Annotated in this window: 42 protein-coding genes and 1 riboswitch; of the genes, 36 read left to right on the forward strand and 6 right to left on the reverse strand. The window is 66.4% G+C overall.

Annotation, left to right across the window (positions count from 1 at the left end; translation table 11 throughout):
- The 3 genes from ACFWBU_RS16490 to ACFWBU_RS16500 form a co-directional block, all read left to right on the forward strand.
- Positions 1-232, forward strand: a 232-nt coding sequence (locus ACFWBU_RS16490; protein ID WP_378528753.1) for a hypothetical protein, incomplete at its 5' end; no start/stop codon positions are given.
- Between the two features lie 23 nt (positions 233-255).
- Positions 256-618: a nuclear transport factor 2 family protein gene (locus ACFWBU_RS16495; protein ID WP_378528754.1), complete on the forward strand. Its 363-nt coding sequence runs from the start codon at positions 256-258 to the stop codon at positions 616-618.
- Between the two features lie 273 nt (positions 619-891).
- Positions 892-1,539: a 3-oxoacyl-[acyl-carrier-protein] synthase III C-terminal domain-containing protein gene (locus tag ACFWBU_RS16500; protein ID WP_378528755.1), complete on the forward strand. Its 648-nt coding sequence runs from the start codon at positions 892-894 to the stop codon at positions 1,537-1,539.
- Between the two features lie 538 nt (positions 1,540-2,077).
- Here the strand turns inward: ACFWBU_RS16500 and ACFWBU_RS16505 are convergent.
- The gene (locus ACFWBU_RS16505; RefSeq protein ID WP_378528756.1) at positions 2,078-2,791 is read right to left on the reverse strand and encodes a cytochrome P450; all 714 of its coding nucleotides are present in this window, start codon (positions 2,789-2,791) and stop codon (positions 2,078-2,080) included.
- A 204-nt stretch (positions 2,792-2,995) separates the two neighbouring features.
- Between ACFWBU_RS16505 and ACFWBU_RS16510 the strand changes: the two genes are divergently transcribed.
- The 10 genes from ACFWBU_RS16510 (at position 2,996) to ACFWBU_RS16555 (ending at position 13,260) form a co-directional block, all read left to right on the forward strand.
- Complete coding sequence (locus tag ACFWBU_RS16510) at positions 2,996-3,625, forward strand: TetR/AcrR family transcriptional regulator (protein WP_378528757.1); 630 nt, start codon at positions 2,996-2,998, stop codon at positions 3,623-3,625.
- A gap of 400 nt (positions 3,626-4,025) precedes the next feature.
- Positions 4,026-4,859, forward strand: coding sequence for an MlaE family ABC transporter permease (locus tag ACFWBU_RS16515; protein WP_378528758.1), 834 nt, complete (start codon positions 4,026-4,028; stop codon positions 4,857-4,859).
- Positions 4,860-5,714, forward strand: coding sequence for an ABC transporter permease (locus ACFWBU_RS16520; RefSeq protein WP_169622819.1), 855 nt, complete (start codon positions 4,860-4,862; stop codon positions 5,712-5,714).
- Between the two features lie 3 nt (positions 5,715-5,717).
- A complete protein-coding gene (locus tag ACFWBU_RS16525) occupies positions 5,718-7,022 on the forward strand; it encodes an MlaD family protein (protein WP_378528759.1) in 1,305 nt (434 codons plus the stop codon).
- Complete coding sequence (locus ACFWBU_RS16530; protein ID WP_296551678.1) at positions 7,019-8,056, forward strand: MlaD family protein; 1,038 nt, start codon at positions 7,019-7,021, stop codon at positions 8,054-8,056. The genes ACFWBU_RS16525 and ACFWBU_RS16530 overlap by 4 nt, the downstream gene beginning before the upstream one ends.
- Before the next feature lie 5 nt (positions 8,057-8,061).
- The gene (locus ACFWBU_RS16535; RefSeq protein ID WP_378528760.1) at positions 8,062-9,111 is read left to right on the forward strand and encodes an MCE family protein; all 1,050 of its coding nucleotides are present in this window, start codon (positions 8,062-8,064) and stop codon (positions 9,109-9,111) included.
- On the forward strand, positions 9,108-10,214 hold the full coding sequence (locus tag ACFWBU_RS16540; protein ID WP_378528761.1) for an MCE family protein: 1,107 nt from the start codon (positions 9,108-9,110) through the stop codon (positions 10,212-10,214). The genes ACFWBU_RS16535 and ACFWBU_RS16540 overlap by 4 nt, the downstream gene beginning before the upstream one ends.
- A gap of 20 nt (positions 10,215-10,234) precedes the next feature.
- On the forward strand, positions 10,235-11,314 hold the full coding sequence (locus ACFWBU_RS16545) for an MlaD family protein (RefSeq protein WP_240955239.1): 1,080 nt from the start codon (positions 10,235-10,237) through the stop codon (positions 11,312-11,314).
- Positions 11,311-12,597, forward strand: coding sequence for an MlaD family protein (locus ACFWBU_RS16550; protein ID WP_378528762.1), 1,287 nt, complete (start codon positions 11,311-11,313; stop codon positions 12,595-12,597). The genes ACFWBU_RS16545 and ACFWBU_RS16550 overlap by 4 nt, the downstream gene beginning before the upstream one ends.
- Before the next feature lie 33 nt (positions 12,598-12,630).
- On the forward strand, positions 12,631-13,260 hold the full coding sequence (locus ACFWBU_RS16555; RefSeq protein WP_206038966.1) for a hypothetical protein: 630 nt from the start codon (positions 12,631-12,633) through the stop codon (positions 13,258-13,260).
- Positions 13,261-13,295: 35 nt separating this feature from the next.
- Here ACFWBU_RS16555 and ACFWBU_RS16560 read toward each other — a convergent pair whose 3' ends face one another.
- Together ACFWBU_RS16560 and ACFWBU_RS16565 are read right to left on the reverse strand one after the other, a co-directional pair.
- Entirely contained in the window at positions 13,296-14,657 is a 1,362-nt protein-coding gene (locus tag ACFWBU_RS16560) for a M1 family metallopeptidase (RefSeq protein ID WP_378528773.1), read from the reverse strand.
- Positions 14,642-18,547: a Pls/PosA family non-ribosomal peptide synthetase gene (locus ACFWBU_RS16565; protein ID WP_378528763.1), complete on the reverse strand. Its 3,906-nt coding sequence runs from the start codon at positions 18,545-18,547 to the stop codon at positions 14,642-14,644. The genes ACFWBU_RS16560 and ACFWBU_RS16565 overlap by 16 nt, the downstream gene beginning before the upstream one ends.
- A gap of 217 nt (positions 18,548-18,764) precedes the next feature.
- Positions 18,765-18,881: riboswitch (SAM riboswitch) on the forward strand.
- A 69-nt stretch (positions 18,882-18,950) separates the two neighbouring features.
- Between ACFWBU_RS16565 and ACFWBU_RS16570 the strand changes: the two genes are divergently transcribed.
- Positions 18,951-20,264: an aminotransferase class V-fold PLP-dependent enzyme gene (locus tag ACFWBU_RS16570; RefSeq protein WP_378528764.1), complete on the forward strand. Its 1,314-nt coding sequence runs from the start codon at positions 18,951-18,953 to the stop codon at positions 20,262-20,264.
- Positions 20,265-20,460: 196 nt separating this feature from the next.
- Positions 20,461-21,054 carry a hypothetical protein gene (locus tag ACFWBU_RS16575; RefSeq protein ID WP_296551667.1) on the forward strand — a complete coding sequence of 198 codons (594 nt, stop codon included), beginning with the start codon at positions 20,461-20,463 and terminating at the stop codon, positions 21,052-21,054.
- A gap of 56 nt (positions 21,055-21,110) precedes the next feature.
- Here the strand turns inward: ACFWBU_RS16575 and ACFWBU_RS16580 are convergent, their stop codons facing one another.
- Together ACFWBU_RS16580 and ACFWBU_RS16585 are read right to left on the reverse strand one after the other, a co-directional pair.
- A complete protein-coding gene (locus ACFWBU_RS16580; RefSeq protein WP_378528765.1) occupies positions 21,111-21,629 on the reverse strand; it encodes a winged helix-turn-helix domain-containing protein in 519 nt (172 codons plus the stop codon).
- A 227-nt stretch (positions 21,630-21,856) separates the two neighbouring features.
- Entirely contained in the window at positions 21,857-22,330 is a 474-nt protein-coding gene (locus ACFWBU_RS16585; RefSeq protein ID WP_169622808.1) for a YbaK/EbsC family protein, read from the reverse strand.
- A gap of 103 nt (positions 22,331-22,433) precedes the next feature.
- Here ACFWBU_RS16585 and ACFWBU_RS16590 point away from each other — a divergent pair, with 103 nt between their 5' ends.
- A complete protein-coding gene (locus ACFWBU_RS16590; RefSeq protein WP_169622807.1) occupies positions 22,434-23,264 on the forward strand; it encodes a crotonase/enoyl-CoA hydratase family protein in 831 nt (276 codons plus the stop codon).
- Between the two features lie 108 nt (positions 23,265-23,372).
- Here the strand turns inward: ACFWBU_RS16590 and ACFWBU_RS16595 are convergent, their stop codons facing one another.
- Complete coding sequence (locus tag ACFWBU_RS16595) at positions 23,373-23,864, reverse strand: inorganic diphosphatase (protein ID WP_169622806.1); 492 nt, start codon at positions 23,862-23,864, stop codon at positions 23,373-23,375.
- A 164-nt stretch (positions 23,865-24,028) separates the two neighbouring features.
- Here ACFWBU_RS16595 and dacB point away from each other — a divergent pair, with 164 nt between their 5' ends.
- From dacB to ACFWBU_RS16695, 20 genes are all read left to right on the forward strand, one after another.
- Positions 24,029-25,435 (forward strand): D-alanyl-D-alanine carboxypeptidase/D-alanyl-D-alanine-endopeptidase, encoded by a 1,407-nt coding sequence (gene dacB / locus ACFWBU_RS16600; protein ID WP_378528766.1) that lies wholly within the window; start codon positions 24,029-24,031, stop codon positions 25,433-25,435.
- Positions 25,432-26,463, forward strand: coding sequence for a zinc-dependent metalloprotease (locus ACFWBU_RS16605; protein WP_378528767.1), 1,032 nt, complete (start codon positions 25,432-25,434; stop codon positions 26,461-26,463). The genes dacB and ACFWBU_RS16605 overlap by 4 nt, the downstream gene beginning before the upstream one ends.
- Positions 26,439-27,482 (forward strand): tRNA lysidine(34) synthetase TilS, encoded by a 1,044-nt coding sequence (gene tilS / locus ACFWBU_RS16610; RefSeq protein WP_378528775.1) that lies wholly within the window; start codon positions 26,439-26,441, stop codon positions 27,480-27,482. Before ACFWBU_RS16605 ends, tilS begins: the two co-directional genes overlap by 25 nt.
- A gap of 20 nt (positions 27,483-27,502) precedes the next feature.
- The gene (gene hpt / locus ACFWBU_RS16615) at positions 27,503-28,057 is read left to right on the forward strand and encodes a hypoxanthine phosphoribosyltransferase (RefSeq protein WP_169622803.1); all 555 of its coding nucleotides are present in this window, start codon (positions 27,503-27,505) and stop codon (positions 28,055-28,057) included.
- 257 nt (positions 28,058-28,314) lie between these two features.
- Positions 28,315-30,801 (forward strand): ATP-dependent zinc metalloprotease FtsH, encoded by a 2,487-nt coding sequence (ftsH, locus tag ACFWBU_RS16620; RefSeq protein ID WP_169622802.1) that lies wholly within the window; start codon positions 28,315-28,317, stop codon positions 30,799-30,801.
- A gap of 74 nt (positions 30,802-30,875) precedes the next feature.
- Positions 30,876-31,493 carry a GTP cyclohydrolase I FolE gene (gene folE / locus ACFWBU_RS16625; protein WP_206037364.1) on the forward strand — a complete coding sequence of 206 codons (618 nt, stop codon included), beginning with the start codon at positions 30,876-30,878 and terminating at the stop codon, positions 31,491-31,493.
- Between the two features lie 32 nt (positions 31,494-31,525).
- Entirely contained in the window at positions 31,526-32,347 is an 822-nt protein-coding gene (gene folP, locus ACFWBU_RS16630; protein WP_378528776.1) for a dihydropteroate synthase, read from the forward strand.
- Complete coding sequence (folB, locus tag ACFWBU_RS16635; RefSeq protein WP_169622799.1) at positions 32,344-32,712, forward strand: dihydroneopterin aldolase; 369 nt, start codon at positions 32,344-32,346, stop codon at positions 32,710-32,712. The genes folP and folB overlap by 4 nt, the downstream gene beginning before the upstream one ends.
- Positions 32,709-33,248 (forward strand): 2-amino-4-hydroxy-6-hydroxymethyldihydropteridine diphosphokinase, encoded by a 540-nt coding sequence (folK, locus tag ACFWBU_RS16640; RefSeq protein ID WP_378528768.1) that lies wholly within the window; start codon positions 32,709-32,711, stop codon positions 33,246-33,248. The genes folB and folK overlap by 4 nt, the downstream gene beginning before the upstream one ends.
- Positions 33,245-33,718, forward strand: a complete 474-nt coding sequence (locus ACFWBU_RS16645; RefSeq protein WP_169653251.1) for a DUF3180 domain-containing protein — start codon at positions 33,245-33,247, stop codon at positions 33,716-33,718. Before folK ends, ACFWBU_RS16645 begins: the two co-directional genes overlap by 4 nt.
- Before the next feature lie 98 nt (positions 33,719-33,816).
- Positions 33,817-34,632: a DUF6779 domain-containing protein gene (locus ACFWBU_RS16650; protein ID WP_378528769.1), complete on the forward strand. Its 816-nt coding sequence runs from the start codon at positions 33,817-33,819 to the stop codon at positions 34,630-34,632.
- Between the two features lie 156 nt (positions 34,633-34,788).
- A complete protein-coding gene (locus tag ACFWBU_RS16655) occupies positions 34,789-35,724 on the forward strand; it encodes a Rossmann-like and DUF2520 domain-containing protein (protein ID WP_378528770.1) in 936 nt (311 codons plus the stop codon).
- The gene (gene panC / locus ACFWBU_RS16660) at positions 35,717-36,655 is read left to right on the forward strand and encodes a pantoate--beta-alanine ligase (RefSeq protein WP_169653253.1); all 939 of its coding nucleotides are present in this window, start codon (positions 35,717-35,719) and stop codon (positions 36,653-36,655) included. Before ACFWBU_RS16655 ends, panC begins: the two co-directional genes overlap by 8 nt.
- Positions 36,656-36,692: 37 nt before the next feature.
- Positions 36,693-37,130, forward strand: coding sequence for an aspartate 1-decarboxylase (panD, locus tag ACFWBU_RS16665; protein WP_169622794.1), 438 nt, complete (start codon positions 36,693-36,695; stop codon positions 37,128-37,130).
- 2 nt (positions 37,131-37,132) lie between these two features.
- A complete protein-coding gene (locus ACFWBU_RS16670; RefSeq protein ID WP_169622793.1) occupies positions 37,133-37,963 on the forward strand; it encodes a type III pantothenate kinase in 831 nt (276 codons plus the stop codon).
- A 91-nt stretch (positions 37,964-38,054) separates the two neighbouring features.
- Entirely contained in the window at positions 38,055-38,504 is a 450-nt protein-coding gene (locus tag ACFWBU_RS16675; RefSeq protein WP_378528771.1) for a rhodanese-like domain-containing protein, read from the forward strand.
- Between the two features lie 66 nt (positions 38,505-38,570).
- Positions 38,571-40,082: a lysine--tRNA ligase gene (gene lysS / locus ACFWBU_RS16680; RefSeq protein WP_169622791.1), complete on the forward strand. Its 1,512-nt coding sequence runs from the start codon at positions 38,571-38,573 to the stop codon at positions 40,080-40,082.
- Positions 40,083-40,182: 100 nt separating this feature from the next.
- Complete coding sequence (locus tag ACFWBU_RS16685) at positions 40,183-40,542, forward strand: Lsr2 family protein (protein WP_169622790.1); 360 nt, start codon at positions 40,183-40,185, stop codon at positions 40,540-40,542.
- A 152-nt stretch (positions 40,543-40,694) separates the two neighbouring features.
- Entirely contained in the window at positions 40,695-42,125 is a 1,431-nt protein-coding gene (locus ACFWBU_RS16690; protein WP_378528772.1) for a phospholipase D-like domain-containing protein, read from the forward strand.
- A gap of 259 nt (positions 42,126-42,384) precedes the next feature.
- On the forward strand, positions 42,385-44,925 hold the full coding sequence (locus ACFWBU_RS16695; RefSeq protein ID WP_169622788.1) for an ATP-dependent Clp protease ATP-binding subunit: 2,541 nt from the start codon (positions 42,385-42,387) through the stop codon (positions 44,923-44,925).
- Positions 44,926-44,970: the final 45 nt, after the last annotated feature.

Raw genomic sequence — 44,970 nt, forward strand, 5'->3', positions numbered from 1 at the left:
CACCGGCACCAGCCGGTGGCGTGTGAGATCGACTGATCGACTGCAAGTAGGAATCGGCTCTAGAACCGACCGGACCGACTATCGGGGACCTGCCAACTGCTTCGCGCACGATCAGCTCATCACGCTCGCGACTCTCGACAAGACCGGTGCCATGACCCAAGGACAGCGCGCCCTAGCCATCGGCATTGGCGCTAATCATCTTTTCAGCTCTACCGTTCTCCGCAAGCTCTGACTCAGAATAGGAAAATCCTGACAATGGCATGGACTGATCATGACGCCCAGACCTTCGTCCGGCACCATATTGAGGTCTGGAACACCCATGACCTGGAGCAGATCGTCCGTCTGTACTCCCCGGACATCGAGCTCGTGTCACCCTTCGCCGGACAGACTATGGGGAGTGACGTCGTCCAAGGTCATGACGGGCTCGAGAAGTACTTCGGCACGGCGCTAGCTGCGAATCCGGACCTTCGATTCGAGGTCGTGGATGTGTTGCGCTGCGTGGACACGGTGACGATTTACATGCGCAGTGTCGGTGGCCGGATGGTAGCGGAGGTCCTGTTCGTCGGTGATGACGGTCTGATCACCAAGGTTCTGGCGCATTACAGCGCCGCCGCCTAATGGCTGCAATCATCATCACTCCACCGGTCTATGCTGTCGGGGACCTTCAACCCGTGGAGCAGGTAGCGGGGGCGGGCGCACTCGCTGATCGGCTGCGTTCCTATGGGTTTGATCTGTGTTCAGTGTCGGACAAGCCGCCGTCCGAGCTCGCTGGCGCTGCTATTGCAGCACTGCTGCACAAGCTCGACGTGTCTGCCGATTCCGTCGACGCAGTGGTGTACGGTACGTGCTCGCACCGGGGGTGAACCTGACGGCGCTGTGACTGTGCCCGCGATGTTGGATCGTCTCGGATTGGCCAGTGTGCCCTTCGTCGGCGTGTGGCTTGGCGAGTCGGGCAACCTAGTCGGCGCTGTGCGCCTTGCCCGGGGACTGCTGCGGAGTGGAATGCGTACCGTGCTCATCGTGGTCACAGACGCAGTGCCCCAACGTCACGGTGAGTTCCGCGCGATGCCCAACGGAGTGACGGTCAACGGCGACGGCGCTGCGGCCTGCTTGGCATCTACCGCATTGGGTGAGGGGTATGTCCTTGAAGGCATCGGGCATGCAGCTACTCCAGGTGCAGCGCAGGCGCAGCGCCTGACCGGGCTGCGGGAGTACTTTCGGTTCATGGCGGGGGTTCGCAGCGCCCTGACGCAGTTCTCTGACGTGAGTGGGATCCGGCTGGACTCATATCAGTGGCTCGTCGCCAACAACTACAGTGCCACGACACTCGACGACTTCGCCGACACGGCGATGATCCCGCGTGACCGAGTGTTCAGGGGAACCATCGCCAGGCACGGTCATGTCTTCACCGCCGATGGGCTCATTAACCTTGCGGACCTTCACGACGGGGAGGCCATCAATCCCGGCGACCGAGTGCTGGTTCTCTCTACTGGCCCGTTCAGTTGGGGCGTCTTAGGTTTGCGACAGATTGTCAAATAAGGGAGGTCGGGGAAACATGCAGATTACCCCAGAGTTCATGCGCAGCCCCTACTCCGTTTACGCGGACATGCGGGCGACGGCACCGATCCACTTGTCCGATGCCAACACCGGTCGTACCTGGTTCGTGCCCAGGTACGAGGACGTAATCAACGTACTGCGAGACGACCGGTTCTCCGCAGCGCTGAAGGCCCCGGGTTTCGTTGCACAGTTCCCTGAGGAGAACCGTGCCGAACTCGAGCCGTTCAACCAATCGGTCGCGGGCTGGGTGGTGCTGCAGGACCCACCAACGCACCGCCAGCTGAGACAGCTCATGAACAAGGGCTTCACACGCCAGCTGATCGAGACGTTGCGACCGAAGGTCACTCAGATTGCCGTTGACCTAATCGCAGAGATGGCAACTCGGCGATCTGGGGACTTCATGACTGATTTCGCGCAACCGTTCCCTGCCGCGGTCATTGGCACCATGTTCGGAGTCCCGTCCACCGATCTGCAGTCGTTCATCTCTTGGTCCGACGACATTGTGTTGTTCGCTGGTTCGCTACACCCGACGCTTGATACGGCCAGAGCACGTCGACTCGGCGAGTATCGACAGGACGTCGCCGGCAGGTTCCTCTCGTCGGGACTCGATGTAGCGGGAGAACTTGGAATCGAGAAATTCCAGAGGATTGGCGCCGAGTGCGCCGTCTTCGGCCATCGCGCCCGGAGTTTGGGTGGACAGGTGCGCGACGAATGCGGCGTGATCGGCCTCGGGCACACCGAGGAGATCTGCGATGGTCAACAGCGCGAAGGGTTGCGCGTATTCGTTGAGCAGTTCGACCTTGCCGGCGCCGTGGAACGTGTCGATCAGGCGGTCGGCGAGCCGCCACATGAACTCTTCGTTCTCCTCGAGTCGCCTCGGGCTGAACAGACCACCGAGCAACCTGCGGATCCGGGTGTGCTTCGGCGGGTCCATGGTGACGAGGTGCTCGTTGAGCGGAATCTCGGGCCGGTGCTGCTCGATCTGATCGGTGATGTCATCACCGTCTGCTTCGAAGGGCATACCGGGAAAAGGGCCGGTCGCGGCGTTGATGTTCGAGTACGTCGACGTATCGCGCAGAACCGCAAGGCATTCGTCGAAGCCGGTGACCGCCACAACGCCGCGCGGTTCGATGAACTGCACGGGGCACCTGGACCGGAGATGGTCGAAGTAGGGGTGTGGATCGGGAATGAAGGACGGGTCGGTGAAGAAGTCCTTCGAGTCGAAGTCGTTCAATCGGGTCTCCTGACGTCGTGCGCACGGGAACGTGCACAACTGCGGTAGTACCGATCAACGTCAGCCTCGCCCGATGCTGAGCGCCTGCCTAGCAGTGCTGGATACATGGATAGCATGGAAGCGTAAATGTGGTCAAGGACACAATCCTTGCGCGGCTACCATGGCCCGAACCGGCGACCTGCCGCAGCGAAACGGAGGTGGGGCATGACGTCGTCCAGGCGGATAGGTGCACCGGACGCGAAGAATCGTTCGGTGCTACTCGACGCAGCGGAGCAGCTGATGGTGGAAAGCGGTTACGCCGCAGTTACTTCGCGCCGGGTTGCAGAGAAGGCCGGACTCAAACCGCAGTTGGTCCACTATTACTTCCGCACCATGGATGACCTCTTCATGGAGGTCTTTCGGCGTCGTGCGGAAGAAGGCTTGCAGATCCAGGCAGCGATCCTGGACGCGCCCCACCCCCTGCGGGCGTTGTGGAACTTCAGTACCGACTCGACCGGCGTTGCGGTGACCATGGAGTTCATCGCGCTGGCCCGCCATCGTCCCGCCTTGCGTGCGGAAATCGCGCGTTACTCGGAACTGTTCCGCGTGGGTCAGCTGGCCGCGGCCGAGCAGGTTCTCGCACGCACCGAGTACGACGTATCGAGGATTCCGGCCGTGGTGGTGTCGGTCCTGATGACGAGCATTTCCCGTGTCGTCGTCATGGAGGAGGCATTGGGCGTCACCGCGGGGCATGCCGAAACCATCGAGCTCATCGACTGGTGCCTGGGAGTCCTCGAGAACGAGGCCGCCGACCGGGCGATCGGCAACGTGCGCGGTCGCTCCGACCTGCGATAACGCCGACGGCGCGCCCACCGCCGGCAAGCAATTCGAAAACATCCATTGCATGAATGAGAATTGTCTTCTACCTTGATGAGCGGGAAGATCTCGTCTCGACGTCCGGTCGCCCGCGGGTCGTCGAGCCTGCCCCTGGATGCGCGCCGTCGTGTCGGTGACCCGACGGTCGTCGCCCGAATCGATATGCCCGAGAATCGCTCCGGTTTGCGAGTTTCTCCGATATGCCTACGCGTGCAGCGCTTTTCGATGATGCTTTCGGTGTGCCGGCGAACGCCGCGCACGCGCTTTCTCACTGTCGAGGGGGAACGGCCGTGGCACAGACCATTTCGAGATCGGCGTCGCGCTGCCGGTTCCCGCTGAGCTCTGGTCCGGTCGGCGCCGGAACGCAAGGTGAGCGGTGATGGCGACGCCCGCGGTCAACGAGATCGGTGGTTGGGCACGGGGATACCTTCGTCGTCACCCGATTGCCGCACTCGAGACCGTGGGCGGCCAATTCGTCCTGGGTTTCCGCGCTGTCCAGTATCTGTTCATCGATGTCTTCACTCTGCGGTTTCCGTTCGTGGAGTTCGTTCGGCAGGCCGCGTTCATGGCTTCGGCCTCGGCATTGCCGACGATGTTCGTCGCAGTGCCGATCGGCGTGACTCTGTCGATCCAGTTCGGTTTGCTGGCCGGTCAGGTAGGCGCGACCTCTCTTGCCGGTGCGGCGAGCGGCCTGGCAGTCATCAAACAGGGAGCGCCCATGGTCGCGGCCCTGCTCATGGCGTCCGCGGCCGGTTCAGCGGTGTGCGCGGACCTCGGGTCCCGAAAGATCCGAGACGAGATCGACGCAATGGAAGTCATGGGCTTGTCGGTGATCCGCCGACTCGTCGTTCCACGCCTCGTCGCTGCCGTCGTGGTCGGGCTCGCCCTGACCGGGCTGGTGTGCTTCGTAGGATTTCTCTCGGGCTATCTCTTCAACGCGTTCGTCATGAACGGCACCCCCGGTAGTTTCGTGTCGACTTTCGCCTCGTTCGCGACCATCGGGGACTTCGTGCTGACGATGATCAAAGCGACAGTGTTCGGCGCCATCGTCGCCATCGTCGCGTGCCAGAAGGGTCTGTCGACCCGGGGCGGGCCCGCGGGAGTGGCCAACTCCGTCAATGCGACCGTCGTTGCCTCGATCCTTCTGCTCATGATCGTGAACGTCGTCTTCACGCAGGTGTATGTGCTGCTGTTCCCGCGGACGGGGTTCTGAGTGGCCTCCCGGTACGTGCCTCGCGGCACGCGCCCGTTCGTCGTCGCAGGCAGGGCACAGGCCAGATCGATTCAGCGTCTCGGGCACATGGTCGTGTTCCTGCTCCGCGCGGTCGCGGCCGTCCCTGTGACGCTGCGTCACTACAGAAAAGAGTTCTTGCGCATCCTGTCCGATGTCACGTGGGGAAACGGGTCGCTCGTCGTCGGCGGCGGCACCGCAGGCGTGATCATCGTCCTGGGAGCGTCCGCCGGAGCGATCGTGGCGATCGAAGGCTACAACGCACTGCATCTGCTGGGCCTCGAGCCTGCGACCGGAATGGTGGCGTCGACTGCGACCACCCGGGAACTCGCACCGATCATGGCGTCGCTCGCATTTGCGGCGCAGGCTGGTTGCCGGTTCACCGCGCAATTGGGTGCGATGCGGATCTCGGAGGAGATCGACGCGATGGAATCACTGGCGATCCGCTCGATCCCGTACCTCGTCACCACCCGGCTACTCGCATCGGTCGTGGCCGTCGTTCCGTTGTACCTCGTGTGTCTCACGGTGAACTACGTTGCGGTGCAAGCCGTCATCGGTTTCACCGGAGGTGTCTCGTCGGGGACGTACGAGCACTATTTCGCCCTGGTGCTCAGCGGCACGGACATCTTCTATTCGCTGCTCAAAACGATTGTCTTCGTCATCATCACGACGACGATCCAGTGCTACTACGGGTTCTATGCCTCCGGGGGCCCGCAGGGCGTAGGCACCGCTGCCGGTCGCGCGATGCGCGCCAGTATCTCCGCGATGATCGTCGTCAATCTCCTCATGACGGTCGCGCTGTGGGGCATCGGGTCGGGTGCGAGGCTGGGGGGATAGCGGATGGCGATCATCCTGGAAAGCGATACCGGGCAGATGACCCCCGCCAGGCTGTTCGCTGCCGGCGCCGTCGCGTTGCTCGTCGCTGTGACGCTGGTGGTCCTCGTCGGCGTGAAGGTCGACGGCAGATTCACGGAGACGGTCGACGTCGAGGCGGCATTGTCCGACATCGGGGACGGTCTGCCTGCCCGTTCGGACGTGAAGTTCCGCGGGGTCCTCGTGGGGGAGGTCAGCGACGTTCGCCGGCCCGAGGGAGAGCGTGCCGGGGTCGTACTGATGTCGTTGAAACCCGAGTACGCACAGAGTATTCCGGGCAGTGTGACGGCCCGCGTCGTGCCGAGCAATGTCTTCGCCGTGTCGTCGGTCCAACTTGTCGACAACGGTGCGGCGCCACCGCTGCACGACGGGTCGACGATCCTCCAGGACACCAGCTTGTCGACCGTGCAGTTGCAGACCGCACTGACGAAGCTTCGCGAGATCACAGCCGCGACAGCGAGAGCCGAAATGCAGCACACTCTCGGTGTTCTCGCCGCCGTGGCCGAGGCCACCGACCGGCGTGGAGACGACATCGTCACCGCCGGGGCGCAACTCGACCGAATTGTGCGGGAGGTCGGAGCCGTCCTCACGCCGGACGGAGGACCGTCGACACTGGTTGCCCTGTCGGACGCCGTGCGGGGGCTCAGCGAGTCGGCGCCGGACCTGCTCGACGCCGTCCATCACGCTGTCGTTCCGATGCGCACGATCACCGAGCAGCGGGCCGAACTGGACACCTTCCTCGCTGCCGGCGCCGACACCCTGTCCTCGCTGGCAACGGGCATGGAGAAACACGCGGACACGGTGATGGGGGTTACGGCGGCGTTGACGCCTGTACTGGGCGTAGTGGCGGACGGGTCGTCCGCGTTCACGCCGATCACCGTGAGGATGCGCCGTATCTCCGACAAATGGTTCGAGAGTTTCTGGCCGGAAGGCGAGGAGCGGGGGATGGGCAAGTTCATCTTCCAGTTCACACCGCACCGCATGTACACACGAGCCGACTGTCCTCGCTACGGTGACCTCGCAGGTGCGAGCTGCGCCACCGCACCGGACACGGGAGCGCCGCCGATCTCGTCCCTGGACAGGGAGCCGCCGATCGTCAGCACCGTGCCGGTCGGTGGAAACGTCGGTCCGGTCGGCGGCGAGCAGGAGAAGGACCTCCTCGGCAAGATTCTCGGAGGCGATGCGTCGGCCGCAGCCGAGTTGCTTCTCGGCCCTGTGGCGCGTGGAGCCGTCGTGAGCATCATCCCCGACGCGGACGGAGCGCCGAGATGAGCTACCGCACACCGTTGATAGGCCTGGGCCTGTTCCTGATCGTGTCCATCGCGCTGACCTGGCCGGTGCTCGTTACCCTCCAGCGCGGCGTGAACGGCTCGACGACACCGTACAGCGCGGTCTTCAGCGACGTGTCCGGGCTCAGGGTGGGAGACGACGTGCGGATGGCCGGTGTCCGGGTGGGCCGCATCGATTCGATCGAACTCGACGACACGGTTGCGCGGGTTGCCTTCCGCATCGAGTCGGATCAGGTCGTGTACGACAACACCGAAGCCGCGATCACCTATCAGAACATCATCGGCCAGCGGTATCTCGGTCTGTCGCTCGGCGACGGCGGGTCCGCGACCCCGCTTCCCGCGCACACCGAGATACCGCTCGAGCGAACCGAGCCGTCCTTCGATATCAGTGTGCTGCTCAACGGTTTCGAACCCCTCTTCAGCGTTCTCGATCCGGAGCAGGTGGACGAGATCACCGGAGCGATCATCGCTGCGTTGCAGGGCGACGCCGGATCCGTGACCACGCTCGTGGCCGAAACATCCCGTCTGGCAGAGTCCCTGGCCGAGCCGGACAGGATTCTCGGCGACATCATCGTCGATCTCGACGGAGTGATCAACGATCTGGCGACGCAGAGCGGGGACGTCGACTCCGTCATCGGCAGCGCGCGGGCGATCTTGGCGGAACTGTCGGCGAGGCGCACCGAGACGATCGAGTCGATGGACTCGATCGCCACGACCGTCGACCGCCTTGCCACTCTGACTGCGGAGATACAGCCCGATCTGCACGACATGCTTGCCAGGGAGCCTGGATTCACCGAGCACTACATGGACAACCTGGAGGAGTTCGAGTATTTCGGGAGGAACCTGCCGGCGCTGCTCAAGGGCCTCGCCCGGGTGAGCCAGGACGGCAGCTATCTCAGCACGTACCTGTGCAACTTCAACGTCACGCTGATACCCGCTCTGAGCAACGTCATTCCGACGCTCGTCGCGCAGGCCACGCCCGAGGGCCGTGCCACGTACTCCCCGGTGTGCGGGTGATGCGCATGATGCCGGAGAAGACGGCAACCACGCGAGCGCGGAAGCCCACGCTCGAGGACCGAAGTCCGCTCCTGCTGGGCACCCTCACGGTCCTCGCCATCATCGTGGCACTGGCGGCCACCGTGGTCGTCTCCGGTGCCGGGTTCGGCTCGGTGCGGTACGAAGCCGAGTTCGCGCAGGCCGCGCGGATCACACCCGGTGACGGTGTGACGATCGCAGGTATCCAGGTCGGGACGGTCGAAGCCACCCGGCTCGACGGAGAACACGTGCTCGTCGAGATGGACATCGATCGGGGTGTGCATCTGGGCGTCGACACGATCGCCTCGATCAAGCTCACCACACTGCTCGGATCCCGTTACGTGGAACTTCGTCCGGCCGGTGCAACACCCTTACCGGACAACCGGATTCCACTCTCGAACACCGTGGTCCCCTACGACCTGCAGGCCGTCCTGGCCGACGCAACCACGACGTTCGAGCACGTGGACGCGGAACGGCTGGGCACGACACTCGACACGCTCTCCGCCGAACTCGACGGGGTTCCCGCGCTGTTGCCTCAGGTGATGGCGAATATCGAGAGCCTGTCGGGCACCGTCGCCGATCGACGCGATCAGATCGGGTCGATCCTGGAAGCCACCGCGTCGATGACGAGCATCGTGCGCGCGCAGCAACACAGTCTGGGTTCCCTGGTGCGGGACGGTCGTGATCTGATGCACGAACTCGAGTCCCGGCAGAACCTGATCCAGCGGTTGCTGACCTCGACGGCGGAACTGGTCGAGGTCCTTCACTCGGTCGTCGTCGACGACCGTACGGAGATCGACTCGCTCATATCGAGCCTCAGCGGGCTGCTGCACACGTTGAGCAACAACGACGCATTGTTCCGCAACATCCTTCAGATCCTTCCGGTACCGATCAGGAACTTCGCGAACGCGTCGGGGACGGCCAACGAGGTCGATTTCACCGCACCGGCAGGGCCGATGATCGATTCGTGGATGTGCGCTCTGGCCGGTCACACCAGCGACCCCAGCCTGACCGCTTACCTCGGGGAGTGCGAATGAGATCGAGGACCGTTCTGGTCACAGTGGTGATCGCCGCGATGGTCGTCGCCGTAGCTGCTGTCGTTGCCGGCCGCGTATCGGCCGAACCGGACTCGATCACCGTCACCGCGCGCTTCGACAGTGCAGCAGGACTCTACGAGGGAAATGAGGTCGCGGTACTCGGCATTGCGGTCGGCCGGGTCACCACCATCGAGGCCCGGGGTACTCACGTGGCCGTCACGATGGAGATCGACGGCGGTACCGACATCCCGGCGGACGTCCAGGCGGTCGCCGTGTCCACCTCGGTGCTGACAGACCGGCATGTCGAACTCACTCCCGTCTACGCGGGCGGGGAAGTGCTGCAGGACAACGACACCATCGAACTCGACCGCACCCGGACTCCCATCGAGTTCGACAGACTGCTGGCGATGGCCGACACGATGGCGTTGGAACTCGAGGGTGACGGTGAGGGCAACGGTCCGGTATCGAGTTTGCTCGACCTCGGCGTCGGCATGACCGCGGGGAACGGAGTCGGGATCAGAAGTGCACTCGGGAGGCTGTCCGAAGCGATGAAGCTGAGTTCGGACCAGGGTGCCGCAACCGGAAACCAACTGACCGCGATCGTCGACAACCTCTCCGTCCTGAGCAGCACCGCCGCCGCGAACGACGCGGATATCCGAGAGTTCGGAGAGGCGACCCGAAGGCTGAGCGAGGTGCTTGCCGAGTCGAATCTCGGGTGGGGGGATACCGGCACGCACATCAACGAGGTTCTCGCGCAGGCGACCTCTCTGTTGCAGGACAACCGTGAACCCATTCGCTCCACGATGACGAATGCGGAGACCGTCACCCGTGCGCTCGCCGATTACCGCAACGAGGTCGGCGAGTTTCTCGATCTTGCGCCGCTGCTGATGGACAACGCGTACAACGCGATCGATCAGGAGACCGGGGCCGCCCGGGTACACGCGCAACTCGAGAAGGTCTTTTTCGACGGAGAACTCGTGTCCCAGGTATGCACTCTTCTCGAGATGCGCGACCTCGGGTGCAGCACGGGCACCCTGAAGGACTTCGGTCCGGGATTCGGGATCGCCTCGATGCTCGAGGGAATCGCGGGGCTTCCGAGATGATGTGCTCGTGGTGGCGCCGGATGGCGGTCGTGGGTACGGGGGCGGCGGTGCTCGCCACGACGGCATGCTCCGTCGGATTGGAAGATCTTCCACTGCCCGAACCGGGAGTGGGCGGCGAGTCGTATTCACTGCACGCGACTTTCGAGAACGCGTTGAACCTGCCGACGAAGGCAAAGGTGAAGTTGTCGGGAGCCGACATCGGTGAAGTCGCGTCGATGGTGGTGCAGGATTACACAGCGGTGGTCACGATGCGCATCGCGAGCGGCGTGACCGTCGAGGCAGGTACGACCGCCGAACTTCGTTCGGCCACCCCCCTCGGCGATGTGTTCGTGGCCTTGCAGCCGCCGCCCGAGGCCACCGGCGCCACGCCACTCCGGGAAGGCGACACCATTCCGCTGTCTTCGACCTCGGCGGCAGCGACCCTCGAGGAATTGCTCTCCACTGCATCGGTTCTCGTCAACGGCGGTGCCCTCCGCAATTTCACGAAGATCGTCAACGGTCTGGGGGAGGCGGTCGGGGGACGTGGCGACAACCTCGCGAATCTCGTGAACGAATCGACGCGACTGCTCGGGCTGATCGCACGACGTACCGACGAGATCGAGGAGACGCTCGTCCGTACGGATCAACTGATCACGACGATCTCGGAGCGCCGGTCGACGATCGACGACGTCGTACTCGCGGCGCGGCCCGCACTGGACGTGGTGGCCGCCGAGACGTCGCAGGTGCTCGATCTGGTCTCGCAAGTCGACCGCATCAGCCGGCAGATCCAGCGATTTCCGGCGGTGCAGGACACCGATACCCGCAGCATGATCGCAGACATCAACCGCATTGCGGCAGAGCTGAATGCGGCGGCGACCGATCCGGAGGCCGAGCTCTCCGCCGTCAACAGATTGCTGGCACCGATCATGAAAGTCACGAGCAGCACGGCGGCGAACACCGACGCGGACCTCGAGCAGTTGGTGATCGGATCCGAGCCGATTCCGGGGCACCCGGGCGATCCGGGAAGCCGGTTGCCCGACGACACGGATTGGCAAGCCTTCGTGGGAACGCTGACGTACACACTGACACGTCTGCAAGGCCGGCTGGAGGCGGGAGGATGACCCACCGGCCAGGAGTGCGGCGAGTACCGGACGTGGTTGCAGGCGGGGTGGTGTCCGGGGTCCGCATCGGTAACGCCCATCGGTTGGGGTTGTCGCTCGCGGCACTCGTGATGACCGGAGTCCTGGGTGTCGGCTATCTGGTGTTCGGTGTCTTCGAAATGGGGCTGTCGGGCGGAACGATCCGCGTACGAGTCCATTTCGACGATTCCGGCGGCATCCTTCCGGGGCGCGACGTGGCCCTCCGTGGTGTACCCGTCGGACGTGTGACCTCCGTAGACCTGACCGGCGACGGCGTTGTCGTGCTGGCGGAAATCGATTCCCGGACCCGGATTCCTCTCGGTGGTGAGGTGCGGGTGGCGGGACTGTCGCTCGCGGGCGAACAGTATCTCGACTTCCGGCCCACTACCGACGACGGTCCGTATCTCGAAGACGGAGCGGACATCTCGTCGGACGACACCACCACGCCCGTCCCGTTGTCGGCGCTCATGCACGACATGGACGGCATGCTCGCGCAAATCGATCCGGCGTCGTTGCAGACCATCGTGGACGAACTCGGTGTCGGACCGGAAGGACCCCGGAAACTGTCCGACATCGTCGACGGCGGCACGTTTCTCATTTCGGCACTCGACGGAGTGCTGCCGCAGACGGGCACGCTCCTGCGCACCGGGAAGGTCGTGCTCGGGACGCTTGCCGACGCCGCGCCCGGCCTGCAGGCCGTGTCGGCAGAAATGGAGCACACGCTCGGTGGAATCGAATCGATGGATGAGGGATTCCGGTCGTTCGTGCAGACGGCTCCCGACACGATGGCGGCGGCCGACGCGATCATCGCCGAGAATTCGCCCACGATGGTGCAGCTGCTGGGCAATCTCACCACCGTCGCGCAGATGGCGTACGTGAGGGTGCCCGCGCTCGAAGAGTTCTTCTTCCCGAGCGAGCGGGACGGGTCCACGCTGGAGGCGCTCATGACGGCGTTCCGTGACGACGGCGTCTGGGCTCTCGTCAACATCTACCCTCGATATTCGTGCGACTACGACCTGCCGCGTGAGTCGCCGACGATTCCGAGTTTCCCCGAGCCGTTTCTGTACACGTACTGCAACAACCCCGATCCGTCGACTCTCGTTCGGGGCGCGCGCAATGCGCCGCGCCCTGTGGGAGAGGAAGGTGCGGCCGGATTGCCGCCGGGTGCAGATCCGCTTCGGCGCGCAGATCCGACTCCCATCGGGCCTCGGACGGTTCCGCTCGAATACGGCGGTCCGACCATGCACTGGGAAAGCGTCAACTGAGCCGGTTACCGACAGCCCGAATGGAGAACGCACATGAGTACCGAGATCGCGACAGTCGGAGAAGACGTGGCCGGCACCGAAAGGGCCACCGTCACCGAAAATGCCACCGCCACCCAATCACCGGATACGCAGGCGGACGGCACGACACCGGCGAACCCCGCCGGGGACGGGCGGCCGTCGGTATCCCGGACGTTCCGCAGGGCAGGGTTCGCGGTGCTGGTGGTTCTCGCACTCGCTGCAACTGCGACAGCCGCGGTGTTCGGTGTGCAACTGCGCGACGCGAAGGCCGTCGAGAGCGCAGCCCGTGAGGCCTCCGACGTCGCACGGCAGTACGCCGTCACCCTCACCTCGGTCGGTGCCGACCTCGAGAGTGATTTCGCCGCAGTCCTCGACGGGGCAACCGGCGAGTTCGAGAAGATGTACGCGGAGTCGAGTGAGCAACTCCGGCAGTTGCTGATCGACAATCAGGCGCAGGCCGAGGGTGTCGTCGTGGAGTCGGGTATCAAGTCCGCGACACCGACGAAGGTCGAGGTGCTGTTGTTCATCGACCAGTCCGTGACCAATGCACTCGTTCCCGAGCCGCGGCTCGACCGCAGCCGCGTCGTGATGACCATGGAACTGGTCGACGGTCGCTGGCTCGCGTCGCAGGTCGATCTGCCCTGAACCGTCCCGTCCCCGCCGATCAGATTCTCCGCCGATCAGATTCTCGGGGGTGCCGGAAGTTCCTTCTGGCCCAGCCACGCATCCCACAGGGGGCGCAGCGAGGTGTCGGAGAAGCGAGCAGCGAGATCTTTGAATTGTGTCGTCGTGACGTTGGAATGGCGATGTTCCGACGTCCATGTCCGGAGAAGCGTGAAAAACGAGTCGTCGCCCAGAGTCAGGCGCAACGCATGCAGGGTGAGCGCTCCGCGCTTGTAGATCCGGTCGTCGAACATGTCCTTCGCGCCGGGATCCTCGAGGAGGATGTCCTGGGGCTTGCGGGAAAGGCCGCGATACGCGTCGGCCGCGAGGGCCTGGGCAGACGGACCACCGGAGTTCTCGGACCACAGCCACTCGGCGTAACACGCGAAACCTTCGTGGAGCCAGATGTCGCACCAGCGAGACAGAGTCAGGCTGTTGCCGAACCATTGGTGAGCCAATTCGTGTGCCACGAGCCGTTCTTCGGTCCTGTGCCCGTCGCAGAAATTGGCCCCGAACGTGGACAGACCCTGCGCCTCGATGGGGATCTCGAGGTCGTCGTCGGTCACCAGGGCCGTGTAGTGCGCGAAGGGGTACGGGCCGAACAGGCGCGTGAACAACTCGAGCATCTCCTGTTGCCGCCCGAAGTCCTTGTCGAACGCGTCGCGCAGGCGTGCCGGGTGTACCGCGTACTGCGGCACCGGCGACGACGCGATCGCGCGCATCTCGTAGTGCCCGATCTGCACGGTCGCCAGGTACGTCGCCATCGGCTCGGGTTGCTCGTAGACCCACGTGGTCCGGCTGGATTTGGTCGTCTTGTGGACGAGCGTTCCGTTCGCGATCGCCTGGAACGGCGCGTCCGTGGTGATCGAGATGCGGTAGGTCGCTTTCGATCCGGGATGGTCGTCGCACGGAAACCACGACGGAGCGCCGTTGGGCTGGCTCGCGACGAGCGAGCCCTCCTCGAGTTCCTCCCACCCGACATCACCCCACATGGTGTGGAGCGGTGTGGGGGTGCCGGCGTACTGGACGGAGATGGTCAGCACCGCGCCCGCGGGGATGGCGTCCGCGGGGGTGACGGTGAGCTTGCCGCCGCGGTGCACGAACTTGGCGGGTCGTCGCCCGTTGACCGTCACCTTGGACACGCGCATCGACGGTGCGAGGTCGAGTGCGAACTTTCCCCGCACATCGGTGGTCGTCGCGATGATGACGGCCCGGCCCTCCAACCGGTTCGCCATGATCTTGTAGGCGAGATCGAGTTCGTACCGCGACACGCGGTAGCCACGGTTGCCGCTGGTCGGCAGGTACGGGTCGAGGGGACGGTCGGCGGTCACGGGCGGCACCGGCTTCGCGGCCTTGATCGGTTTCACCGCGGTGACCAGTCGCCCGGGGACGTCCACGCCGAGATCGGGTTGCCCTGCCAGCGGGTCGACGGTGGCACGACGTCGCCGCGCATCACCAGAGATGCGGGTCCGACAGTGGCGCCGTCACCGATCCCCGATGCGGGTAGCGCGACGCACTGGGGGCCGAGGGTCGCGCCGGCGCCGAGCGTCACGGTGTCCATGGCCATGATCCGATCATGGAACAAGTGTGTCTGTACAACGCACCCGCGTTCCACTGTCGCGCCGTCGCCCAGCGTCACGAGGTCCGCCTCGGGCAGCCAGTAGCTTTCGCACCACACTCCGCGTCCGATCGTGGAACCGAGTGCGCGCAGCCACAGGTTCGTGGCCGCGGTGCCCGTCGCCGCGCGGGCGAACCACGGCGCGGCGACGGTCTCGACGAAGGTGTCCGATACTTCGTTGCGCCACACGAATGAACTCCACAGCGGATGTTCTTCTCGGCCGATGCGCCCCACGATCAGCCATTTCGCCGCGATCGTCACCAGGCACGCGACCGCGCCGGCGGCCATCAGCACCACACCGCCGAGCAGGACGGCGATCCGGTACCCGAAGTGCGACGCGAGCGTGTTGAGCGTGAAGAGGACTCCCAGCCCGATCCCGAACGTGACGATCATCGGAACGAGCCGGCAGGTCTCCACGAGACCGCGGGCGATCCGCAGCTTCGGCGACGGTGCGAAGGTGCGGCTCGCATCGCTGTCACCCGCAGCGCGGCGCAGTCGCACCGGGGGACTGCCGAGCCAGGACGACCCCGATTTCGCTTTCTGGGGCGCGGCCGAGAGGACCGCGACGAGACCGTGCTTCGGGACACGACGGCCGGGCGCCGCCATACCGGAATTACCGAGGAACGCCCGCTTTCCGACCTTCGCGTGCGAGATGTAGAGCCAGCCGCCCCCGAGTTCGTACGACGCGACCATCGTGTCGTCGGCCAGGAAGGCTCCGTCGGCGACCTTCGTGAACTTGGGCACCATGAGCACCGTCGACGCCTCGACGTCCTTGCCGATGTCTGCGCCGAGGAGCCGGAGCCAGCCCGGCGTGAGCATCGACGCGTACAGCGGGAAGAGGAAGGTGCGCGACGAATCCATCAGACGCTCGGTGGCCCACACCTGCCAGCCGACGCGGCTCCGGACCGGATGCCAGCCCTCCGTCATACGAATCGACAACAGTCGCACGGCGATCAGCGTGGTGAGTGCGAAGACGAACATGGTCAGCAACGCCGCGACCGGAAGCATCGCCAGGGACCGGGGAACGGCGTCTGCGACGGTCGCGGTGTCGCGCACCCACCACACGAGTAACGCGACACCTGCCGCGATCGACGCGATCGGCAGGCCGCCGAGGAGGACGGAGGTCAAGGCGTAGACGGGAATCCAGCGGGCTCCGCGGGGTGGTGCCTCCGAGGGCCAGGGACGGTCGGCCTTGCCGATCTTCTTGGCCGGCGACCCAGCCCAGTGCTGCCCGGACTTCACGCGCCCGAACACCGCGGAGCCGGCCTCGACTTCGGCATTCTTGCCGATGCGCGCACCGGGGGCGAGGAACGAGCGGGCACCGACGGCCGCGCCGGCACCCACCCGGATGGTGCCGATGTGGACGAGGTCGCCGTCGATCCAGTGACCCGACAGATCGACCTCGGGTTCGATCGAGCAGCCGTCGCCGAGTTCGAGGAGCCCGGTGATCGGGGGAAGGCTGTGGAGGTCGACATCTCGTCCCACCTTCGCTCCCAGGGCACGAGCGTAGTTCCGCATCCACGGGGCGCCCGAAATGTTGGTTGCTCCGACGGCGTCGGACAGGCGTAGCGCCGTCCACAGTCGCAGGTGCACCGAGCCGCCCCGCGGGTAACTTCCGGGAACCACATCGCGGAGCAGCAGCCGCGCTCCCACGACGGCAAGCGCCATGCGCCCGGGAGGGGTAAGGAACAGGGCGGCACCGAACGCGGTCCACCACCACGACAGGGTAACCGTCCACGGCACGTCGACGACCAGGCTGACGACGTTGTTGAGGATCGCGAGCCAGACGACCCACTGCAGTCCGGTGAGCGTCATGAGCGGCACGGTCGCGACGATCTGCGCGAACTGTGCGCGACGGGACACCGGAGCGACCACGCGGTGCGTGGCAGCGGTCGTCGGAGCCAGTTCGTCCAGGTAGACGGCGAGGGACCCGAGGCGTGGCCGGTCGTACAGCTGTGCGACGGTCATTTCCGGGTAGCGGGCACGAATGGCGGTGACGAGCTGGGCGGCTGCGAGCGAACCCCCGCCGAGTTCGAAGAAATCGTCGTCCAGGCCGTCGATGGGAGCGCCGAGGATGTCCGTCCACAACCCCGCCAGCCACGCGGCGGTGGGGTCGAGACCGAGGGCGTCGATCGAGTCGGCGTCTGCGCCGGGGAGCGGCCACGGCAAGGCGTTGCGGTCCACTTTCCCCGAGGTTCGGGTGGGGAGTTCGTCGACCCGGGCGAGCCGGGGCACGAGGGCGGCAGGAAGCTGCTCGGACAGGAGGTCGTGCGCGGCCGCCAGATCGAAGTCGGGGTCCGTCGAGGCGAGGTAGCCGACGAGAACCGAGTGTCCCGTCGCCGTCGTACGGACGGCGCAGGCGGCGCCGGCGACGCCCGGCAGGTTCTGCAAGGCATTGTCGACCTCACCGAGTTCGATGCGGCGTCCGCCGATCTTCACCTGATCGTCGGCACGCCCCTGGAACAGCAGTCCTTGCCGGTCGAGCACGACGAGGTCACCGCTGCGGTAGGCGCGCGACCATCCGAGACTCGGCATGGGCGCGTACTTTTCGGCGTCCTTCGCCGGGTCGAGGTATCGCGCCAGTCCCACGCCGCCGATGACGAGTTCACCGGCTTCTCCCTCGGCGACGGGGTTGCCCTCGGCGTCGACGACAGCGAGATCCCAGCCGTCGAGGGGCAGCCCGATGCGGACCGGCCCGGAGCCGTCCATGAGTGAGGCGCACGCGACGACGGTGGCTTCCGTCGGACCGTAGGTGTTCCACAACTCTCGTCCCGGAACGGCAAGCCGTTCGACGAGGTCCGGCGGGCAGGACTCGCCGCCGAAAATGAGCAGCCGCACCGCTTCGAGAGATTCGGCCGGCCACATCGCGGCGAGGGTCGGCACGGTGGAGACGACACTGATGTCACGCGAGATCAGCCACGGGCCGAGGTCCATGCCGGACCGGACCAATGAGCGCGGAGCGGGCACCAGGCACGCGCCGTGGCGCCACGCGAGCCACATCTCCTCACACGAGGCGTCGAATGCGACCGACAAGCCGGCCAGTACCCGGTCTCCCGGCCCGATCGGAGCGTCTCGGCAGAACAATCGCGCTTCGGCGTCGACGAACGCGGCGGCGTTGAGGTGGGTCACCGCCACACCCTTCGGAGTGCCGGTCGACCCCGACGTGAAGATGATCCACGCATCGTCCTCGAGCCGTGGACCGCGCAGCGGCGGGTCGGCCCGTACGGGAGCGGTACCGGGACCGATGCCGTCGTCGGTGACGACGGCGGTCACCCGGGCCTCGGAGAACACCAGGTCGGCGCGTTCGTCCGGGTCGTCGGCGTCCACGGGAACGTAGGCCGCGCCCGCGGCCAGGATCGCCAGGATGGTCACATACAGTTCGGCTCTGCCCGAGGTCATCCGAACCCCGACCCGATCGCCCGCACCGACCCCGGCGTCGAGGAGGGCGTACGCGCCTACCCGGACTTTCTCGAGTAGTTCCGCGTAGCCGATGACGCCGGTGCCGTCGTCGATCGCCGGTGCGTCGGGATGCGCCTCGGCGGTCGCGCGCAGGATGTCGACGAGGGTGCGGGCCGGCGGTGCGTGTGACGCGCGAAGAAACTCTGCGGGGATCACAGAGCTGCGGGGTTCAGCGGGGAGTGGGGCAGGCAAGTCCGCGGCGTCCTTCTACTCGATGGTGCTCCGGTTATCTCACGTTCAAGTGGACACGAGGTGAACGTCGGGGCACATCGCAGGGCCCGGGTGTGTCGCGCCCCGCCCGACTCGGAGGCGGTATTTCGGCAGGTCCGCGGCGTTCGTCCGCACTGTCGCGGTCGGCGCACCACATCCGGTTTGACACGGGACCGCCCGACTGCAATCCTCTTCGGCAGGTCATGAGTACCAGCATCGAGCCCCGGCTTGCTGGTCGGCAACCCTCCTCCGCGGTGGGGTGCTCCGGGTGACGACCTGGCTGTGATTCCAATACCGGACACGGCAAGCGCGGACTCCGCCGGCGATCGTTTCCCTTCGTCGTGGCGATTACCGACGGGTCCCTGGATCGACGAGGGATTTTGTCATGACTGCTGCATCTGCCACCGCCTGCATCGCGCCGTTCGCACACGTCTCCGGATGTGATGTGCAGGTGCCGCTCGTGCAGGGCGGCACCTGCACCTACGCCAACTTCGATTACGCGGCGAGTGCACCCGCTCTCGCCACAGTCACCGAACGCATCGCCGAGTTGCTGCCGTACTACGCGAGCGTCCATCGCGGCGCCGGATACGCCTCGCGGGTGAGCACCGCGAGTTACGAGGATTCGCGAGAGTCGGTGGCGCGCTTCGTCGGTGCCGGCACCGATCAGGTCGTCGTTTTCACCCGCAACACGACCGATTCGCTGAACCTGCTGGCGGGTGCGGTGCCCGGTGACGTCGTGGTGCTCGATATCGAGCATCACGCGAATCTCCTCCCGTGGAAGAACTCCCGGGTTGTCGTGGCGGCCGACTCGATCGCGGAGACCGTGCAGCGTATCGCCGAGGAGCTGAACCGGGCGCCGGCCGCGCTGCTCGCCGTCACGGGTGCCTCCAACGTGACCGGTGAAGTGCTGCCGATCTCCGAGCTCGCCGCCCTCGCTCATTCGTGCGGTGCGCGGATTCTCGTCGACGGTGCGCAGTTGGTGCCCCACCGCAGCGTGGATCTCACCGCCGACGGAATCGATTACCTCGCCTTCTCCGGTCACAAGCTCTACGCCCCGTTCGGCGCCGGAGTGCTCGTGGGACGCCGCGACTGGCTCGACACCGCCGAGCCGTACCTCGCCGGTGGCGGCGCGGTGCGCGAGGTGACTCTCGACGGTGCCGAATGGGCTTGTGCCCCTGCGCGACACGAGGCCGGAACACCGAACGTACTCGGGGTTGCCGCCCTGGCCGCGGCATGCGACACCCTCGGCGGTTTCGACACCGAGGCCGCGGCGCGGCACGAGGAAGAACTGTGCCGCCTGCTCGTCGACGGATTGAGCGGCATCGAGGGCGTCGAGATCCTGAAGTTGTGGGACGACTCGGAAGACTGCGTCGGCATCGTGACCTTCACCGTGGATGGATACGAACCGGGTGAGGTGGCGTCGTACCTTTCGGCCGAGCACGGAATCGGAGTGCGCGACGGGCGTTTCTGCGCGCACCCGCTGCTCGCACGCGTGGGACGCCCGGGTGGGGCGGTGCGCGCGTCGCTGGGGCTGGGGAGCTCGTCGGCAGACGTGGACCGGTTGCTCGCCGCGCTGCGCACTCTGGTCGCGCAAGGACCTGCGTGGACGCACGCGAAGACCGGCGGCGTGTGGAGCCCGGCACCGGAAACCCGGCCCGGACTCGCGCAGTCGGGAGAGGGTGCGTCGCAATGCATCTGAGTGTGAGTGTTGTGGTCGACAATTCCCCATGGGGTAGGTAGGGTTCTCGTCATGACCTCGGAGGCGACTGCAACGGCGCACTGGTGCCGCCGGCATGTCGATCTGTGCCGCACCGCCTCCGGTACCTGTCCGGACTGAGTTCTCTCCGCGCGCTTTTCAGCTGCTGCCGCATCACGGCTCATTCGAGAGGTTACTCATGTCCGATACCGATTCCACGTACCGGGACCGGACGCGGCGGTTGCTGCGCGTCGCGGTCGAACTCTCCGGGCAATCCGGACCCGACTACTGGGCCGATCTCACCGTCGGCCGTCCCGACGATCCTCCGCTCGACCCTGCCGCGCCGTCCGGCAACGTAATCCGGGTTCGCGCCGCAGACCTGCGGGAAACAGCGAAGATTCGCGACCGGATCCGTACCGAGGCCGTCGCGGAGGGCCGCGACCCCGACGCGGTGACGGTGCTCGTCGACCTCGAGGTGGTCGTCGATCCCGATGCACGTGCCGCGCGGATCCGCCACGCTCGGACCGACGGGATTGCCCGTCGGGGTCCGAGCACGTTGTCCTATGTGGGAACGCCGCACGGGCTCGCGAGCCTGATCGCCGACATCCATTCCGTCGGGGTGGCAGACGGCGTCACGCTGATTCCGTCGACGGCGCCGTTCACGGTGGAACATCTCGTCGACGGCACGCTCCCGTGGCTCGAAGCCCGCGGACTGCTGACGGTGTCACCGACTGTTGTGGAGGTTCTGCGACGGTTCGGTGAAGGGGCAGGTCCCGCGGCACGCGCGTCGTAGGCCGAACTGGGACGAGCGAAGGGGCAGGAGATTTCTCCTGCCCCTTCGCTTGTGCTCTAGGCGCTTCGTCGGTGGAGAGGGGTGACGACGTGGACGCGCGCGTCGGGGTCGAAGCGGTAGCCGGCGCCTCGGACAGTGGTGACGATGTCGCCGAACCTGCCGAGTTTCGACCGGATACGGGAGACGTGTGCATCGACGCCCCGGTTGCCGCGTTCGGGATCGATGTAGCCGGCACCGAGGGTACGCAGAGTCGATCGGGGAACCGCTGTGTGAGGGCGATCGACGAGATACGAAAAAATCTCGAATTCGGTGTGGCTCAGCTCTACTCGGCTGCCGTCGAGCACCAGGCCGCGAGCGGGCAGGTCCACCACGAGCGGTGCGGGCCCCGGGCTGAGGAGCGTGTGGGTGCGTGCGCCGGGAAGAAGGCCGGTCGCTGTTTCGCGGAGCGCGTCGGCGAGTGCCGCGAGGTCGCCGGGGTGGACAGCGCCCGTGTCCGAAACTTGGACGATGAGAACGAGTTCCGGCTCATCGACTGAGGAGGTGCCGGTTGCGCGTTCGAGGTGGTCGGTGGTCATTCGAAGACTCCGCTCGGAGAATGGACATCGGCGCGCCGCATGACGCATATGCCGCGGGTGACTATCGCGGTTGCCGGGAAAGGAGAAGGGCTGGTGCGTATCTCAGCGCGCACACAGGCTCGAGCGGGTGCGGCACAGGTCGACGTGCCTGCGGCTCCACGCTCGGTCGGTCATGAGTCGAAGTGTACCGCGCGTGGCACTTCGGGTGGTAGCCGAGCGGTACCCCTTCAGTCCACGTCCACGTCGATTCCCGCCGTGACGCGCATCAGTTCGCGGTACGTGGTTCGAAACAGCGTGTTGGCGCATCCACCCGCCGCCCACAGTTCCGCGTGGTCCTTCAGTGACCGATCGATGTAGGTCGGGAGGTTGGTGGGGTGTCCGAGCGGGGCGACACCACCGACAGGCTGGCCGGTGACCTCGACGACCACCGAGCGGGGTGCCGGCGCCAGGGTGCCGCCGAGGCGCTCGCCGGTGCGGTCGAGTGCGACCCGGTGTGCGCCCGACACCAGGAGCAGGATCGGTTCGTCGTCGAGAAGGAACACCAGGGACTTCACGATGGAGCCCACGTCGGCTCCCACCGCCGCCGCGGCCTGTTCCGCGGTGGTCACGGAGTCGGGTTGCCTGGTGATGAGCCCGTGGTGTCCACGAGCGATGAGCGTGTCGGCGACACGGGCCACGTTCGGGTGCCAGAACCTGCTCATGAGTCAAGAGTAGGACCTGCTCATCGGGGACGAATACGCGAAACGCCCGAGGAGTTTCGGGGCGGTGGCAGTGCTCGCCGACGAGGGTCATTACTCTCGAGTAATGACCGATCACACCAGTTGGAAAGCGTTCACCGTCGAGCACAAGGACCACGTCGCCCAGGTGACGCTCATCGGTCCCGGCAAAGGCAACGCGATGGGCCCGGACCTGTGGTCCGAGCTGCCCGTCCTGTTCGCCCAACTCGACGCAGATCCGGACGTGCGTGCCGTCGTGCTGGCCGGCGCCGGCAAACACTTCACGTTCGGCCTCGACCTCGTCGCGATGGGTGGTGACCTCGCGGCGGTCCTCGCAGACGGTGCCCGCGCGAAGGCGCGCACCGAGTTCCACGGAATGGTCAAGCGTATGCAGGCAGCCATCACGGCCGTCGCCGACTGCCGCAAGCCGGTCGTCGCGGCGATCCAGGGCTGGTGCATCGGCGGCGGTGTCGACCTCATCACCGCGGCCGACATCCGCTACGCGAGCGCCGACGCCAAGTTCAGCGTCCGCGAAGTGAAGGTGGGCATGGTCGCGGATGTCGGCACCCTCGCGCGCCTGCCGTACATCATCGGTGACGGGCACGTCCGGGAACTCGCCCTCACCGGCAAGGACATCGACGCTGCGCGCGCCGAGAAGATCGGTCTCGTCAACGACGTCTTCGCCGACGCCGACGACGTCCTCGCCGCGGCCCACCGGACCGCTGCGGAAATCGCGGCGAACCCGCCGCTGGTCGTGCACGGGATCAAGGACGTCCTCGACCACAGCCGCTCGGCGCAGGTCGACGACAGCCTTCGCTACGTCGCGGCATGGAATGCGGCGTTCCTGCCCTCGGAGGATCTCGGCGAGGCGATCAAGGCGATCTTCGAGAAGCGCCCGCCCGAGTTCAAGGGACAGTGACGACGGCCGGTACCCCGGCACACCCCCGACACGACGAATCTCCCGGCCGATCCGTGGATCATCCGGGAGATTCGTCGTTGCAGGACACTCAGGTGTTCTGCGGCAGGCTCAGTGGCCGCCGTTGTCCTTCAAGCGCGCGATGGAGGCAGTGACCTCGGCCTCTGCGTCGGCGCGGCCCGTCCAGTCCGCGGCTTCGACGTGCTTGCCCGGCTCGAGATCCTTGTAGTGCACGAAGAAGTGCTTGATCGCGTCGAGTTCGAACTGCGGCACGTCGCCGATGTCCTGGATGTGATCCCACCGCGGGTCACCTGCGGGGACCGCGAGAACCTTGTCGTCGCCACCGGCCTCGTCGACCATCTTGAACATGCCGACCGGACGGGCATCGACGATGACGCCGGGGTACACCGACTCGGGGAGCAGTACGAGGCAGTCGAGCGGATCGCCGTCTTCACCGAGAGTGTTCTCGATGTACCCGTAGTCGGCGGGGTACCCGAACGCGGTGTAGAGGTAGCGGTCGAGCTTGACGCGGCCGGTCTCGTGATCGACCTCGTACTTGTTCCGCTGCCCCTTGGGGATCTCGATGGTGACCTCGAACTCCACGCGCTTGCCTCACTTCGTCGGTGTTTTCGCTCGCCGATACGACATCCGTATCTGCGGTGATGGTCCGGAGAAAGGATAACGGGCGCGGCGCTAGTCTGGACGACGCAGGTACCGGACCACGAAGGCGGCCACCAGGGCGCGAGTGTGCAGGACACAGCGGAGGCGTGTTGGCGGGGCAGGAAAAGATCAAGAAGCAGGGTTCGTTGGTCACACGTCGGCGCCGGAACATCCGGATCCTGTTCGGTATCTGGGCCGCCGGTTTTCTCGCACTCGTCGTGGGCGGCGCATTTGCCGTCTACGACGTGCGCACCACTGCCAGCGCGACGATCGCGCCCGCTCCCGCACCGGTCGTCGCGGACCCCGCGGTCGCGCCGGTGGCGGACGATGCCCCGGCTCCGGTCCCCGCGGCCCTGGCCGCCGCGCTCGACGCAGCCGTGAAGAACCCGGCGCTCGGATCGTTCACCGGATCGGTCACCGATGCGGCCACCGGGACCGTCCTGTGGTCCCAGGACCCGGACCGGCCGATGACACCCGCATCCACGACGAAGATCCTCACCACCGCGGCCGCGTTGCTCGGCCTGCCCAGCGATCACCGCATCACGACGCGGGTGGTCGAGGGCTCCCGTCCCGGCGAGATCGTCCTCGTCGCGGGTGGCGACCCCACCCTCACCGCTCAGCCCGTCGGCGAAGACGGTTTCTACCCCGGTGGTCCCCGCATCGCCGATCTCGCGCAGCAAATCCAGCGCAGCGGAGCCGTCGTCGACACCGTGGTCGTCGATGTCGGGATCTTCAGCGGAGACCCGCTCGCGGTCGGATGGGACGCCACCGATGTCGGGGACGGGTTCGTCGCACCCATCGAACCGGTGATGCTCGACGGGGGACGCCTGCGGCCGCTCGAAGACGAGTCGCCGCGTTCGGCTACTCCTGCGCTCGACGCCGGGCGAGCGCTCGCCGCCGCACTCGGCGCCGATCCCGAGAAGGTCACGATCGGGACGGCCTCACCGGGTACAGCGCCCATGGCATCGGTTCAGTCCGCACCGCTGCGGACACGACTGGAACAAATGGTGCAGCATTCCGACAACGTGCTCGCCGAAACCATCGGACGGGAAATCGCGATCTCGTCGGGTAGCGCGCCCACGTTCACCGGTGCCGTCGAAGCTGTGACCCGCACTCTTCAGGGCGCCGGGATCGACACCTCCGGAGTCACGCTTCAGGACCTCAGCGGCCTGTCCCTCGACAACCGCATCCCGGCGCGGGTCCTCGACTCGATCGTCGCGCGCGCCGCCGGCCCGGACGCTCCGGCCCTGCGTCCGATGCTCGATTACCTGCCGGTCGCGGGTGCCACCGGCACGCTCAGCGACCGCTACGGCACCACTGCCCGTGCCGGAGCCGGGTGGGTCCGCGCGAAAACAGGCACACTGAGTCTTGTGAGCGGGCTTACGGGATACGTCGTGGACGTCGATGGCCGGGTACTGACGTTCGCACTCATGTCGAACGATCGGTTCCCCAACGAAGCACGACCCGCGCTGGACGACGTCGCGGCCGTACTCCGGGGATGCGGCTGCCGATGAGCGAACAGGAGCGGGGCATCGGCGACGCGATCGACTGGGAGTTCGCGGCGGGTGTCGGTGCCCGGCTCACGCGCTCCGGCCCCGCGATGTCGGGGTATACCCGTGACGCCGCCATCGAGGAGCTGTACGCGGCGGCGGAGCGCGCCGAAGGCCCGGTGCGTGAGCAGACCGGGATGGGCGACGGGACGGTGCCGCCGCCCGCGCGCGTCGTGGATCGCCCCGACTGGGTGCGGGCCGCGGCGGAGTCGATGGCGGACCTCACCGGGTCCGACCGGAGCGGGAGCTGGCTCGGTAAGCCCGCGGGCGCGCAGGCAGGCGCGATGCTCGCGTACCTCGCGTCGGCCGTCCTCGGTCAGTACGACCCGTTCTCGCGCACGCTGCTGCTCGTCGCACCCAACGTCGTCGCCGTCGAGCGCGCACTGAAGGTGCCGACCTCGGACTTCCGCCTGTGGGTGTGTCTGCACGAGGTCACCCACCGCGTGCAGTTCGAGCAGGCTCCCTGGATGGCGGACATCATGCGCGAGTCCACCGCCGAACTCACGGCAGCGGTCGACGAGCCGATGGGTGAGGTCGTGAGCAGGTTCGTGGCCGCCGCCCGCGATCTGCGCACTCCGGGCGAGAAGCCGATGTCGCAACGCGGCATGGTCGGACTGCTGCGTGCCACGCAGGCGGAACCGCAACGCGAATCGCTCGACCGGATGCTGGCGCTCGGAACGCTGCTCGAAGGCCACGCCGATCACGTCATGGACGGGGTGGGGCCGTCCGTCGTTCCGTCGGTGGCACGGATCCGCCGTGCGTTCGACAGCCGGCGTCGCCGCAACGGAAACCCGATCCACCGCGTGATCCGCGTCGTTCTCGGCGTGGACGCGAAGATGGCGCAGTACGTGCACGGCAAGAGGTTCGTCGACGCCGTCGTCGCGAAGGCCGGCATGGCGCAGTTCAACGCGGTGTGGTCCGGCCCCGACGCGCTCCCGACCCTCACGGAGATCGATCACCCGGACGCCTGGATCGCACGGGTGCTGGGCTGACCGTGCCGCCCGCTCCGCGACTGCCCGAACTGCCCGCAATCCACGAGGTCCGGCTGGCGGTGCGCGCCTGGCTGTCCACGCACGACGTGCGCGCGGTGGCCGTCGCGCTGTCCGGTGGCGCCGACTCCGCAGCGCTGACAGCGGCGGCCGTGGCCGAGGCCGACGAGGTGCACGCCGTCGTCGTCGACCATCGTCTGCAAGAGGGCTCGTCGGACGTCGCCGCGCGCGCCGCCGATTTCGCGCGTGCGCGTGGGTGCGCCTCCGTCCGGGTGGTGGCCGTGGACGTTACCGGCCCCGGAGGGCTGGAGGCGGCTGCTCGTACCGCCCGGTACAGGGCCCTCGACGAGGCGCGCGGCGGAATGCCGGTCCTGCTCGGCCACACTCTCGACGACCAAGCCGAGACGGTCCTCCTCGGTCTCGGCCGCGGTTCGGGGCTTCGCTCGATCTGCGGAATGGCGCCGTTCGACGCCCCGTGGGGGAGACCCCTGCTCGGCGTACGGAGAAGCGTCACCCGGCGCGCATGCGGCGAACTCGGTTACCTCCCGTACGAGGATCCCCACAACGCGGACCCGCGATTCACTCGCGTCCGATTGCGGACCGAGGCCCTCCCGATGCTCGAGGAGATCCTCGGTGGCGGAGTCGCCGCGGCGCTCGCTCGCACCGCCGCGCAACTTCGGGACGACGGGGAGGCGCTCGACGAAGCGGCTGCCGGCCTGCTGGCCCGTGCCGCGACCCCGCGCGAGCCCGCGGCCGACTGCTCACTCGATGTGACGGTGCTCACCGATGCACCCGCCGCGGTCCGCCGCCGGGCGGTTCGCTTGTGGCTGCTCGGACGCGGTGCACCCGCGCCGAACGACAAGTCGCTGCGCGCAATCGACGATCTGGTGGTGCTCTGGCACGGGCAGGGGCCCGTCGCGGTGGGCCGGGGTCCGGGAGCGGGGACCAGGTTGGTGGTGCTGCGTCGGCGTGGCAGGCTGAGTATGGAGTTCGTCGACCAGCAGCGGTGCGCGGACGACTGACGGAAGGTGGGTAGAACCCGGTGTACGAAGGTGACATTGCCTCGGTGCTGATCTCCGAGGAGCAGATCGCAGAGCGGACGGCCGAACTGGCAGCCTCGATTGCGGAGCGATACCCCGAGGGCGCCCCGGAGGGTGATCTCCTGCTCATCGGTGTGCTCAAAGGCGCGATCTTCTTCATGACCGACTTCGCCCGAGCCCTGCCGATCCCGGCCCAGATGGAATTCATGGCGGTGAGCTCGTACGGTTCCTCGACCTCGTCCTCCGGTGTGGTCCGGATTCTCAAGGACCTCGACAAGGACATCGCCGGCCGCAACGTCCTGATCGTCGAGGACATCATCGACTCGGGTCTGACGCTGTCCTGGCTGATCCGCAACCTGTCGACGCGCAACCCGGCGTCGCTCGAGGTCGTCACCCTGCTGCGCAAGCCCGACGCCCAGAAGATCGACGTCGAGGTCAAGGACGTCGGCTTCGACATCCCCAACGAGTTCGTCGTCGGGTACGGACTCGACTACGACGAGCGGTACCGGGACCTGCCCTACATCGGCACTCTCCACCCGAAGGTCTACAGCAGCTGACACCTGCGCGGTGGGAGTGCAGACGCCGCAGATGAACCGTCCGCAGCCTCGCTGTGGGTGGGAACAAGGGACACCGCCGGTTCGTTGTCTGTTCGAACGACCTGCTGCGACTCCGCGGCGGTTCGTCGTCACGCGGTAACCTTGCGGTGCCTGGTTGGTCACTGCTCGCGAAACCGCGACCGCACCGGGTGTAGCGCCCTCGACACGACACCGATGACGTCACTATCGAAAGGACCGGCCGGCCGGGCCGAACCTGTATGAACCGCAAGACAGTGTTCCGTAATCTGGCGATTGTCGCCGGCATCCTGTTGGTCATCTACGCCTTCAGCTACTTCGGCGACGACACGCGCGGCTTCACGAAGGTGGACACGTCTGTCGCGATCTCCCAGCTCGAGGCGAAAAACGTCAGCGAGGCGCGCATCGACGACCGTGAGCAGCAGCTCCGGTTGTGGCTGAACAACGGCGACGATGCGACCGAGGGCAGTACCGAGATCATCGCGAAGTACCCCGCGTCGGCATCGGAGCAGATCTTCGATCTGGTCGGTGATTCCGGCGTGCCGAAGTACAACACGCAGGTCACCCAGGAGAGCTGGCTGACGTCGATCCTGCTGTTCGTGGTGCCGATGGCCATCCTGCTGGTGGTGTTCTTCCTCGTCATGAGCCGTATGCAGGGCGGTGGCCGCGGCGGGATGATGGGCTTCGGCAAGTCTCGTGCCAAGCAGCTGACCAAGGACATGCCCAAGACGACGTTCAACGACGTCGCGGGTGCGAACGAGGCCGTCGAAGAGCTGTACGAGATCAAGGACTTCCTGCAGAACCCGAGCCGGTACCAGGCGCTCGGCGCCAAGATTCCGAAGGGCGTGCTGCTGTACGGCCCTCCCGGCACGGGTAAGACGCTGCTCGCGCGCGCTGTCGCAGGCGAGGCCGGCGTGCCGTTCTTCACGATCTCCGGTTCGGACTTCGTCGAGATGTTCGTCGGCGTCGGTGCCTCCCGCGTGCGCGACCTGTTCGAGCAGGCCAAGCAGAACGCGCCCTGCATCATCTTCGTCGACGAGATCGACGCCGTCGGCCGTCAGCGTGGTGCGGGCCTCGGCGGTGGCCACGACGAGCGCGAACAGACTCTCAACCAGCTGCTCGTCGAGATGGACGGCTTCGGTGACCGCTCCGGCATCATCGTCATGGCCGCCACCAACCGGCCCGACATCCTCGACCCCGCGTTGCTGCGCCCAGGTCGTTTCGACCGTCAGATCCCGGTGAGCAATCCGGATCTCGCCGGTCGCCGCGCGATCCTCGCGGTGCATTCCAAGGGCAAGCCGATCGACCCGAACGCCGACCTCGGCGGTCTCGCCAAGCGCACCGTGGGCATGTCCGGTGCCGACCTGGCGAACGTCGTGAACGAAGCAGCCCTGCTCACCGCCCGCGAGAACGGCACGGTCATCACCGAGGCGACGCTCGAAGAGGCCGTGGACCGCGTGATCGGCGGGCCGCGCCGCAAGAGCCGCATCATCAGCGAATACGAGAAGAAGATCACCGCGTACCACGAGGGCGGTCACACGCTCGCCGCGTGGGCGATGCCCGACATCGAGCCGGTGTACAAGGTCACGATTCTGGCCCGTGGGCGCACGGGCGGGCACGCCATGACGGTGCCCGAGGACGACAAGGGCCTGATGACCCGGTCCGAGATGATCGCGCGCCTGGTCATGGCGATGGGTGGCCGCGCCGCCGAAGAGCTGATCTTCCGCGAGCCCACCACCGGTGCTTCGTCGGACATCGATCAGGCGACGAAGATCGCCCGCGCGATGGTCACCGAGTACGGCATGAGCGCGAAGCTCGGCGCCGTCCATTACGGCCAGGAGCAGGGCGACCCGTTCCTCGGACGGTCGATGGGGAACCAGACCGACTACTCGCACGAGGTGGCCCGCGAGATCGACGAAGAGGTCCGCAACCTCATCGAGGCTGCGCACACCGAGGCATGGTCGATTCTCAACGAGTACCGCGACGTCCTCGACGTGCTCGCGGGCGAGTTGCTCGAGCACGAGACGCTCACCCGCAAGGACCTCGAGCGGATTCTCGCCGATGTCCACAAGCGCCCGCGCATCACCGCGTTCAACGATTTCGGTGACCGTATCCCGTCCGACAAGCCGCCGATCAAGACGCCGCGCGAACTCGCAGAAGAGCGTGGCGAGCCGTGGCCGGCGGAGCCGCCGAGCCTGACGAAGCCGCCGCAGCCGCAGCCGCAGCACCAGCAGCCGCAGCACCAGCCGGACCCGCACGGCTCCAACGGTCGGCCGCAGCACGGCGACGACCGGCAGCCGCAGTACCCGGGTGCGCCCCAGCCGGCGCAGCCGCAGTCGGCGCAGCCCCAGTACCCGGGTGCCCAGCCGCAGTACCCCGGCGCCGCGCCCGCGGAGCCGCAGTACCAGCCGTCGGCTCCCGGAAACGGGTACGGCCGGCCTCAGCCTCAGCCGATCCCGGCGTCCGAGCCGCTGCCCGGATTCCCGCCGGCGCCGTACCCGGGTGGACCCCGGCACGCGACCCGACCCGATTACGGCGCCCCCGCCGGCTGGTCGGCACCGGGCTGGCCGCCGGAGGAACAGCAGGACGAGCGCGGAACCTTCCGGGGCGGTTACCCCGATTGGACCCGCACGGGATCCGACAACTCCGATGAACAACGGGACGAGGGACATCCGACCCCCGAACCGCCACCCACGCAGCCGTGGGAAGGGCCGTCCGGCCAGCGTTGAGACGACGAGCAACTTCAAGAGTGGAGGACTGGCGGGTGTCGGTTGATCACGTGGGTACCGCAGCGGGTTCCGGTATGGACGACGATGACGTGGTGTCGCAGACGCTGAGTGTGGAGGCGGGGCGAGTTTTCGACCAGCCACGCGCCGAGGCGGCCGTGCGGGAACTGCTCATCGCCGTGGGCGAGGATCCTGAACGGGAAGGTCTGCGCGACACCCCGGCGCGCGTTGCACGGGCATATCGCGAGGTGTTCGCGGGCCTGTTCACCAACCCCGACGAGGTTCTCAACACCACTTTCGACGAGGGACACCGGGAACTCGTGCTGGTGCGCGACATCCCGATGTACTCGACGTGTGAACACCACCTGGTGTCCTTCCACGGCGTCGCGCACGTCGGCTACATTCCCGGCCCGACCGGTCGCGTCACGGGTCTGTCGAAGCTCGCACGCGTGGTCGACCTCTACGCGAAGCGCCCGCAGGTGCAGGAGCGCCTCACCAGTCAGATCGCCGACGCACTGGTGCGCAAGCTCGAGCCGCGCGGAGTGATCGTCGTCGTGGAGGCCGAACATCTCTGCATGGCGATGCGCGGCATCCGGAAGCCCGGGGCGAGCACGACCACGTCGGCTGTACGTGGATTGCTCCAGACGAGTTCGGCGTCGCGCGCCGAGGCCCTGGACCTCATCCTGCGCCGGTGAGCGTGTTCGAGGCCGAGCAGCGGCCGATCGTGATGGGCGTACTCAACGTGACCAGCGATTCGTTTTCGGACGGCGGGCGCTATCTCGACCGCGAGTCGGCCATCGCACGCGGACTCGAACTCCGTGACCTCGGCGTCGACATCGTCGACGTCGGAGGCGAATCGACACGTCCCGGCGCGATGCGCATCGATCCCCAGGTCGAGGCGGATCGAGTCACGCCGGTCATCGAAGCTCTCACGGCGGAAGGCATCCGTACGAGTGTCGACACGATGCGCGCGTCGGTCGCCGAGGCCGCGATCACCGCGGGTGTGACGATCGTCAACGATGTGTCCGGCGGGCGCGCCGACAGCGACATGGCGTCGGTGGTGGCGTCCGCGGGCGTGCCGTGGATCCTCATGCACTGGCGTCCCACCGGTGGGTTCGTCCACGCGGGTGGGTCCGCGCATTACGACGACGTGGTGACCGAGGTGCGCGACGAGCTGCTCACCCAGGTCGACGTCGCCGTCGCCGCGGGCGTCGACCCGTCGAAGATCGTTCTCGACCCCGGACTCGGATTCGTGAAGCAACCGGACCACAACTGGCAACTCCTCCACGGCCTTCCGGAGCTGAACGCGCTCGGTTTTCCCGTGCTGATCGGTGCCTCCCGCAAGCGCTTCCTCGGATCCTTGCTCGCGTCACCCGACGGCGCAGTGCGTCCGCCCGCGGGTCGTGAAGTCGCGACGGCCGTGGTGTCGGCGCTCGCCGCGACCCACGGCGCGTGGGGAGTGCGCGTGCACGACGTGCAGGCTTCGCGTGACGCGCTCGCGGTGGTTCGGGCATGGCAGCACGGCGGTGCGGAGAGGATGCACGTATGAGCGACCGGATCGAACTGCGGGGACTACGGGTCCGCGGCACCCACGGAGTGTTCGACCACGAGAAGCGTGACGGACAGGATTTTCTCGTCGACATCGTGGCGTGGCTCGACCTCGCTCCGGCTGCGGCGAGCGACGATCTCGCCGACACGCTGCACTACGGCGAACTCGCCGAAGCCGCCGCCGCCGTCATCGCCGGCCCGGGACGCGACCTCATCGAGACAGTGGCCGGGGAAATCGCCGACGGCGTGCTCGCCGACCCACGGGTGTCGCGCGTAGAAGTCACGCTCCACAAGCCGTCGGCGCCGATACCGCTGACGTTCTCGGACGTCGCCGTGGTGGTCGATCGGACCCGGAGCGTGTCGTGAGCCGGGCCGTGCTGTCGATCGGGTCCAACATCGGCGACCGCGAGGCGCATCTGCGCTCGGTCGTCGAGGCACTGGGACGGCGTGCCGTGGCCGTCTCCGCGGTGTATTCGACGGCGCCCTGGGGCGGCGTCGAGCAACAGGACTTTCTCAACGCGGTGATCGTCGCGGAGGACGCCGCTTTCGCACCGGACGACTGGTTGCGGTTCGGCCGCGAATGCGAAGCGGCGGCCGAGCGGGTACGCCTCGAGCGGTGGGGTCCGCGCAGCCTCGACGTCGACGTCGTGTCGTGCGACGCGGGCGACGGAGAGGTGCTCAGCGACGATCCCGAGTTGACGCTCCCACACCCGCGGGCACACCAGAGGGCCTTCGTGCTCGTGCCGTGGCTCGACGTGGAACCCGACGCGGTGCTCACCGTGGAAGGGGAGACCCGCCGTGTCGACGACTGGCTCGACGGACTCGAGGCGGCGGAGCGTGACGGCGTGCACCGCACCGATCTGAACTTGACCGGCACCGGCGTGGGGGAACAGGCACGATGAAACCGACCCGGGTTCGCGATCTGCTCGCGCTGGCCGTGCTGGCGGCGGTCATCACCTGGTTGCTCGTGCGCACGCTGTACGGCTCTCTGCCGGCCATCCCGGTATATGCCGGAGCGTCGCTGTACGTGGCGGCGGTGATCGAGGTGGTCCTCGCGTTCGTCATCCGTTCGCGGGTCGGTAAGCACGAGATCGGGGAGGGCCCCGGCCGGATCCACCCGATCACGGTTGCGCGTTCCGTCGCCCTGGCGAAGGCGTCCGCGCTCGTCGGAGCGGCCAGTACGGGCGTATGGGCCGGATTCCTGCTCTTCCTTCTGCCGGAGCGCGCCGAAGTCCGCGCCGCCATGGAAGACACGTCCGGCGCAGTCGTCGGGGCAGTTGCCGGTGTGGCTCTTGTGGCTGCTGCGCTGTGGCTCGAATACTGTTGCAAGGCACCGGAGGACCCCGACGAGCCGAACGAGCCCGCGACCTGACGGCCGCTGTGGCGGGACGATCCGTGCCGCCGAACGGATTTCGCTGAGACGGGCGGGCATCGCTGGTTCGACCTGGGAAGACACGTAGTCTGGTAAGTATGGTTTCCCCGGGACGAGAGAACAGAAATCGTCGTCCGTGGCGCAGTACCGGATCCATGATCGTCGCCGGTTTGCTTGCCTTGGCCATGATCGCGTCCCTGCTGTTGGTTGTCAGCGACAGCGTGCAGGTTCTGCGTATCGCGGTGGTCGTGGCACTGTGGGCGGCCACCGTCGGCGCGATTGCGATGACCAAGTACCGCCGCGAGTCGGCGCTGGAAAAGGCCAAGGTCGACGACCTCAAGACGGTGTACGACCTTCAGCTCGAACGCGAGATCTCCGCGCGCCGCGAGTACGAACTGACGGTCGAGGAAAAGGTTCGGTCGGACCTGCGCATCGACGCCGAAGAAATGGCAGCGCTGCGTCATGAGCTCGCGACACTTCGCCGCAATCTCGAAGTGCTGTTCGACGGTCGGCTTCCCGACGAGAACGTGGCACTCGGAGGGCAGGCGGATCGTCGGCGCGAACTCGACGCCACGACACGTGTCACGGCGCCGCGACCGTCCGGACCGGCGTTTGCGTCGCCCGACGACGAGCCGCTCACAGCGGAGACGATCACGGTGGGCTCGCCGGAGGAGCGCGCCGAGACACCGCCTGCCGGGACACCGCCTGCCGAGACACTGCCCACCCAGGCACCGCCCGCCGAGACACCGCCCACCCAGGCACAGCCCACCGGGGTGCGCCCGCAGCCTGCCGATGTGCACACCGCAGCGGCCGAGCCCCCGACCGGCCGACGCGGCCGCCGCCGCGCGGAGGGTGCCCATTCCGAGGGCCGGAGCGTCGCGGAAATTCTCGCCGCACTCTCGTCCGAACGCTGATCCGCGCGCCACGTCGCGGGACGGTACCGGCTGGTCACAGCCGGGTGAGGCGCAGATCACTCCTTTCCGTCGTGGCGGGCGCCGAGCGCAGCGCGCTATTGTCGGGCGAACGTCCGGTACCCGCTGAGCGGGACTGGAACGAATGAGAGGACTCCCGTGAATTCCTTCGGGATCACCAACGCGCCTGCGCCTGCCCGCCTATCGGTCGGTGTCGTTTCCGCAGGTCGCGTGGGCACCGCACTGGGCGCGGCGCTCGAGCGCGTCGGCCACGTGGTCGTGGCCTGTTCGGCGGTGTCCGAGGTCTCGAAGCATCGCGCGAGTGTTCGCCTTCCAGACTCCGAGATACTGCCCGTCGACGAGGTCGCCGGCCGCTGCAATCTGCTTCTCCTCGCCGTTCCGGACACCGAACTCGAATCGCTGGTGGCAGGACTGGCCGCCACCTCCGTCGTCAAGCCGGGCACGATCGTCCTGCACGTATCCGGTGCCCACGGCATCAATATTCTCGCGCCGCTCGCGGAGCAGGGCGCAGTGCCGCTCGCGGTTCACCCCGCGATGACGTTCACCGGGCACGACGAAGACACCGCCCGCCTCGCGTCCACCTGTTTCGGCATCACCGCAGCCGACGAGATCGGCTACGCGATCGCGCAGGCACTCGTCCTCGAGATCGGTGGCGAACCGGTCCGGGTCTCCGAGCAGATGCGGCCGCTCTATCACGCAGCGCTTGCCCACGGCAGCAACCACCTGGTCACGCTTGTCGCCGACGCAGTCGAAGCGCTGCGAGTCGCGCTCGCCGGTGACGAGTTGCTCGGTCAGCAGATCGTGGACGGTGCACCGGGCGGAGTCGCCGAACGAGTCCTTCAACCTCTGCTCACCGCCGCGTTGGACAACGTGCTGCGGCGAGGACCGTCCGCGCTCACGGGTCCGGTGGCCCGCGGCGACGCGGACACGGTCGCTACACACCTGCAGGTACTCGACGATGCCGACCCGCAGATCGCGGCGGGGTACCGCGCTATGTCGCTGCGGTCGGCGCAGCGCACCGGCTCGAAGCCGGAACTGATGGAAATTCTCGAAAGGGCTGATCACGGTGAGTGAAGCGCGACAGGGCGGTTACGTGCGTGGAGAAACCACCGTGCACCACAATCCCGAGGACCTGAGAAAGGTCACCAAGGCGTTGCGCAGTGTGGGCCGGACGGTCGCACTCGTACCCACGATGGGTGCGCTGCACTCCGGGCACCTGGAACTGGTGAAGCAGGCGAAGCTCACGGGCGCGGTGGTCGTCGTGTCGATCTTCGTCAACCCCCTTCAGTTCGGTCCCGGCGAGGATCTCGATGCCTACCCCCGCACGCTCGACGCAGACCTCGAACTGCTCCGGGATGCCGGCGTGGAACTCGTGTTCGCTCCCACGGCTACGGCGATGTACCCGAACGGACCGCGCACCACGATCCACCCGGGCCCGCTCGGTTCGGAACTCGAAGGTGCTTCGCGGCCCGGCCATTTCGCCGGCATGCTCACCGTTGTCGCCAAACTGCTGCAGATCGTCGCGCCCAACTCCGCGTACTTCGGGGAGAAGGACTACCAGCAACTGGCGTTGATCCGGCAGATGGTGACAGACCTGAACTTCGATGTTCGGATCGTGGGTGTGCCCACCGTCCGTGAGGCCGACGGGCTCGCCCTGTCCTCGCGCAACCGCTACCTCTCCGAGCAGGAGCGCGAGATCGCAACCACGCTGTCGGCTGCGCTCGTCGCCGGCGCACACGCGGCTGCCGGTGGACCGGACGCCATCCTGGCGGCAGCGCGAGACGTACTCGCGTCCGCTCCTGAGATCGAGGTGGACTACCTCGAGGTGCGTGGCGCCGATCTCGGACCCGCCCCCGAACGAGGCGACGGCCGGTTGCTCGTCGCCGCACGACTCGGTACCACCCGGCTGATCGACAACGTCGGTGTCGCCGTCGGTACCGGGTTTCTCGAACGCGCGGTCGGGCAGGTAGATCCCACCGTCGCCGACGACCTGTTGACCCGCTGACCGAGTTCGCGAAACCAGAAGGAAGCCGAGGACGAACATGTTCCGCACCATGATGAAGTCGAAGATCCACCGCGCCACGGTGACCCATGCGGACCTGCATTACGTCGGTTCGGTGACCGTCGATCAGGACCTGATGGACGCGGCGGACCTGCTGGAGGGAGAGCAGGTGTGCATCGTCGACATCGACAACGGCAACCGTCTCGAGACGTATGTGATCGCGGGGGAGCGCGGGTCGGGCGTCATCGGAATCAACGGTGCCGCGGCGCGTCTGGTCAGTCCCGGTGATCTGGTCATTCTCATCGCCTACGGCGTGATGAACGAGCAGGAATGCAAGGACTACAACCCGAGCGTCGTGTTCGTCGATGCCGACAATCGTCCGGTGGAACTCGGCAACGATCCGGCGCACGCACCCGAGGGATCCGGTCTCATCACCCCCCGGATGCTGTCCACACTCGACGCACCGTCCCTGGTGTAGACATGCTCCTCGCCGTCGACGTCCGGAACACCAACATCGTTCTGGGCGTCTTCACGGGCAGCGGGACGCATTCGAAACTGCTGTGCGACCGGCGCGTGCGCACGGACCCGAAGATGACAGCCGACGAACTGGCTCTGCTCTTCCGGGGACTGCTCGGTGACGACGTCGACCGGATCACCGGCGTCGCCGCGTTGTCCACCGTGCCGTCGGTGCTGCGCGAGTTACGGATCATGCTGGGGCGCTACTGGTCGCAGGTGCCGCACGTGGTCGTCGAGCCGGGCGTCCGGACCGGAGTGCCGTTGCTCGTCGACAACCCCAAAGAGGTCGGCGCCGACCGCATCGTCAACAGCCTTGCGGCCCATCACTTCTACGGCTCTCCGTGTGTCATCGTGGACTTCGGTACATCCACGTGTGTCGACGTCGTGTCCGCCAAGGGCGAGTTCCTCGGTGGCGCCATCGCGCCCGGCGTGGAAATCGCGATGGACGCCCTGGCATCTCAGTCCGCGGCGCTCCGGAAAGTCGAATTGGTCCGGCCCCGCGGCGTTCTCGGGAAGAACACCGTCGAGTGCATGCAGTCCGGCGCGGTCTTCGGTTTCGCCGGCATGGTCGACGGTCTCGTGCGTCGGGTGTGCGCGGAGGTGCCCGGATTCGGAGCCGACGACGTCGCGGTGATCGGGACAGGAGACAGCGCGCCGTTGATCATGCCCGAATCGCGGACGCTCGAGCACCACGAGCCCGATCTCACCCTCGAAGGGCTGCGCCTGGTCTTCGAACGTAATCAGGTGAGACGCGCTACACGTGCCACGGGTTCCACCGGACGCGGTTCTGTGTAAAGATGCTTCCGTGATCCGTTGCATGAGCGCCCAGGAGTGTTGTCGAGGCTGACGCCTGCCTCGACTGTCGACACTTCCTGGGAGATTTCTCATGCGCGCTGCGCTGCTCGATTCTGCTTCTCTTTCTTCTGCCCCCATCGCTCTGTTTCCGCTGGCGGTCGAACGCACCTATCCGACCGAACTCGCCGCGGCCGTTGCGCGCGGCGCTGTCGTCGTGGACATCCGCCGGCATTCCGAACGGGCCGCCCAGGGCACATTGCCCGGTGCGCTGGCGATCGACGCGGCACTCGTGCCGGAGCGGCTCGACCCCACCCACCCGAATCACCTCGCAATGGCCACCGGCTACGACAAGGAGTGGATCCTTGTCTCCGCATACGGTGCCGACACCGACCGTGTCGTGCTCGACCTGCGCCGACGCGGGCTGCGGGGTGCAACCGCGCTCGTGGGCGGTTACGCCGCCGTCAAATCGGCGAATCTCGTCGACGCGGTCACCGTGGCCCGGCATGTCGCCGAAGACGTGGCGCGCGTCACCGCACACTGACTCTGCCGCACGCGGTGCGGTAGCTGCGGGATAAAAGCCCAGGGCTTTCGGATAGTCTGGTTACCCGTGAGTGATGCCAGTGTTCAGCAGCCCGACGATACCCCCGAGCAGATCCGGGTCCGCCGCGACAAGCGCGAACGACTCTTGGCGGAGGGTAAGGACGCCTATCCGGTCGTCGTGCCCCGGACACACACCCTGGCGCAGATCCGCGCCGCGTATCCCGACCTCGAACCCGACGCCACAACCGGCGAACAGGTGGGCGTGGTCGGACGCATCATCTTCCTCCGCAACACCGGCAAGCTCTGCTTCGCCACCTTGCAGGAGGGCGACGGCACTCAGCTTCAGGTCATGATCAGTCTCGCCGGTGTGGGAGAAGACGCTCTCGCGGCATGGAAGGCAGAGACCGACCTCGGCGACTTCGTGTTCGTCCACGGTGAGGTCATCAGCTCGCGCCGCGGCGAACTCAGCGTCATGGCCGACTCCTGGAGCATGGCGTCGAAGGCGCTGCGCCCGCTGCCGGTCGCGCACAAGGAGATGAACGAGGAGACACGCGTTCGTCAGCGTTACGTCGACCTCATCGTCCGCCCCGACGCCCGCCGGAACGCGCGGATGCGGGTCGCGGTGGTGCGCGAACTGCGCAATGCTCTCGAGCGCCGCGATTTCCTCGAGGTCGAGACGCCGATGCTCCAGACGTTGCACGGTGGTGCCGCCGCGCGGCCGTTCGTCACCCATTCGAACGCACTCGACATGGACTTGTTCCTGCGCATCGCTCCCGAGTTGTTCCTCAAGCGCTGCGTCGTCGGTGGGATCGAGAAGGTCTTCGAGATAAACCGGAATTTCCGCAACGAGGGTGCGGACTCCACCCACTCACCCGAATTCTCGATGCTGGAAACCTACGAGGCGTACGGCACCTACGACGATTCGGCGAAGATGATCCGCGAGGTCATCCAGGAAGTCGCGATGGCGGCGTTCGGCAGCCATGTGGTCACTCTGGCCGACGGCACCGAATACGACTTCGGCGGTGAATGGAAGACCCTCGAAATGTACCCGTCTCTGTCGCAGGCGATCGGCTCCGAGGTGACTCCGGAAACCACGGTCGACGAATTGAAGGCCCTCGCGGGACGTGTCGGTCTCGAGGTTCCGGAGGGCAAGGGCTGGGGCCACGGCAAGCTCGTCGAGGAACTCTGGGAGCACATGTGCGGCGACCAGTTGTACACGCCGACTTTCGTGCGTGATTTCCCGGTGGAGACATCGCCTCTCACGCGCGATCACCGCTCGGTGAAGGGCGTCACCGAGAAATGGGATCTCTACGTTCGCGGTTTCGAACTCGCCACGGGTTACTCGGAACTCGTGGATCCGGTGATCCAGCGTGAGCGTTTCGTCGATCAGGCGCGGCTCGCGTCGGCCGGCGACGACGAGGCGATGGTTCTCGACGAAGATTTCCTCTCGGCCATGGAACAGGGAATGCCGCCGACGACGGGGACGGGAATGGGAATCGACCGTCTGCTGATGGCGCTGACCGGCCTGGGAATCCGGGAAACAATCCTGTTTCCGATTGTTCGTCCGACCACGCGTTAATTCCACCCACCGAGTTTCGTATTGCCATGGGTTAATTCCGGGGTATCGTGGTCCTGTCCCGGGGGGGACCGCTTTCTTCATTCGAGAGGATTCTCAACACATGGCAAAGAAGGTCACCGTCACTCTGATCGACGATGTGGACCAGGAAACGGCCGCAGATGAATCGGTGGAGTTCGGACTCGATGGAGTTACCTACGAGATCGACCTGTCCGAAGAGAATGCTGCCAAGTTGCGCGACCAGTTGGAATTCTGGATCGAGCACGCACGAAAGGTGGGGGGCCGCAAGCGCGGCAAGGTCGGTCCGTCGACCACTCCCACCACGCGCAAGCCCGCACGGGCCGGCTCGGATCGTGAACAGACTGCCGCAATTCGTGAATGGGCGCGGAACAACGATTGGCCGGTCTCCGCGCGCGGCCGCATCTCCGCCGAAATCGTGGAAGCTTACAACCAGGCCCACTAGGAATTCCGACGCAGGAGTGATCCCGCGGGGGCGTCGTCACCTGGTGGCGGCGCCTCTGTGCACGTCAGGGCTCGGACCCGGCGGTGTGGGGTCCTCTGTTTTGCACAACACATTTCTGGGGGACCTAACCGTGCCGGAGTAGGATTCGCAGGATGGTTGACAGAGTGCTCGAGCCGGGAAAAACGTGTTGGCGCACCGCACGTGCGGCCAATCTTACTTCGATCGTCGACGCCGCCACCTATTTCCATCACGTGAAATCCGCGATGCTCAGCGCGAAAAAACGGATCATACTCATCGGCTGGGATTTCGACACCCGGATCCAATTCGAACCGGACGGCAAGACCCTCGAGGGCCCGAACAGGCTCGGCGCTTTTCTGAAGTGGCTGCCGCGCCACCGTCCCGACCTCGAGGTCTATCTGCTGAAGTGGAATATCGGGGCCTTCAGCGCCCTCGGCCGTGGGATGACGCCTGTGTTCGTACTCGACTGGTTCACCGACTCACGGCTACACCTCGAGATCGACGGTGCGCACCCGGTGGGTGCCGCACACCACCAGAAGATCATCGTCGTCGACGACGAAATCGCGTTCTGCGGTGGAATCGACATGACCGTCGATCGGTGGGACACCTCCGACCACGCGGACCGGAGCCGATACCGCCGGGAACCGACCGGCAAGCGCTACGGCCCGTGGCACGACGTCACCACTGCGGTGGACGGCGAGGCCGCGCGAGCGCTGGGCGAACTGGCCCGAGCGCGCTGGAAGGCCGCTACCGGCGAAGAACTCGGACCCGTCGAAGGAACCGAACCGATCTGGCCCGAGGGACTCGAGCCGACCGTGCGCGACGTCGACGTCTCGATCGCGCGTACGTTGCCGACGTACGGCGATCAGGAGGGCGTCCACGAGATCGAAGCGCTGTACCTCGCCATCATCGAGAACACACGCAGCACCCTGTATCTGGAGAGCCAGTACCTGGCATCGCGCACCCTCGCGGAGGCGCTCGCGGCGCGACTGCAGGGACCGGACGGCCCCGAAATCGTGCTCGTACTTCCGCGCAACGCCGACGGCTGGCTCGAACAGAAGGCGATGGACGGCGCCCGGCGTGCTCTTCTCCACCTGCTGTGGGACGCCGACGTGCACGGCCGCTTCGGCGCGTACTACCCGGTGACCGAGGGCGGCAACCCGATCTACGTCCATGCGAAGGTCGTCGTGATGGACGAGAGCGTCTTGCGAATCGGTTCGTCGAACCTCAACAACCGTTCCATGGGATTCGACACCGAGTGTGATCTCGCGATCGAAGCAGCAGAACCCGGGGACCGGGTGGGCAGGGCCGCGGTCGACCTGCGCAACACGCTGCTCGCCGAGCACCTCGGCGTGGACGTCGGAAAAATCGAGGAAGCCACGGCGGACGGGGGCTCGCTGCTCGCGGCGGTCGAGCGCTTCCGCGGGCCGGGCCGTTCGCTGCGTCCCTTCGAACCCGCTACCGTGGATGGGGAGGACAGCGTGCTCGCCGAGAGCAGCCTCGCGGACCCGGAGCGTGCCCCGCGCAGCCTCGGAAGGCGTCTACAGCGCGTCCTCGCAGGCTGACGGCCTGTTCGCTTCTGGCGTACAGCTTGCGGAAACGTATCTGCCACGTGCAGCGTTACAACCTATAGCCGGGTTTTTCCCCAACCTCCGAAGGGTAGAGGGAGAGCGGGTCGATACCACGCCAACTAGAGTGTGCAGTGGGAACGTGGAACCTTCACCGGTTCCGATGAACGACTCGAGTGCCGGAGCTAAGAGCGGCAGCAGAGATCCGGGACGATCGCGTATCGGATTCTGCGGCCGGAGAGTGTGAGGGAGTGCGATGTTCGAAAGGTTCACCGATCGCGCGCGGCGCGTCGTTGTCCTGGCTCAAGAAGAGGCCAGGATGCTCAACCACAACTACATCGGCACGGAGCACATCCTCCTCGGCCTCATCCACGAGGGTGAGGGTGTGGCGGCGAAGTCTCTCGAGTCGTTGGGGATCTCCCTCGAAGGTGTCCGGAGCCAGGTCGAAGAGATCATCGGCCAGGGTCAGCAGGCACCGTCCGGGCATATTCCTTTCACTCCGCGTGCCAAGAAGGTACTCGAGCTGAGCCTGCGCGAAGCGCTGCAGCTCGGCCACAACTACATCGGTACCGAGCACATCCTGCTCGGGCTGATCCGCGAGGGTGAAGGCGTGGCCGCTCAGGTCCTCGTCAAGCTCGGCGCCGACCTCAACCGGGTCCGGCAGCAGGTCATCCAGCTGCTCTCCGGTTACCAGGGCAAGGAACCCGCGGAATCCGGCACGAGCCGCGGCGAGTCCGGCACCCCGTCGACATCCCTCGTCCTCGATCAGTTCGGCCGCAACCTCACGCAGGCCGCGCTCGAAGGCAAGCTCGATCCGGTCATCGGCCGGGCCAAGGAAATCGAGCGGGTCATGCAGGTGCTCTCGCGCCGCACCAAGAACAACCCGGTGCTGATCGGTGAGCCCGGTGTCGGTAAGACCGCCGTCGTCGAAGGCCTCGCGCAGGCCATCGTGAACGGTGAGGTCCCCGAGACCCTCAAGGACAAGCAGCTCTACACGCTCGACCTGGGCTCGCTCGTCGCCGGCAGCCGTTACCGCGGTGACTTCGAGGAACGCCTCAAGAAGGTGCTCAAGGAGATCAACAGCCGCGGCGACATCATCCTGTTCATCGACGAGCTGCACACGCTCGTCGGCGCAGGTGCCGCCGAAGGCGCGATCGACGCCGCGTCGATCCTGAAGCCGAAGCTCGCCCGTGGTGAGCTGCAGACCATCGGTGCGACCACCCTCGACGAGTACCGCAAGTACATCGAGAAGGATGCCGCCCTCGAGCGTCGCTTCCAGCCGGTCCAGGTCGGCGAGCCGACGGTCGAGCACACCATCGAGATCCTCAAGGGACTCCGGGACCGGTACGAGGCGCACCACCGCGTCTCGATCACCGACAAGGCGCTCGTCGCATCCGCGACGCTCGCCGACCGGTACATCAACGACCGCTTCCTGCCGGACAAGGCGATCGACCTCATCGACGAGGCGGGCGCGCGCATGCGCATCCGCCGGATGACCGCACCGCCGGACCTGCGCGAGTTCGACGACCGGATCGCCGACGCCCGTCGCGAGAAGGAATCGGCGATCGACGCGCAGGACTTCGAAAAGGCTGCAAGCCTGCGCGACAAGGAGAAGCAGCTCGTCGCGCAGCGTGCCGAGCGTGAGAAGCAGTGGCGTGCGGGCGACCTCGACGTGATCGCAGAGGTCGACGAGGAGCAGATCGCAGAGGTTCTCGCGAACTGGACCGGTATCCCCGTGTTCAAGCTCACCGAGGAGGAGACCACCCGTCTGCTCCGCATGGAAGACGAGCTGCACAAGCGGATCATCGGCCAGGAGGACGCGGTCAAGGCTGTCGCGAAGGCGATCCGGCGTACGCGTGCCGGGCTCAAGGACCCGAAGCGTCCGTCCGGTTCGTTCATCTTCGCCGGTCCGTCCGGTGTCGGTAAGACCGAGCTCTCCAAGGCGCTGGCGAACTTCCTCTTCGGTGAGGACGACGCGCTCATCCAGATCGACATGGGTGAGTTCCACGACCGGTTCACCGCGTCGCGTCTGTTCGGTGCGCCCCCCGGCTACGTCGGATACGAAGAGGGCGGCCAGCTCACCGAGAAGGTGCGCCGCAAGCCGTTCTCGGTGGTGCTCTTCGACGAGATCGAGAAGGCCCACCAGGAGATCTACAACACGCTCCTGCAGGTCCTCGAAGACGGTCGTCTCACCGACGGTCAGGGACGCACGGTGGACTTCAAGAACACGGTGCTGATCTTCACGTCGAACCTCGGTACGTCGGACATCTCGAAGGCTGTCGGCCTGGGCTTCACCCACGGCAGCGACAGCGGGTCCAACTACGAGCGGATGAAGAACAAGGTCAACGACGAGCTCAAGAAGCACTTCCGGCCCGAATTCCTCAACCGTATCGACGACATCATCGTCTTCCACCAGCTGACGAAGGATCAGATCATCCAGATGGTCGATCTGATGATCGGACGCGTGGAGAAGCAGCTGAAGAACAAGGACATGGGCATCGAGCTCACCGAGAAGGCGAAGTCGCTGCTCGCGAAGCGCGGATTCGACCCGGTCCTGGGCGCTCGTCCGCTCCGCCGCACCATCCAGCGCGAGATCGAGGATCAGCTCTCCGAGAAGATCCTGTTCGGCGAGATCGGCTCCGGCCATATCGTCCTCGTCGACGTCGAGAACTGGGACGGCGAAGGCGCCGGCGAGAACGCGAAGTTCACGTTCACGCCGAGCGAGAAGCCGGCCGAGGTGCCCGACACCCCGGCGGTCGTCATGGCGAAGACCCCCGAAGGGGAGCCGGAAGCCTGACATCGCGGTTCCGATAGACACGCCGAGGGGCGGTACCCGTACGGG

The sequence above is a fragment of the Rhodococcus sp. NPDC060084 genome (assembly GCF_042730335.1).
Classification (GTDB): domain Bacteria; phylum Actinomycetota; class Actinomycetes; order Mycobacteriales; family Mycobacteriaceae; genus Rhodococcus.

What these genes read in the sequence shown, in the direction of transcription:
- ACFWBU_RS16495 (WP_378528754.1), top strand. Translation starts at nt 256, where the DNA reads ATGGCATGGACTGATCATGACGCCCAGACCTTCGTCCGGCACCATATT.
- ACFWBU_RS16500 (WP_378528755.1), top strand. Translation starts at nt 892, where the DNA reads ATGTTGGATCGTCTCGGATTGGCCAGTGTGCCCTTCGTCGGCGTGTGG.
- ACFWBU_RS16510 (WP_378528757.1), top strand. Translation starts at nt 2,996, where the DNA reads ATGACGTCGTCCAGGCGGATAGGTGCACCGGACGCGAAGAATCGTTCG.
- ACFWBU_RS16515 (WP_378528758.1), top strand. Translation starts at nt 4,026, where the DNA reads ATGGCGACGCCCGCGGTCAACGAGATCGGTGGTTGGGCACGGGGATAC.
- ACFWBU_RS16525 (WP_378528759.1), top strand. Translation starts at nt 5,718, where the DNA reads ATGGCGATCATCCTGGAAAGCGATACCGGGCAGATGACCCCCGCCAGG.
- ACFWBU_RS16530 (WP_296551678.1), top strand. Translation starts at nt 7,019, where the DNA reads ATGAGCTACCGCACACCGTTGATAGGCCTGGGCCTGTTCCTGATCGTG.
- ACFWBU_RS16535 (WP_378528760.1), top strand. Translation starts at nt 8,062, where the DNA reads ATGATGCCGGAGAAGACGGCAACCACGCGAGCGCGGAAGCCCACGCTC.
- ACFWBU_RS16540 (WP_378528761.1), top strand. Translation starts at nt 9,108, where the DNA reads ATGAGATCGAGGACCGTTCTGGTCACAGTGGTGATCGCCGCGATGGTC.
- ACFWBU_RS16545 (WP_240955239.1), top strand. Translation starts at nt 10,235, where the DNA reads ATGGCGGTCGTGGGTACGGGGGCGGCGGTGCTCGCCACGACGGCATGC.
- ACFWBU_RS16550 (WP_378528762.1), top strand. Translation starts at nt 11,311, where the DNA reads ATGACCCACCGGCCAGGAGTGCGGCGAGTACCGGACGTGGTTGCAGGC.
- ACFWBU_RS16555 (WP_206038966.1), top strand. Translation starts at nt 12,631, where the DNA reads ATGAGTACCGAGATCGCGACAGTCGGAGAAGACGTGGCCGGCACCGAA.
- ACFWBU_RS16570 (WP_378528764.1), top strand. Translation starts at nt 18,951, where the DNA reads ATGACTGCTGCATCTGCCACCGCCTGCATCGCGCCGTTCGCACACGTC.
- ACFWBU_RS16575 (WP_296551667.1), top strand. Translation starts at nt 20,461, where the DNA reads ATGTCCGATACCGATTCCACGTACCGGGACCGGACGCGGCGGTTGCTG.
- ACFWBU_RS16580 (WP_378528765.1), bottom strand. Translation starts at nt 21,629, where the DNA reads ATGACCACCGACCACCTCGAACGCGCAACCGGCACCTCCTCAGTCGAT.
- ACFWBU_RS16585 (WP_169622808.1), bottom strand. Translation starts at nt 22,330, where the DNA reads ATGAGCAGGTTCTGGCACCCGAACGTGGCCCGTGTCGCCGACACGCTC.
- ACFWBU_RS16590 (WP_169622807.1), top strand. Translation starts at nt 22,434, where the DNA reads ATGACCGATCACACCAGTTGGAAAGCGTTCACCGTCGAGCACAAGGAC.
- ACFWBU_RS16605 (WP_378528767.1), top strand. Translation starts at nt 25,432, where the DNA reads ATGAGCGAACAGGAGCGGGGCATCGGCGACGCGATCGACTGGGAGTTC.
- ftsH (WP_169622802.1), top strand. Translation starts at nt 28,315, where the DNA reads ATGAACCGCAAGACAGTGTTCCGTAATCTGGCGATTGTCGCCGGCATC.
- folE (WP_206037364.1), top strand. Translation starts at nt 30,876, where the DNA reads ATGGACGACGATGACGTGGTGTCGCAGACGCTGAGTGTGGAGGCGGGG.
- folP (WP_378528776.1), top strand. Translation starts at nt 31,526, where the DNA reads ATGGGCGTACTCAACGTGACCAGCGATTCGTTTTCGGACGGCGGGCGC.
- folB (WP_169622799.1), top strand. Translation starts at nt 32,344, where the DNA reads ATGAGCGACCGGATCGAACTGCGGGGACTACGGGTCCGCGGCACCCAC.
- ACFWBU_RS16645 (WP_169653251.1), top strand. Translation starts at nt 33,245, where the DNA reads ATGAAACCGACCCGGGTTCGCGATCTGCTCGCGCTGGCCGTGCTGGCG.
- ACFWBU_RS16650 (WP_378528769.1), top strand. Translation starts at nt 33,817, where the DNA reads ATGGTTTCCCCGGGACGAGAGAACAGAAATCGTCGTCCGTGGCGCAGT.
- panD (WP_169622794.1), top strand. Translation starts at nt 36,693, where the DNA reads ATGTTCCGCACCATGATGAAGTCGAAGATCCACCGCGCCACGGTGACC.
- ACFWBU_RS16670 (WP_169622793.1), top strand. Translation starts at nt 37,133, where the DNA reads ATGCTCCTCGCCGTCGACGTCCGGAACACCAACATCGTTCTGGGCGTC.
- ACFWBU_RS16675 (WP_378528771.1), top strand. Translation starts at nt 38,055, where the DNA reads ATGCGCGCTGCGCTGCTCGATTCTGCTTCTCTTTCTTCTGCCCCCATC.
- ACFWBU_RS16685 (WP_169622790.1), top strand. Translation starts at nt 40,183, where the DNA reads ATGGCAAAGAAGGTCACCGTCACTCTGATCGACGATGTGGACCAGGAA.
- ACFWBU_RS16690 (WP_378528772.1), top strand. Translation starts at nt 40,695, where the DNA reads ATGGTTGACAGAGTGCTCGAGCCGGGAAAAACGTGTTGGCGCACCGCA.
- ACFWBU_RS16695 (WP_169622788.1), top strand. Translation starts at nt 42,385, where the DNA reads ATGTTCGAAAGGTTCACCGATCGCGCGCGGCGCGTCGTTGTCCTGGCT.